The sequence below is a fragment of the Streptomyces rishiriensis genome, from assembly GCF_030815485.1.
Taxonomy (GTDB): Bacteria; Actinomycetota; Actinomycetes; order Streptomycetales; family Streptomycetaceae; genus Streptomyces; species Streptomyces rishiriensis_A.
This window is the reverse complement of record NZ_JAUSWV010000002.1, coordinates 1659068-1715297: the sequence shown is the minus strand read 5'-3', so window position 1 is coordinate 1715297 and position 56230 is coordinate 1659068. Positions and strand designations below refer to the sequence as shown.

At 71.9% G+C, this 56230-nt stretch carries 52 protein-coding genes and 6 tRNA genes (2 of these 58 cut by a window edge); 36 read left to right on the top strand and 22 right to left on the bottom strand.

From position 1 onward, the window contains the following. Window positions 1-174: the final stretch of a histidine phosphatase family protein gene (locus QF030_RS10060; RefSeq protein WP_307162307.1), read on the top strand. 420 nt of this gene lie to the left of the window's left edge; 174 of the gene's 594 nt are visible here — the last part of the coding sequence; its start codon lies off the left edge, out of view; it ends in the stop codon at window positions 172-174. Here QF030_RS10060 and QF030_RS10055 read toward each other — a convergent pair. Continuing rightward, the gene (locus QF030_RS10055) at window positions 156-611 is read right to left on the bottom strand and encodes a DUF6314 family protein (RefSeq protein ID WP_307162306.1); all 456 of its coding nucleotides are present in this window, start codon (window positions 609-611) and stop codon (window positions 156-158) included. The two genes, QF030_RS10060 and QF030_RS10055, sit on opposite strands and share 19 nt — an antisense overlap. A 134-nt stretch (window positions 612-745) precedes the next feature. On the opposite strand from QF030_RS10055, the gene QF030_RS10050 reads away from it, so the two are divergent. After that, entirely contained in the window at window positions 746-3235 is a 2490-nt protein-coding gene (locus tag QF030_RS10050) for an alpha-L-arabinofuranosidase C-terminal domain-containing protein (RefSeq protein WP_307162305.1), read from the top strand. A gap of 56 nt (window positions 3236-3291) precedes the next feature. Here the strand turns inward: QF030_RS10050 and QF030_RS10045 are convergent, their stop codons facing one another. Then, on the bottom strand, window positions 3292-3999 hold the full coding sequence (locus QF030_RS10045; RefSeq protein WP_307162304.1) for a hypothetical protein: 708 nt from the start codon (window positions 3997-3999) through the stop codon (window positions 3292-3294). Window positions 4000-4125: 126 nt separating this feature from the next. Between QF030_RS10045 and argC the strand changes: the two genes are divergently transcribed. From argC to QF030_RS10020, 5 genes are read left to right on the top strand one after another with little or no spacing between them, the layout of a single operon-like run. Further along, the gene (argC, locus tag QF030_RS10040; RefSeq protein ID WP_307162303.1) at window positions 4126-5154 is read left to right on the top strand and encodes an N-acetyl-gamma-glutamyl-phosphate reductase; all 1029 of its coding nucleotides are present in this window, start codon (window positions 4126-4128) and stop codon (window positions 5152-5154) included. Next, the gene (gene argJ / locus QF030_RS10035; RefSeq protein WP_307162302.1) at window positions 5151-6302 is read left to right on the top strand and encodes a bifunctional glutamate N-acetyltransferase/amino-acid acetyltransferase ArgJ; all 1152 of its coding nucleotides are present in this window, start codon (window positions 5151-5153) and stop codon (window positions 6300-6302) included. Before argC ends, argJ begins: the two co-directional genes overlap by 4 nt. Further along, a complete protein-coding gene (gene argB, locus QF030_RS10030; protein ID WP_307162301.1) occupies window positions 6299-7240 on the top strand; it encodes an acetylglutamate kinase in 942 nt (313 codons plus the stop codon). The genes argJ and argB overlap by 4 nt, the downstream gene beginning before the upstream one ends. Beyond that, entirely contained in the window at window positions 7237-8424 is a 1188-nt protein-coding gene (locus QF030_RS10025; protein ID WP_307162300.1) for an acetylornithine transaminase, read from the top strand. Before argB ends, QF030_RS10025 begins: the two co-directional genes overlap by 4 nt. 30 nt (window positions 8425-8454) lie before the next feature. Then, entirely contained in the window at window positions 8455-9000 is a 546-nt protein-coding gene (locus tag QF030_RS10020; RefSeq protein WP_307162299.1) for an arginine repressor, read from the top strand. Window positions 9001-9359: 359 nt separating this feature from the next. On the opposite strand, the gene QF030_RS10015 is transcribed toward QF030_RS10020, so the two are convergent. The 7 genes from QF030_RS10015 to QF030_RS09985 all read right to left on the bottom strand — a co-directional run bounded on the left by QF030_RS10015 (window position 9360) and on the right by QF030_RS09985 (window position 16996). After that, window positions 9360-10097 (bottom strand): FAD:protein FMN transferase, encoded by a 738-nt coding sequence (locus QF030_RS10015; protein WP_307167525.1) that lies wholly within the window; start codon window positions 10095-10097, stop codon window positions 9360-9362. A 52-nt stretch (window positions 10098-10149) separates the two neighbouring features. Beyond that, window positions 10150-11235 carry an FMN-binding protein gene (locus QF030_RS10010; RefSeq protein WP_307162298.1) on the bottom strand — a complete coding sequence of 362 codons (1086 nt, stop codon included), beginning with the start codon at window positions 11233-11235 and terminating at the stop codon, window positions 10150-10152. A gap of 56 nt (window positions 11236-11291) precedes the next feature. Further along, window positions 11292-12674 (bottom strand): ferredoxin reductase family protein, encoded by a 1383-nt coding sequence (locus tag QF030_RS10005; protein ID WP_307162297.1) that lies wholly within the window; start codon window positions 12672-12674, stop codon window positions 11292-11294. A gap of 115 nt (window positions 12675-12789) precedes the next feature. Beyond that, a complete protein-coding gene (locus QF030_RS10000; RefSeq protein WP_307162296.1) occupies window positions 12790-13512 on the bottom strand; it encodes a L,D-transpeptidase family protein in 723 nt (240 codons plus the stop codon). A gap of 83 nt (window positions 13513-13595) precedes the next feature. Further along, window positions 13596-15296 carry a peroxidase family protein gene (locus QF030_RS09995; RefSeq protein ID WP_307162295.1) on the bottom strand — a complete coding sequence of 567 codons (1701 nt, stop codon included), beginning with the start codon at window positions 15294-15296 and terminating at the stop codon, window positions 13596-13598. 140 nt (window positions 15297-15436) lie between these two features. Continuing rightward, entirely contained in the window at window positions 15437-16018 is a 582-nt protein-coding gene (locus QF030_RS09990) for a pyridoxamine 5'-phosphate oxidase family protein (RefSeq protein ID WP_307162294.1), read from the bottom strand. Window positions 16019-16141: 123 nt separating this feature from the next. Next, on the bottom strand, window positions 16142-16996 hold the full coding sequence (locus QF030_RS09985) for a hypothetical protein (RefSeq protein ID WP_307162293.1): 855 nt from the start codon (window positions 16994-16996) through the stop codon (window positions 16142-16144). A 211-nt stretch (window positions 16997-17207) separates the two neighbouring features. Between QF030_RS09985 and argH the strand changes: the two genes are divergently transcribed. The 4 genes from argH to QF030_RS09965 all read left to right on the top strand — a co-directional run bounded on the left by argH (window position 17208) and on the right by QF030_RS09965 (window position 22201). Further along, the gene (gene argH, locus QF030_RS09980; RefSeq protein ID WP_307162292.1) at window positions 17208-18641 is read left to right on the top strand and encodes an argininosuccinate lyase; all 1434 of its coding nucleotides are present in this window, start codon (window positions 17208-17210) and stop codon (window positions 18639-18641) included. Window positions 18642-18799: 158 nt separating this feature from the next. After that, a complete protein-coding gene (locus QF030_RS09975; RefSeq protein ID WP_307162291.1) occupies window positions 18800-19771 on the top strand; it encodes an aldo/keto reductase in 972 nt (323 codons plus the stop codon). Between the two features lie 78 nt (window positions 19772-19849). Then, complete coding sequence (locus QF030_RS09970) at window positions 19850-20458, top strand: TetR/AcrR family transcriptional regulator (protein ID WP_307162290.1); 609 nt, start codon at window positions 19850-19852, stop codon at window positions 20456-20458. A 219-nt stretch (window positions 20459-20677) separates the two neighbouring features. Then, window positions 20678-22201 (top strand): MFS transporter, encoded by a 1524-nt coding sequence (locus QF030_RS09965; RefSeq protein WP_307162289.1) that lies wholly within the window; start codon window positions 20678-20680, stop codon window positions 22199-22201. Window positions 22202-22476: 275 nt separating this feature from the next. Here the strand turns inward: QF030_RS09965 and QF030_RS09960 are convergent, their stop codons facing one another. Continuing rightward, the gene (locus QF030_RS09960) at window positions 22477-23148 is read right to left on the bottom strand and encodes a lysophospholipid acyltransferase family protein (RefSeq protein WP_307167524.1); all 672 of its coding nucleotides are present in this window, start codon (window positions 23146-23148) and stop codon (window positions 22477-22479) included. A 312-nt stretch (window positions 23149-23460) separates the two neighbouring features. Here QF030_RS09960 and QF030_RS09955 point away from each other — a divergent pair, with 312 nt between their 5' ends. The 3 genes from QF030_RS09955 to QF030_RS09945 all read left to right on the top strand — a co-directional run bounded on the left by QF030_RS09955 (window position 23461) and on the right by QF030_RS09945 (window position 25759). Further along, on the top strand, window positions 23461-24642 hold the full coding sequence (locus QF030_RS09955) for a glycerophosphodiester phosphodiesterase (protein ID WP_307162288.1): 1182 nt from the start codon (window positions 23461-23463) through the stop codon (window positions 24640-24642). Between the two features lie 67 nt (window positions 24643-24709). Next, the gene (locus QF030_RS09950) at window positions 24710-25216 is read left to right on the top strand and encodes an RNA polymerase sigma factor (protein WP_307162287.1); all 507 of its coding nucleotides are present in this window, start codon (window positions 24710-24712) and stop codon (window positions 25214-25216) included. 45 nt (window positions 25217-25261) lie between these two features. After that, the gene (locus QF030_RS09945; protein WP_307167523.1) at window positions 25262-25759 is read left to right on the top strand and encodes a GNAT family N-acetyltransferase; all 498 of its coding nucleotides are present in this window, start codon (window positions 25262-25264) and stop codon (window positions 25757-25759) included. On the opposite strand, the gene QF030_RS09940 is transcribed toward QF030_RS09945, so the two are convergent. After that, window positions 25749-26165, bottom strand: coding sequence for a hypothetical protein (locus QF030_RS09940; protein ID WP_307162286.1), 417 nt, complete (start codon window positions 26163-26165; stop codon window positions 25749-25751). The genes QF030_RS09945 and QF030_RS09940 overlap by 11 nt on opposite strands. Window position 26166: 1 nt before the next feature. Next, window positions 26167-26526: a hypothetical protein gene (locus QF030_RS09935; RefSeq protein ID WP_307162285.1), complete on the bottom strand. Its 360-nt coding sequence runs from the start codon at window positions 26524-26526 to the stop codon at window positions 26167-26169. A gap of 680 nt (window positions 26527-27206) precedes the next feature. Here QF030_RS09935 and QF030_RS09930 point away from each other — a divergent pair. The 8 genes from QF030_RS09930 (at window position 27207) to QF030_RS09895 (ending at window position 39160) form a co-directional block, all read left to right on the top strand. Beyond that, on the top strand, window positions 27207-28268 hold the full coding sequence (locus QF030_RS09930) for a methionine ABC transporter ATP-binding protein (protein ID WP_307162284.1): 1062 nt from the start codon (window positions 27207-27209) through the stop codon (window positions 28266-28268). Then, a complete protein-coding gene (locus QF030_RS09925) occupies window positions 28265-29002 on the top strand; it encodes a methionine ABC transporter permease (protein WP_020128784.1) in 738 nt (245 codons plus the stop codon). Before QF030_RS09930 ends, QF030_RS09925 begins: the two co-directional genes overlap by 4 nt. Window positions 29003-29077: 75 nt before the next feature. Next, window positions 29078-29905, top strand: a complete 828-nt coding sequence (locus tag QF030_RS09920; protein WP_307162283.1) for a MetQ/NlpA family ABC transporter substrate-binding protein — start codon at window positions 29078-29080, stop codon at window positions 29903-29905. A gap of 168 nt (window positions 29906-30073) precedes the next feature. Continuing rightward, window positions 30074-30712, top strand: coding sequence for a GNAT family N-acetyltransferase (locus tag QF030_RS09915; protein ID WP_307162282.1), 639 nt, complete (start codon window positions 30074-30076; stop codon window positions 30710-30712). A 96-nt stretch (window positions 30713-30808) separates the two neighbouring features. After that, window positions 30809-32032 (top strand): precorrin-6y C5,15-methyltransferase (decarboxylating) subunit CbiE, encoded by a 1224-nt coding sequence (gene cbiE, locus QF030_RS09910; protein ID WP_307162281.1) that lies wholly within the window; start codon window positions 30809-30811, stop codon window positions 32030-32032. 458 nt (window positions 32033-32490) lie between these two features. Further along, on the top strand, window positions 32491-36840 hold the full coding sequence (cobT, locus tag QF030_RS09905) for a nicotinate-nucleotide--dimethylbenzimidazole phosphoribosyltransferase (RefSeq protein WP_307162280.1): 4350 nt from the start codon (window positions 32491-32493) through the stop codon (window positions 36838-36840). 148 nt (window positions 36841-36988) lie between these two features. Next, on the top strand, window positions 36989-38221 hold the full coding sequence (gene cobA, locus QF030_RS09900) for a uroporphyrinogen-III C-methyltransferase (protein ID WP_307162279.1): 1233 nt from the start codon (window positions 36989-36991) through the stop codon (window positions 38219-38221). Window positions 38222-38284: 63 nt separating this feature from the next. Further along, the gene (locus QF030_RS09895) at window positions 38285-39160 is read left to right on the top strand and encodes a TrmH family RNA methyltransferase (protein WP_307162278.1); all 876 of its coding nucleotides are present in this window, start codon (window positions 38285-38287) and stop codon (window positions 39158-39160) included. Between the two features lie 90 nt (window positions 39161-39250). Here the strand turns inward: QF030_RS09895 and QF030_RS09890 are convergent, their stop codons facing one another. After that, window positions 39251-39592 carry a hypothetical protein gene (locus QF030_RS09890; RefSeq protein WP_307162277.1) on the bottom strand — a complete coding sequence of 114 codons (342 nt, stop codon included), beginning with the start codon at window positions 39590-39592 and terminating at the stop codon, window positions 39251-39253. A gap of 353 nt (window positions 39593-39945) precedes the next feature. Here QF030_RS09890 and QF030_RS09885 point away from each other — a divergent pair, with 353 nt between their 5' ends. From QF030_RS09885 to QF030_RS09875, 3 genes are all read left to right on the top strand, one after another. Beyond that, window positions 39946-40386, top strand: coding sequence for an ATP-binding protein (locus tag QF030_RS09885; protein ID WP_307162276.1), 441 nt, complete (start codon window positions 39946-39948; stop codon window positions 40384-40386). An 87-nt stretch (window positions 40387-40473) separates the two neighbouring features. Then, complete coding sequence (sigK, locus tag QF030_RS09880) at window positions 40474-41040, top strand: ECF RNA polymerase sigma factor SigK (protein ID WP_307162275.1); 567 nt, start codon at window positions 40474-40476, stop codon at window positions 41038-41040. Next, a complete protein-coding gene (locus QF030_RS09875) occupies window positions 41037-41789 on the top strand; it encodes an anti-sigma factor (RefSeq protein ID WP_307162274.1) in 753 nt (250 codons plus the stop codon). Before sigK ends, QF030_RS09875 begins: the two co-directional genes overlap by 4 nt. A 62-nt stretch (window positions 41790-41851) precedes the next feature. Here QF030_RS09875 and QF030_RS09870 read toward each other — a convergent pair whose 3' ends face one another. Beyond that, entirely contained in the window at window positions 41852-43210 is a 1359-nt protein-coding gene (locus tag QF030_RS09870; protein ID WP_307167522.1) for a serine/threonine-protein kinase, read from the bottom strand. Between the two features lie 612 nt (window positions 43211-43822). Between QF030_RS09870 and QF030_RS09865 the strand changes: the two genes are divergently transcribed. The 3 genes from QF030_RS09865 to QF030_RS09855 all read left to right on the top strand — a co-directional run bounded on the left by QF030_RS09865 (window position 43823) and on the right by QF030_RS09855 (window position 45755). Further along, on the top strand, window positions 43823-44017 hold the full coding sequence (locus tag QF030_RS09865) for a hypothetical protein (RefSeq protein ID WP_307162273.1): 195 nt from the start codon (window positions 43823-43825) through the stop codon (window positions 44015-44017). Window positions 44018-44439: 422 nt separating this feature from the next. Beyond that, entirely contained in the window at window positions 44440-45375 is a 936-nt protein-coding gene (locus QF030_RS09860) for a phosphotransferase enzyme family protein (protein WP_307162272.1), read from the top strand. 80 nt (window positions 45376-45455) lie between these two features. Next, window positions 45456-45755, top strand: coding sequence for a TFIIB-type zinc ribbon-containing protein (locus QF030_RS09855; RefSeq protein ID WP_037735185.1), 300 nt, complete (start codon window positions 45456-45458; stop codon window positions 45753-45755). A 55-nt stretch (window positions 45756-45810) separates the two neighbouring features. Here QF030_RS09855 and QF030_RS09850 read toward each other — a convergent pair. From QF030_RS09850 to QF030_RS09830, 5 genes are all read right to left on the bottom strand, one after another. After that, window positions 45811-45882: transfer RNA gene (locus QF030_RS09850), tRNA-Val, on the bottom strand. Between the two features lie 34 nt (window positions 45883-45916). Beyond that, a tRNA-Val gene (locus QF030_RS09845) sits at window positions 45917-45988 on the bottom strand. A 26-nt stretch (window positions 45989-46014) separates the two neighbouring features. Beyond that, a tRNA-Val gene (locus QF030_RS09840) sits at window positions 46015-46086 on the bottom strand. 1 nt (window position 46087) lies between these two features. Next, a tRNA-Cys gene (locus QF030_RS09835) sits at window positions 46088-46161 on the bottom strand. Window positions 46162-46207: 46 nt separating this feature from the next. Next, window positions 46208-46280: transfer RNA gene (locus QF030_RS09830), tRNA-Gly, on the bottom strand. Between the two features lie 188 nt (window positions 46281-46468). Between QF030_RS09830 and QF030_RS09825 the strand changes: the two genes are divergently transcribed. The 3 genes from QF030_RS09825 (at window position 46469) to QF030_RS09815 (ending at window position 49258) form a co-directional block, all read left to right on the top strand. Beyond that, window positions 46469-47521, top strand: coding sequence for a chorismate-binding protein (locus QF030_RS09825; RefSeq protein ID WP_307162271.1), 1053 nt, complete (start codon window positions 46469-46471; stop codon window positions 47519-47521). After that, window positions 47518-48339 carry an aminotransferase class IV gene (locus tag QF030_RS09820; RefSeq protein WP_307162270.1) on the top strand — a complete coding sequence of 274 codons (822 nt, stop codon included), beginning with the start codon at window positions 47518-47520 and terminating at the stop codon, window positions 48337-48339. The genes QF030_RS09825 and QF030_RS09820 overlap by 4 nt, the downstream gene beginning before the upstream one ends. 94 nt (window positions 48340-48433) lie before the next feature. Continuing rightward, window positions 48434-49258, top strand: a complete 825-nt coding sequence (locus tag QF030_RS09815; protein ID WP_307162269.1) for a GNAT family N-acetyltransferase — start codon at window positions 48434-48436, stop codon at window positions 49256-49258. Between the two features lie 20 nt (window positions 49259-49278). Here the strand turns inward: QF030_RS09815 and QF030_RS09810 are convergent, their stop codons facing one another. Then, the gene (locus tag QF030_RS09810; RefSeq protein ID WP_307162268.1) at window positions 49279-49830 is read right to left on the bottom strand and encodes a DsbA family protein; all 552 of its coding nucleotides are present in this window, start codon (window positions 49828-49830) and stop codon (window positions 49279-49281) included. 263 nt (window positions 49831-50093) lie between these two features. Between QF030_RS09810 and QF030_RS09805 the strand changes: the two genes are divergently transcribed. Continuing rightward, entirely contained in the window at window positions 50094-50552 is a 459-nt protein-coding gene (locus QF030_RS09805) for a hypothetical protein (protein WP_307162267.1), read from the top strand. Window positions 50553-50677: 125 nt separating this feature from the next. Then, window positions 50678-50884, top strand: a complete 207-nt coding sequence (locus QF030_RS09800; protein ID WP_307167856.1) for a hypothetical protein — start codon at window positions 50678-50680, stop codon at window positions 50882-50884. Window positions 50885-50989: 105 nt separating this feature from the next. On the opposite strand, the gene QF030_RS09795 is transcribed toward QF030_RS09800, so the two are convergent. Both QF030_RS09795 and QF030_RS09790 read right to left on the bottom strand, forming a co-directional pair. Continuing rightward, on the bottom strand, window positions 50990-51550 hold the full coding sequence (locus tag QF030_RS09795) for a CGNR zinc finger domain-containing protein (protein ID WP_307162266.1): 561 nt from the start codon (window positions 51548-51550) through the stop codon (window positions 50990-50992). A gap of 275 nt (window positions 51551-51825) precedes the next feature. Then, window positions 51826-52239 (bottom strand): SsgA family sporulation/cell division regulator, encoded by a 414-nt coding sequence (locus QF030_RS09790; protein ID WP_004002642.1) that lies wholly within the window; start codon window positions 52237-52239, stop codon window positions 51826-51828. Between the two features lie 191 nt (window positions 52240-52430). Here QF030_RS09790 and QF030_RS09785 point away from each other — a divergent pair, with 191 nt between their 5' ends. From QF030_RS09785 to QF030_RS09775, 3 genes are all read left to right on the top strand, one after another. After that, a complete protein-coding gene (locus QF030_RS09785; RefSeq protein WP_307162265.1) occupies window positions 52431-52892 on the top strand; it encodes a TIGR02611 family protein in 462 nt (153 codons plus the stop codon). A 78-nt stretch (window positions 52893-52970) separates the two neighbouring features. Beyond that, window positions 52971-53042: transfer RNA gene (locus QF030_RS09780), tRNA-Val, on the top strand. A 1936-nt stretch (window positions 53043-54978) separates the two neighbouring features. Further along, window positions 54979-56230, top strand: the 5' portion of a protein-coding gene (locus tag QF030_RS09775; RefSeq protein WP_307162264.1) for an ABC transporter substrate-binding protein. Its footprint extends 38 nt past the window's final position; the window shows 1252 of its 1290 coding nt (coding positions 1-1252); the start codon lies at window positions 54979-54981; its stop codon lies off the right edge, out of view.

Sequence of the window (56230 nt, the reverse complement as noted above, 5' to 3'; positions counted from 1 at the left end):
GCCGTCGCCGAGCCGAGCGTGATCCGCGCGGCTCTGGTGTACGCGCTGAAGGCGCCGCCCGCGACCTACTGGAACATCGATGTGCGTCCGCTGTCGACGACCACCGTGACGGGCCGGGCCGGTCGCTGGAACCTCCGTCTCGAAGGCGCCTCGGCTCAGCCCAGCCGGGCGTAGTCGGTGGTGAGCACCAGGTCCTTGGCGGGTCCCGCCACCCGCCAGAGAGTCCGCCAGTGGTCCCCGTCGCGCACGGTGAACTCGCCCCGGTAGAGGTCCGCGGAGCAGGGGTGGTCGGCCACGTGCCGCCCGGTCGACAGGTCCAGGTCGTGGAAGGCGCGGCCGTCGGCGAACCGTACGTCCGCCGTGCCGGGCGTCGGTCCCGGCAGAAAGCGCAGGGTGCGCTCGGCGGGCCGGGGGACCCCGAGCCAGACGAACGTGCCGGACTCCTGGTGCAGCAGTCCGCCCCCGTCCTCGCCCCCGTCGAGCGCGCTGAACACCGTGACCCCGTCGAAGCGGCCCTCGGCGCCGTTCGCCCGGTCCTCTACCGACCGTGTCACCCGCCAGCGCCCCAGGAGGTAGGCCAGGGCGTCCGGTACTGGCCGGAACTCGTCCACGTGTTCCTCGCTTCCGACACTTTCGCTGCCGCACGCCCCATTGACGCGTCCCGGCCCCCTCCCTATCTTGCCGTTCGAAGTGCTGATCATCGTCTGATATTTCGAACAACTCCTCACCGAGCCGCGGAGTATTCATGCCACGCAGCACCACCCGCACCCGCTGGAGACTGGGCCTCACCACCACCGCCCTCCTGACGGCCACCGCCCTCGTCCCGGCACCGGCGCACGCCGAGACCGTGACCGACTACGCCATCACCGTCGATCCCACCGCCAAGGGCGCGAAGATCGACGACACGATGTACGGCGTCTTCTTCGAGGACATCAACCGGGCGGCCGACGGCGGCCTGTACGCCGAACTCGTGCAGAACCGGTCCTTCGAGTACTCCACCGTCGACAACCGGGCGTACACCCCGCTCACCTCCTGGACGGTCGACGGCGCCGCGCAGGTCCTGGACGACGCGGGCCGTCTCAACGACCGCAACCGCAACTACCTCTCGCTGGGCGCCGGTTCCTCGGTGACCAACGCGGGCTACAACACCGGTGTCCGGGTCGAACAGGGCAAGAAGTACGACTTCTCGGTCTGGGCCCGCGCCGAGAGCGGCAGCACGCTCACCGTGAGCCTCCAGGACGCCGACGGCGCGCTGGCCACCGCCCGCAGGGTCGCCGTCCGCGCGGGCGGCTGGGTCCGGTACCGGGCGGCCTTCACCGCCTCCCGCACCAGCAGCGACGGCCGTCTCTCGGTGGCCTCCTCGGCCGCGGCCGCCCTCGACATGGTGTCCCTGTTCCCCCGCGACACCTACAGGAACGAGCCCAACGGCCTGCGCAAGGACCTCGCCGAGAAGATCGCCGCCCTCGCCCCGGGCTTCGTCCGCTTCCCCGGCGGCTGCCTCGTCAACACCGGCTCCATGCAGGACTACAGCGAGGCCTCCGGGTGGCAGCGCGCCCGCTCCTACCAGTGGAAGGACACCGTCGGACCCGTCGAGGAGCGCGCGACCAACTCCAACTTCTGGGGTTACAACCAGAGTTACGGACTCGGCTACTACGAGTACTTCCGCTTCGCCGAGGACATCGGCGCGATGCCGCTGCCCGTCGTGCCGGCCCTGGTCACCGGCTGCGGCCAGAACCGGGCCGTCGTCGACGACGCCCTCCTGAAGCGCCACATCCAGGACACCCTGGACCTCATCGAGTTCGCCAACGGCCCCGTCACCTCCACCTGGGGCAGGAAGCGCGCCCGGATGGGCCACCCCGCGCCCTTCCACCTCACCCACCTCGAGGTCGGCAACGAGGAGAACCTGCCCGCCGAGTTCTTCGCGCGCTTCGAGCAGTTCCGCACCGCGATCGAGGCGAAGTACCCGGACATCACCGTCATCTCCAACTCCGGACCCGACGACGCCGGTCCGGTCTTCGACGCGGCCTGGCAGCTCAACCGGGACGCGGACGTCGCGATGGTCGACGAGCACTACTACAACAGCCCGCAGTGGTTCCTGCAGAACAACGACCGCTACGACACCTACGACCGCGGCGGGCCCAAGGTCTTCCTCGGCGAGTACGCCTCCTGGGGCAACGCCTTCAGGAACGGGCTGGCCGAGGCGGCCTTCATGACCGGCCTCGAGCGCAACGCGGACGTGGTCCAGCTCGCCTCCTACGCGCCGCTGTTCGCGAACGAGGACTACGTGCAGTGGAGCCCGGACATGGTGTGGTTCAACAACCACGCCTCCTGGAACTCGGCCAACTACGAGGTCCAGAAGCTGTTCATGACCAACGTCGGTGACCGGGTGGTGCCGTCCACGGCCACCGGGACCCCGTCCCTCCAGGGGCCCATCACCGGCGCCGTGGGACTGTCGACCTGGGCCACCGGCGTGGCGTACGACGAGGTGAAGGTGACCGGCGCGGACGGCGGGACGCTGCTGAGCGACGACTTCTCCGGCGACGCCTCGCAGTGGACGCACACGGGCGGCGGCAGCTGGTCGCTCGAGGACGGGCAGTACGTGCAGACCGACACCGCCGCCGAGAACACCATGGTCTCGGCCGGTGACGCCGGCTGGCACGACTACGACCTGCATGTGAAGGCCACCAAGAAGTCCGGCAAGGAGGGATTCCTGGTCGCCTTCGGCGTCAAGGACACCGGCAACTACTACTGGTGGAACCTCGGCGGCTGGAACAACACCCAGTCCGCCGTCGAGCAGGCCGTGGACGGCGGCAAGTCGACGCTGGTCTCCAAGGCCGGGTCCGTGGAGACGGGCCGCGCCTACGACCTCGACGTCAAGGTGCGGGGCCGCCAGGTCACCCTCTACCTCGACGGCCAGGAGTGGGGCAGCTTCACCGATGACAAGCCGGCCGAGCCGTTCCGCCAGGTGGTCACCAAGGACAAGAGGACCGGCGACCTGATCGTCAAGGTCGTCAACGCCCAGTCCACGGACGCCCGTACGGCCATCGACCTCGGCGGCGCCAAGGTCGCGTCCACGGCGAAGGTGACCACGCTGGCCGCCGCGCCGGAGGCGGTCAACACGGAGGCCGAGGCGCCGGTCGCGCCGGTGACCTCCACCTTCACCGGGGTCGCGGACGAGTTCACCTACACCTTCCCGGCGAACTCGATCACCTTCCTGCGGCTCCGGCAGAAGTGAGCGAACCCCGGCGGGCGCGGGCGGCCACGCCCCGCACCCGCCGGGGTCCCGTGCCCTCAGACGCCCTTGCGCCGGAACCAGCCGCGCCTGGGCGGCGGCAGATGAGGCAGCGGCTGCGGTGTCGGGGCCGGTGCCGGTGACTGCGGGGCGGCCTGGCCGCCGAACGACGGCAGTGCCTTGAAGCGGTCGTCGAAGGTGATCGTGGGCGTGATCCGGTGCAGGGCCGCACGCACGAGGGTGAGCGGATGGTCGGGGAACCGGGCGTCCCACTGTTCGTCGTCGCCGACGTGGTACGGCAGTCCGCCCCGCCCGTCCGGCTGCCCGCCCGCTTGTCCTTCCGTGTAGGGGTGGGGCCGGAAGTACCCGGCCGGGCCCACCTGCGCCATGATCACGGCCTCCCGCATCCCGGTGGTGGCGCCCTCGGCGGCCTGCACCTTCACGACCGTGCTGGACCCGGCCCTGGGCACCGTCCAGGAGCCGAGGAACGCCTGGCCCGGCCGGCTGCCCAGCGGCATCTTCACCAGCTGGCGGACCGCCGGGACGCCGTCCACGGAGCCGGGCACCGCCTCGATCAACCCGCCGCCGGCCCCGCTCACGAGCCGCGCGAGCCCCGCCCCGAGCCGCTCGGGCTCGTGCAGCGGGGCGGGCAGGTCCGGGATCAGCGGAAAGAAGTGGACCGACAGGACGAGCCCCGCCGCGTCGGTCCACACCCCCGGCTCCCGCTCCGTGAAGCCGGTCAGGTCCAGGCTGGTTATCGGTGTCATGGCGATCACCGGATCGAGGTTACGCAGCCCCGCGGCCCGGGCAAAGATCGCTCCGGGCACCACGCAGGCATGGATTGCATAAACGTGCAGCGAAACGTATAGTCATGCCATCCAGGAGGAGGAGTCATGGTGGTACGTGCGGCGGTGGCCGGAGCGAGCGGGTACGCGGGCGGAGAGCTGCTGCGCCTGCTCCTGACGCACCCCGGGGTCGAGATCGGCGCCCTGACCGGCAATTCCAACGCGGGCCAGCGGCTGGGCGCGCTCCAGCCGCACCTGCTGCCGCTGGCCGACCGGATCCTCCAGGAGACCACCCCCGAGGTCCTCGCCGGGCACGAGATCGTCTTCCTCGCCCTGCCGCACGGCCAGTCCGCCGCCGTCGCCGAGCAGCTCGGCCCGGAGGTCCTCGTCGTCGACATGGGCGCCGACTTCCGGCTGAAGGACGCCGCCGACTGGGAGCGTTTCTACGGCTCCGCGCACGCCGGGACCTGGCCCTACGGTCTCCCCGAACTGCCGGGCGGTCGCGCCGCGTTGGAGGGGTCCAAGCGCATCGCGGTCCCCGGCTGCTACCCCACGGCCGTCTCGCTCGCGCTCTTCCCGGCGTACGCGGCGGGCCTGGCCGAGCAGGAGGCCGTGATCGTCGCCGCCTCCGGCACCTCGGGCGCCGGCAAGTCGCCCAAGACGCACCTGCTGGGCTCCGAGGTCATGGGCTCCGTCTCCCCGTACGGCGTCGGCGGCGGCCACCGGCACACACCCGAGATGATCCAGAACCTCAGCGCGGCGGCGGGAGAGCCGGTCTCCGTCTCGTTCACGCCCACCCTCGTGCCGATGTCCCGCGGCATCCTCGCCACCTGCAGCGCCAAGGCGAGGCCCGGCGTCACCGCCGAGTCCGTCCGCGCCGCCTACGAGAAGGCCTTCGCCGACGAGCCGTTCGTGCACCTGCTCCCCGAGGGGCAGTGGCCCGCCACGGCGTCCGTCCACGGTTCCAACGCCGTTCAGGTGCAGGTCGCGTACGACGCCGCCGCAGGCCGGATCATCGCCATCAGCGCCATCGACAACCTGACCAAGGGCACCGCGGGCGGCGCCCTCCAGAGCATGAACATCGCCCTCGGACTCGACGAGACCACCGGGCTTTCCACGATCGGAGTCGCACCGTGAGCGTCACGGCAGCCAAGGGATTCACGGCGTCGGGCATCGCCGCCGGGATCAAGCAGAACGGCAACCCGGACCTGGCCCTCGTGGTCAACACCGGGCCCCGCCGCGCGGCCGCCGGCGTCTTCACCTCCAACCGCGTCAAGGCGGCGCCGGTGCTGTGGTCCGAGCAGGTCCTCAAGAGCGGCCGGCTGTCCGCCGTGGTCCTCAACTCCGGTGGCGCCAACGCCTGTACGGGGCCGAAGGGCTTCCAGGACACGCATGCGACCGCCGAGAAGGTCGCCGAGGTGCTGGGGCTGGGCGCGGGCGAGGTCGCCGTAGCGTCCACCGGACTCATCGGCGTCCTGCTCCCGATGGACAAGCTGCTGCCGGGGGTCGAGGCCGCCGCCGGTCAGCTCTCCGAGCACGGCGGCGAGAAGGCCGCCATCGCCATCAAGACCACCGACACCGTCCACAAGACGTCCGTCGTCACGAAGGACGGCTGGACCGTCGGCGGCATGGCCAAGGGCGCGGGCATGCTCGCCCCGGGCCTCGCCACCATGCTGGTCGTCCTCACCACCGACGCCGACCTCGACAGCGAGACGCTGGACAGGGCGCTGCGCGACGCCACCCGGGTCACCTTCGACCGCGTCGACTCCGACGGCTGCATGTCGACCAACGACACCGTGCTGCTGCTCGCCTCCGGCGCCGGCGAAGTCACCCCGGGGTACGAGGAGTTCGCCGCCGCCGTGCGGACCGTCTGCGACGACCTCGGCCAGCAGCTGATCCGGGACGCCGAGGGCGCCAGCAAGGACATCAAGGTCGAGGTGGTCAACGCCGCGAGCGAGGACGACGCCGTGGAGGTGGGGCGCTCCATCGCCCGTAACAACCTCCTCAAGTGCGCGATCCACGGCGAGGACCCCAACTGGGGCCGGGTGCTCTCCGCAATCGGCACGACCGGGGCCGCCTTCGAGGCCGACCGGCTCAACGTCGCCATCAACGGCGTCTGGGTCTGCAAGAACGGCGGCGTCGGTGAGGACCGGGAGAAGGTCGACATGCGCTACCGCGAGGTGCACATCGTCGCCGACCTCGCCGCCGGCTCCGAGACGGCCGTCATCTGGACCAACGACCTCACCGCCGACTACGTCCACGAGAACAGCGCGTACTCGTCATGAGCACCACCCGTAAGCACACCGCCCTGCCCAAGGCCCAGATCCTCATCGAGGCGCTGCCCTGGCTGACCCGGCACAACGGCAGGACGGTCGTCATCAAGTTCGGCGGCAACGCCATGGTCGACGAGGATCTCAAGGCGGCCTTCGCCCAGGACGTCGTCTTCCTGCGGCACGCCGGCCTCCACGTCGTCGTCGTGCACGGCGGCGGCCCGCAGATCAGCGCCGCCCTCGACCGGCACGGCATCGTCAGCGAGTTCAAGGCCGGCCTGCGGGTCACCACCGAGGACGCCATGGACGTCGTACGGATGGTGCTCGCGGGACAGGTCCAGCGGGAGCTGGTCGGGCTGCTGAACCAGCACGGGCCGCTCGCCGTCGGGCTCACCGGCGAGGACGCGCACACCATCACCGCCACCAAGCACCGGCCCGAGATCGACGGCGAACTGGTCGACATCGGGCGGGTCGGCGAGATCACCGCGATCGACACCGGTGCCATCGAGGCACTGCTGGCCGACGGCCGCATCCCGGTCGTCTCGTCGATCGCCCGTTCCCAGGACGACGGACATGTCTACAACGTCAATGCTGATACGGCGGCTGCGGCACTCGCTGCGGCACTGGGGGCCGAAACCCTCATGGTCCTCACGGACGTCGAGGGCCTCTACGAGGACTGGCCGAACAGCGACGAGGTGATCAGCCGCCTCACCGCTTCCCAACTGGAGAAGCTGCTGCCGGAGTTGAGCTCCGGAATGGTCCCGAAGATGGAGGGCTGTCTGCACGCCGTACGCAACGGCGTGAACACCGCCCGCGTCATCGACGGGCGGGTCCAGCACTCGATCCTGCTGGAGATCTTCACCGACGAGGGCATCGGCACGATGGTCGTGCCCGACGAGAAGCCGCACGCAGAGCCGGCCGCACGGCCGGGCGCACAGGGGGAGCCGTCATGAGCAACGAGGAACTGACCGCGCGGTGGCAGGGCGCGCTCATGAACAACTACGGCACACCGCTGCTGCCCCTCGTGCGCGGCGCCGGCAGCCGGGTCCAGGACGCCGACGGCAAGGAGTACCTCGACCTCGTCGGCGGCATCGCGGTCAACGCGCTCGGTCACGCCCACCCGGCCGTCGTCGAGGCCGTGAGCCGGCAGATCGGCTCCCTCGGCCACATCTCCAACTTCTTCATGTCCGAGCCGACCGTCACGCTCGCCGAACGGCTCCTCCAGCTCTTCGGCCGGGACGGCAGGGTCTTCTTCTGCAACTCGGGCGCCGAGGCGAACGAGGCCGCCTTCAAGATCGGCCGGCTGACCGGGCGGACGCACGTCGTCGCCACCGAGGGCGCCTTCCACGGCCGGACCATGGGCGCCCTCGCGCTCACCGGCCAGCCCGGCAAGCGGGATCCGTTCCTGCCGCTGCCCGGCGAGGTCACCCATGTGCCGTTCGGCGACGCGCAGGCGCTGGCCGCCGCGGTCACCGAGGAGACGGCGCTCGTCGTCCTCGAGCCGATCCAGGGCGAACTGGGTGTCGTGGTGCCGCCCGCCGGGTATCTCAAGGCCGCCCGCGCGATCACCGCGGCGAACGGCGCGCTGCTGGTCCTCGACGAGGTGCAGACCGGCATCGGCCGGACCGGGCACTGGTTCGAGTACCAGGCCCACGAGGGCGTCCTGCCGGACGTCGTCACCCTGGCCAAGGGACTCGGCGGCGGACTTCCGCTGGGCGCGACGATCGCCTTCGGGCGCGCCGCCGAGCTGCTGCAGCCCGGTCACCACGGCACCACCTTCGGCGGCAACCCGGTCGCCTGCGCCGCCGGACTCGCCGTCCTCGACACCATCGAGAACGAGGGGTTGCTGGAGAACGTCAAGCGGCAGAGCGAGAAGTTGCGCACCGGAATCGAGGGTGCGGGCCACTCGTTGATCGATTATGTCCGGGGCGCGGGCCTGCTCCTGGGTATCGTGCTCACCGAGCCCCGCGCGCCCCAGGTGCGGACGGCGGCTCAGGAGGCCGGATTCCTGGTGAACGTACCCGCCCCCGACGTCGTCCGGCTGATGCCGCCGCTGAACCTCGGCGACGACGAGGTGGACGCGTTCCTCGGGGCGCTGCCCGGCATCCTCGACGCAGCCGCGCCGAGCGGGGAGTGACGATCCGGAGAACCGGAGAATGAGACGACGATGAGTCAGGCACAGGACCATGAGCAGCCCGGCGCGGGCGGGCCCGCCGTGCCGCAGACCCGCACCGCGCGTCACCGCCGGATCGTGGACATCCTCAACCGGCAACCGGTGCGGTCGCAGAGCCAGCTGGCGAAGCTGCTGGCGGACGACGGGCTGAGCGTCACCCAGGCAACGCTGTCGCGGGACCTGGACGAGCTGAACGCCGTGAAGATCCGCAACAACGAAGGCGACCTGATCTACGCCGTGCCCAGCGAGGGGGGCTTCCGGACCCCCCGGGCGCCACTGGGGGAGTCGGCCAAGGAGGAGCGGATGCGGCGGCTGTCGCAGGAGCTGCTGATCTCCGCGGAGGCGTCCGCCAACCTCGTGGTGCTGCGCACCCCACCGGGTGCGGCCCAGTTCCTCGCCTCGGCGATCGACCAGGCCGAGCTGCAGGACATCCTGGGGACGATCGCGGGCGACGACACGTTGCTCCTGATCAGCAGGGAGCCGACGGGCGGACAGGCACTGGCGGACCATCTGCTGCGCCTCGCCCAGAACGGGCACTGACCGGTCGCCGAGGGGCTGCTTCCGGGCGGTCGCCGATCGCGGGTGAGCGGGGCGGGTCGTGGCCACGCGGCGCAGCCGCATCCCGACACGGCCCCGCGCCCCTGCGAGCCGCTGTCCCGCGGGCTGCCCGGCCGCCCTGGTGAAGGGCGGCCAACCGCACCACCCGGGGCGCTCCCACCCCAGGGCAGTGCGCCGCCGGTCAGCACCGGCATCCACGCAAGCGGGCCGCCGGCCGGCGCCGGAATCTGGGGAAGTCGGCCGCCGGTCAGGACCGGGATCCGCGGCGCCCACCCCGGCGGGTCACAGTTCAGCCGGGCCGGTCGGCGCCGCGACCCGCGGCCCCCCTGGCGGGCCACGGCTCAGCCCAGCCGGCCGGCCAGGCCTCCCGTGCAGCGCACCTCGTCGCCCGCCGTGATCAGCAGGGCCTCCACGTCCGGCAGCGACTCCAGCCAGCCCAGCGCCTCCCGCGAGCCCATCGCGAACGCGGCTGTCGCCCAGCAGTCCGCCCAGGTCAGCTGAGGGGCCACCACCGTCACGGCGACCAGGTCGGTCACCGCGGAGCGGCCCGTTCGCGGATCCACGATATGGTCGCCCCGCTCCGCCGTACCGGACGTCGCGACGGCCAGTTCGTCCGCTCCCGCCGCCGAGACGACCGCGGCGAGGCCTCCCGGGCGCAGCGGGTCCGACACCCCGACCCGCCACGGCCGCTCGGGTCCGGGGACACCGAGCAACTGCACGTCCCCGCCGCCGTTGACGCTCACCCCGCTCACGCCCGCCGCCGCGACCAGCCGGGCCGCGCGCTCGGCGGCCCAGCCCTTCACGATGCCGGTCGGGTCGAGCCGTCCCTGATAGCGCATGCTGAACCAGCCGTCGCTCACCCGCTCCGCCTCGGCGCCCAGTTCCAGCACCTCGGCCACGTCCGGATGGCACTCCGCGACGGTCAGCTCACCGCGCACCAGCCGGGACACCTGGCTGTCCTCGCGGTAGGTGCTGAACACCTCGTTCACCCGGTGCAGGGAGGCGATCGCCTCCTCCAGCGCCGCCCGCACCGCCCCGGGCTCCCCGCCGCGCACGTCGAAGGAGAAGACGGTCCCCATGACCTCTTCCGCGTGACGCAGCACCGCGGGGGCCGCCGACTCGGTCACGGTGTCAGCCACCGGCCTGGTCCAGCGCCGACTGAAGGGACTTCTTGTAGCCCTCGCTGGTGAAGGTGGCGCTGGAGACGGTGTCGATGTCGGCGCTGCCGGCCGCGACCGCCGCCGCGTTCAGCTTCGGGATCGCGAGCGCCGTCTTCTGGTCGCTGGTGCCGCCCTTGGGCGCCTGGACGGCCTCCGCCTTGGTGATCTTCCCGCCGGCGACCGTGATCCGGACCTGGACGGCGCCGTACTGCGTCTGCGCGACGCTGCCGGTGACGGTCTTGGCCTGCGCGGCGCCCGAGGAGGCCCCCGCGTCACCGGACCCGGACGACGAACCGGCCGTCGCCTTCGCCTGGTCCAGCGCCGACTGGAGGGACTTCTTGTAGCCCTCGCTCGTGTAGGTGGCGCTGGAGACGGTGTCGATGTCGGCGCTGCCGGCCGCGACCGCCGCCGCGTTGAGCTTGGGGACGGCGAGCGCGGTCTTCTGGTCGCTGGTGCCGCCCTTGGGGGCCTGGACGGCCTCCGCCTTGGTGATCTTCCCGCCGGCGACCGTGATCCGGACCTGGACGGCGCCGTACTGGGTCTGGGCCGCGTCCCCGGTGAAGGTGCCGGACGCCTGCGCGCTGCCGGAGCCCTGGGATGCCCCCGACCCGGCGCTCGCGTTCGCCTTGTCGATCGCCGACTGGAGGGACTTCTTGTAGCCCTCGCTGGTGTACGTGGCGCCCGACACCGTGTCGATGTCCGGGCTCTGCTTGGCGACCACGTCGGCGTTCAGCCTGGGGACGGCGAGCGCGGTCTTCTGGTCGCTGGTGCCGCCCTTGGGCGCCTGCACCGCCTCGGCCTTGGTGATCTTGTTGTTGACGACGGTGATCCGGACCTGCACGGCCCCGTACTGCGTCTGTGCCGCGTCACCGGTCATCGTCCCCGACACGACCGCGCCGGACCCGCCCTGCGCCGCTCCCTGCGCCGCCGCGCCCGCGCCCGCCGCCTGGGCTGCGCCCGGGTCGGACGACGGCTTCAGCGACAGCAACAGCACGATCCCGGACACGGTGGCGGCGGTGGCGAGTACGACGCGCCGCAGAGGGTGGCTCTTCCTCATCGCTTCCTGAACTCCTGATTCCCGTTGGTGGCGAGGTTCCCGTGCGTACGGGTCGCTCACATCTCGAACGACTCGTGGTGGATGCGGCGGGCGGGAACCCCGGCGCCGCGCAGCGCCTCGTACACCCCTTGGGCGAAGCCGTTGGGTCCGCACATGAAGACGTCGTGGCTGTCGATGTCGGGGATCTTCCGCTGGAGGGATTCCGCCGAGATGTCGGGGCGCTCCCCGTCGGGACTGTTGACGGCGTACATCAGCCGCGCCCCGCGCTCGTCGGCGATCTTCGCCAGCTCGTCCCACAGCGCCAGGTCCTGCGTGCTGTTGGCCCGGTAGAGGAGCGTGATGTCACCGGCCGCGCCCGGCAGCGTCTCGAACAGCGCCCGCATCGGGGTGATGCCGACCCCGCCGGCCACCAGCAGCACCTTGCCGCGGCTGCGCCGGGACGCCGTCATCGCACCGTACGGACCCTCGGCCCACACCCTCGTGCCGGGCTGCAGCTCGCGCAGCGCCGCGCTGTGGTCGCCGATCGCCTTGACGGTGATCCGCAGGAGGTCCGGGCGGGGCGCCGCCGACAGCGAGTACGGGTGGGAGCTGAACCGCATCCCCGGCGTCAGGAACCGCCAGCGGAAGAACTGCCCGGCCTCCGCGCCCATCCGGTGCAGTTTGCGCCCGCCGATCAGCACCGACACGATGCCCGGCGTCTCCTCGATGACCGCCTCGACGCGCAGCCGGTGCCGCAGGTTCAGCCGGACCGGGACGATGACGCGGTACCAGACGACCAGCGCGGTGACCGACCCGTACAGCGCGTACCAGACGGTCTTCGCGGTCGGCTCGATCGCGAAGTCGTTGCCGGTGGTGATCTGGTGCCAGAACGTCAGGAACACGGCCGCGTAGGTCAACAGATGGATGTGGTACCAGGTGTCGTACGGCATCCGGCGGCGTACGGGTCCGATCGACACCAGCCCGATCAGCAGGAACAGGCCGGTGCCGATCGCCGCCTTGCCCATGTCCGGCAGCTGGTCGATGGAGTCGATCGTCTGCTGGACGATGTCCCCCAGCGTCTTGCCGGCCTGCAGCGCGTACCCCCACATGATCAGGAACACGTGCGCGAAGACCAGACAGAGCGTGTACCGGCCGCTCATCGCGTGCCAGCGTGCGACCCGGTCCGAGCCCACCCGCCGCTCCAGCGCGGGCACCCGGGCCATCTGGAGCACCACGAGCGCCATCAGGTACCCGGCGAGCAGCCCGGTGATCCGTCCCGCGTTGAGGATCTTGCTGTTGTCGTCCGCGATGTTCGGCGTATTGGCCCACCACAGCCACAGCACACCCGCCGCGCCCGCCCATACGGCGAGCAGCAACGGGACGGCCGGGGAGCGGCGCGGGCGGATGCGGCGCATCGTCTGGCGGCGGGCGGCACGGCCGCCGGCGATCGTCGTGGTCACTGTTCCTCCGTGGATACGGACCCTTGGCCCTCAGATACGGGCCACGGACGCGGAGTGTTCAGCCTCCAGGGAGACGGTCACCGGACGCGACCACCGGCGATCGCCGCGGGGCGGCTCAGTACCGGGTGATCGCCGTCCGCCCGTCCGGCGTGCCGATCGCGATGTGCGGTCGCTTCCAGGGCCGGGCCCACGCCAGCAGCCGCGGCATCGCAGCCGCCGGCACCGACACGCAACCGGCGGTCGCCCCGTGTCCGTTGACGTGCAGAAAGATCCCCGCGCCGCGGCCTCGCACCGGTTTGTCGTAGTTGAACCCGATGACCAGCGCGTACGCGTACTGCGTGCGGTACGCGACCAGGTGCTCGGACTCGGCGGCGCGGCAGTCCGCGGGACGCGGCTCGGTCCAGCGGTTGTAGGCCCGGGACCCGTTGTCCTGGCACCACCAGGAGTCCTCGCGCACCGGGCGGTAGGCGTACGACGTCCCTTGCGGTGCCGGGCGGATGCCGAACGCGTAGGGGAGGCCGTACAGGCCCGTCGGCGTGGTGTTCGTGCCCTGCCGGCGGGAGGCGCCCTCCACCAGGCCCTTCGCGCCGAACCGGGCCGGTGTGGAACCGGCCCGCGCCCATCGGCCGTCGCGCAGGTCCCACCAGGTGAGCATGCCCGAGGTGGCGCCGGCCCGCGGGGCCACGGCGGTGATCAGCTGGGTGCCGCCGCCGGTGTCCGCCATCCGCGCGGGCAGCGGCGGGACGGCCCCGGTGTCCGGCGCGGCGCCGAGCAGGCCGAGGAACGCGCAGACCAGGGACGCGCGGACGAGTGCGGTGGTGACGGCACGAGGACGCATGATCAGACGCTAAGCGCGGGTGGCGGCACCGGCAGGCCGGGTGGGCCGACCGTGCGGGGCGCCGGCCCTCCCGCACCCGTCGCTCAGGTCACCGGCCCCAGCGGGTTGAGCTGGTCCGCCCGTCCCTCGAAGGCGTACAGCAGCAGGTCCGTCATCTCGAAGACGTCCTGGGAGTTGCGCTCCTCGACCGGGCTGAGGAACGGACGCCAGAACGGGTCGCGCACGATGGAGTGCCGACTGCCCTCGATGGCCCGGTGGAACACCTCGGCGACGATGCGGCCGCCGACGCCGGTCAGCTTCCCGCCGCCCCGGACCTCGGCCTCTCGCAGGATGTAGAACCACAGCGGGGTGTGCCTGGTGATCCTTTCCGCGAGCCCGGCGGAGAGCTGCGCACCGCCGTCCTGCGCGAGGTCGGCCGCGGTCAGCGGTTCCACGTCGACCTTGCGGTCGATGAAGCGCTCGACCATCTGCTGTCCGGTGGCGAGCCGCAGCATCGACGCCCGGGTGAGGTTGCGGAAGGCGAGGTTCAGCTCGGCTTCCGGGGGCTTCGGCCGGCCGCGCCCGCCGAAGGAGCCGAGCGGCAGGTTGGCGAGCGGGTCGACCAGGAGGGTGTCGATCCGCTTGGCGAGGTTGAACTGCGCCTCCGGCACGAGGAGGTCGGTCCGCTCCGGCACCGCCTCCTGGAAGGCGAACAGCCGCCGGAAGTCGGCGATCCAGTTGGTGGGCAGACGCTCGAAGTCGCCCGACTCCGGGTCCGCCGGATCGGCGGGAGGCGGCGACAGGGTGCCGCTGGTGCCGCTGAACTGGAACAGAAGCTCGAGTGTGCCCCGGCCCCGGTCGAAGACGCGGTTCCAGTTGTAGCGCCCCCTGACCATGCTGTGCCCCAGCCGGTAGGCGGCCACGGAGAACTCGATCGGCATGGTCGGCAGGTCGTACTCGCCCGGCGAGGGCTCGAACACCCGGCGGCCGTTGCTGAACACGTCCTCGACGATCTCGGGGTCGACGATCCTGCGCAGGAAGTCGTGGCGCAGCATCCACTGGTAGTGCTTGACGACCGTCTCGCGTGCCGACTCGAAGAGCACCGCGCTCGACATGCCCTTGCCGACCAGATCGGCCACCACCCGGTTGTGGAACCGGATGAAGGCGGCGTGGACCTGGGCGACGACCAGGTTCTCGTCGTTGCGCGGGTCCGGGATCAGCGCCCGGCGCCGCTCGGATCGCAGGGAGCCCGAGCCCTGCCTGGGCAGGTCGAATCCGGTGAGGGGCCGGCCCACGATGGAGGGGTCGTTCGGGACGCCCTGGGTCGTGCCGGACTTCAGCCGGAGACCGTCGTCCTCGTAGAACCGGCGGTCGAAGCGGTGGTCGGGCCCGAGGCCGTAGAGCGAGTCGAGGTCGAGTGCCGGAGAGCGGCCCTGAAGGAGCTGGCGCACCGTGATCTCGTCCTCCAGGCGCACCGCGGTGGCGTCCAGGGTGAGGTCGTGGTCCACGAACTGGCCGAGATAGGTGAACCCCGACGGGACCCCCGGCTGGTCGGGGTGGTCGCGCTCGGGGTCCGTCATCGCCTTGGCCAGCTCCACGCGGTCGTCGTGGTCCGGCTGCTGGGCCGGCCGGGCGGTGGGGCCCAGCCGGGAGAAGCGGAACTTGCGCAGGTCCGCCACGGTGGAGGCGGTCAGTGGCGCTACCGGACCGCCGTCCCGGGACTCGGCGAGGATGCCCTCGCCGACGACGTAGAACGAGGAGCGGACATGGCGTTTGCTCTGTGGTTCGCGTGCGGGTCGGAACATGTTTCCCCCATGTGTTCACGCCTGCGCGAGAACGCGCGGGCGTGAACCACGCTAGGGGACGAGCGCGGCGGAAGGGTGAATTCCGTCAAATCCCCCAAGACGCCCACAGGTTGACTGTCTGTACAGACAGCATATGTGCGTCAAATGGGACTCAGCGGCAACGGCAGTCCGGGCAGTCCGTCCATGCTCGTGGCGACGTGGTCCTTCTTCGCGAAGTACGCGCTGAGCGACGCGTCGTCCTCCCGCGCGAACCGCTGGGCGTGCAGCTCGCGGTCCTCGTCGTACGTCATGAAGGGCACCGCGTATCCGCAGGTGTCGCGCACGAGTTCGGCGTGCACGACGATGATCGCGCGCAGCCCGTGCGGGGTCGGGTCCAGGTCCGGGAAACGAGCGAGGAGCTCCCCGAACCGGGGGTCGTCGCGGAAGACCGGCTCGCCGCGGCCGTGCACCCGCACGATGTTCGGCGGCCCCTGGAAGGCGCACCACATCAACGTGATCCGGCCGTTCTCCCGCAGGTGGGCGATGGTCTCCGCGTTGGAGCCGGCGAAGTCGAGATAGGCCACGGTGTGCTCGTCCAGAACCGCGAACGAGCCCTTGAGGCCCTTGGGGGAGAGGTTCACCGTGCCGTCCCCGGACAGGGGGGCGGTGGCGGTGAAGAAGAGGGGCTGCTCCTCGATGAACGTACGGAGTCTTCCGTCGATGCGCTCGTAAGTCTTTCCCATGTCTAACGATTATCCGGGAAAACCTTACGCCTGTCCGAGGAGACAGGAAAACGCAGGGGTGCGGACACGCCACAGCGGCCGCCCCGGCCGGCGCTTCTCGGGGCGGCCACCGTGCCTGTCACGTCACTTGTTCAACGTGCAGGCGGCCAGGGCGTCGAGGCCCTGCGGCTTGGTGCCCTTGCGGCCGATCGAGATGGCGATGCGGTCGATCGTGGACACGCGCTTGTCCGCCAGCGGGCCGAGGATCGCGTTCTGCACGAAGTTCGCCCCGCCCTGGCCGACGGTGTTCTGCAGGCGGGTGTTGGCCTCGTCGATCTGCGTCTGGAGCAGCGCGAGGTTGCGGTCGACCTCGGCCTGCGCGGAGGCGGGGATCGCCGGGAGCTGCGAGGCGACGTCCGGGCAGCTGATGGTGCCCACACCGGCCGCGTCGCCGGCGTCGTCGCCCGTCTGTGCCGCGCCGTCGTCCGCGCCGGGCGTGACCTCGGCCTCGTCGCCCGCGGCGGCGTCCTCACCGGTGTCCGCGCCGCCGCCCGCGTCGAGGGCGCACGGCGCGAGCGCGTCGAGGCCCTGCGGCTTGGTGCCCTGGCGGCCGATCGAGATGGCGATGCGATCGATCGTGGACACGCGCTTGCCCTCCAGCGGGCCGAGGATCGCGTTCTGCACGAAGTTGGCGCCGCCCTGGCCCACGGTGTCGACCAGGCGCTTGTTGGCCTCCGCGATCTGCGTCTGGAGCAGGGCCAGGTTGCGGTCCACCTCGGCCTGCGCCGAGGCCGGGATCTCGGGGAGCTGGGAGGCCACGTCCGGGCACGCGATGGTGCCGGGGGCGGCGAGCGTCTTGGCGTCGGTGGAGCCGTTGCTCTCGGACGACTCCCCGGCGAGGGCCGAGTTGACGACGACCGCGCCGGACAGCGCCAGAGCGACGGCCGCGCCGATGACCACCACGCGACGCTTGTTGTACTTCGGAAGAGCCCTGGACATGCGGATGCCTCACTTGGGTCAGGAGTGGGTGTACAGACGCGGCGCCGGCGTTCAGTCGTGAGTACGGGTAAGCGGTTGCTGTCGTTCAAACCGCTGCCGAAAACTTCCCGGGATCCCGATCCGGGGCGGCAGTCCGGGCTCGAATTGACGATTCATGCAGAGCACTGCATACTCATGCATATCGTGGAGTGCAGTGGTGAGGAGCAACGCAGTGAGCAGCAACAGCGGTGACGTAAGGCTCTGGGGCGGCCGTTTCGCCGACGGTCCCGCCGAGGCCCTGGCGAAGCTGTCCGCCTCCGTCCACTTCGACTGGCGCCTGGCGCCCTACGACATCGCCGGTTCGCGGGCCCACGCGCGCGTGCTGCACAAGGCGGGGCTGCTCACCGAGGACGAGCTGGCCCGCATGGTCGAGGGCCTCGACCGGCTCGAGGCGGACGTCGCCGACGGCTCCTTCGTCGGCACCGTCGCGGACGAGGACGTGCACACCGCCCTGGAGCGCGGCCTCCTGGAGCGCCTCGGCGCCGACCTGGGCGGCAAACTGCGCGCGGGCCGCTCCCGCAACGACCAGGTCGCCACGCTCTTCCGGATGTACCTGCGCGACCACGCCCGGATCGTCGGCGGCCTGATCGCCGAGCTCCAGGACGCCCTGATCGGCCTGGCGGAGGCCCACCCGGACGTGGCGATGCCCGGTCGGACCCACCTCCAGCACGCTCAGCCGGTGCTCTTCGCCCACCATGTCCTCGCGCATGCGCAGTCGCTGTCCCGGGACGCGGAACGCCTGCGTCAGTGGGACGAGCGCACCGCCGTGTCGCCGTACGGCTCCGGCGCCCTGGCGGGTTCCTCCCTCGGCCTGGACCCGGAGGCGGTGGCGAAGGACCTCGGCTTCGAGCACGGCAGCGTCGGCAACTCCATCGACGGCACGGCGTCGCGCGACTTCGCCGCCGAATTCGCGTTCATCACCGCGATGATCGGCGTGAACCTCTCCCGGATCGCCGAGGAGATCATCATCTGGAACACGAAGGAGTTCTCCTTCGTGACGCTGCACGACGCGTTCTCCACGGGCTCGTCGATCATGCCGCAGAAGAAGAACCCCGACATCGCGGAGCTGGCGCGCGGCAAGTCGGGCCGCCTGATCGGCAACCTGACCGGTCTCATGGCGACCCTCAAGGCTCTTCCGCTCGCTTACAACCGTGACCTGCAGGAGGACAAGGAGCCGGTCTTCGACTCCTGCGACCAGCTCGAGGTCCTCCTCCCGGCCTTCACCGGCATGGTCGCCACCCTCACCGTCCACCGCGAGCGCATGGAGGAACTGGCCCCGGCCGGGTTCTCGCTCGCCACCGACATCGCGGAGTGGCTGGTCAAGCAGGGCGTGCCGTTCCGGGTCGCGCACGAGGTGGCCGGCGAGTGCGTCAAGGTCGCCGAGGCGGACGGCAAGGAACTGGACGAACTGACCGACGAACAGTTCGCGAAGATCTCCGCCCACCTCACCCCCGAGGTGCGCTCGGTGCTCAACGTTCCCGGCGCCCTCGCCTCCCGCGACGCCCGCGGCGGCACGGCGCCCAGTGCGGTCGCCGTCCAACTGGCCGAGGTGAAGGCGGACGTGGCGGCTCAGCACGCGTGGGCGACCGCCAAGGACAAGCGCTAGGCGCAACGCCCTTGCGGGGCGCGGAGGACTGCGCGGCAAGCCGCGACGCGCCCGCGCCCGCCGAAGGTCCGGACGAACCGGGCCTCGCGGCGGGAGCGGGAGCTCGTCGCGGGTTACGTTGGTCGAAGCCGTACCGGAGTCGACCAACGGAGCCCGCGATGCCCTTCGCCCGACTGGCCTCAGCGACAACCCCCACCTGCCACCTCGGACTCGGCCTCGCCGCCGTCGGCCGCCCCGGCTACATCAACCTCGGCCGGGACCACGACCTCGGAGAGAACCGCAGCGTCGAGACGCTGCGCGCGCGCACCCACGAACTCCTCGACGCCGCCTACGCCCAGGGCGTCCGCTACTTCGACGCGGCCCGCTCCTACGGCCGTTCGGAGGAGTTCCTCGCCGACTGGCTGAAGGCCAGGCCCGACGCGGACGACATCGTCGTGGGCAGCAAGTGGGGCTACACCTACACCGCCGACTGGACGACGGACGCGGACCGGCACGAGGTCAAGGACCACGGGCTCGCGACGTACGAACGGCAGCGCGCCGAGACGGCGGAACTGCTCGGCGACCGGCTCGATCTCTACCAGATCCACTCGGTGACCCCAGACAGCCCCGCTCTCACCGACAAGGAACTCCACGCGAAGCTGGCCGAGGCCGCCACGCAGGGCCTCACCGTCGGGTTCTCCACCAGCGGCCCGGCCCAGGCCGACGCCATTCGCGCCGCCCTCGCCGTGACGGTCGACGGCGAACCCCTCTTCCGTACCGTCCAGTCGACGTACAACGCGCTGGAGCCGTCGGCCGGCCCCGCCCTCGCCGAGGCCCATGACGCCGGGCTCACGGTGATCGTGAAGGAGGGCATGGCCAACGGACGCCTCGCCCAGCCCCATGCGCCGGACGCCCTGAAGGCCGTCGCGGCACAGACGTCGCTCGGCTGCGACGCGGTCGCCCTCGCGCTGATCCTGCGCCAGCCCTGGGCCGGTGTCGTCCTCTCCGGCGCGGCGACCGCCGCCCAGCTCGCCTCCAACCTGCACGCGGCGGTCGTGGACCTCGACGACGAGCAGGTGGAACGGCTGGCCGGGCTGGCGGAGGAGCCGCGTGCGTACTGGGAGCGTCGCGCCGGCCTGCCCTGGCACTGAGGCCCTCGGACGGCCCGCTCTGAGCCCACGCGGCCCCGGAATGAGACACCACTGTCTCATCTAGGCTATTCTTGTCTCATGGCTGTCGATCGTGAACAAGTGCTGCGCGGTGCCGCGGCCCTGCTGACCCGCAAGTCCACGGCGACGATGGACGAGGTCGCCAAGGCCGCCGGGATCAGCCGGGCCACGCTGCACCGTCACTTCGCCGGCCGGGACGCGCTCGTGCGGGCCCTGGAGGCCCTCGGTATCGCGGAGTGCGAGACCGCGCTGGACGCGGCACGACTCGACGAGGGCCCCGCGCGCGACGCCGTACACCGGCTCGTCCAGGAGATCGAACCGGCCGCCGGCCTGCTCGCCTTCCTCTACACCGAGAACCAGTTGTTCGAGGGCGAGGAGCAGCATCAGGGCTGGACCCGGATCGACGAGCGGGTCTCGGACCTCTTCCGGCGCGGCCAGCTGAGCGGCGAGTTCCGCATCGACCTCACGCCTGCCTGGCTCAGCGAGGCGCTGTTCGGCCTGCTGGCCTCCGGCGCCTGGATGGTGCAGAGCGGCAAGGGCGCCCCCAAGGACTTCCGGCACATGATCGTCGAGCTGCTGCTCGGCGGCGCGCTGAGGCCGCCCGCACCGCAGGAGGCGGCACCGCGGAGCCTGCCGCCGCACATCCCGCCGCACAGCCCGGCTCGCTAGCAACCGCCAGCCCCTACCCGGCACCGCTGGACCCGCTGGCGGAGTCCCGGACCGGTCCCGCACCACGGAACCCAGCACCACGGAATCCCGTACCCCGGAACTCCGCGCCAGGGAACCCCGCATCACGGACCCCCGCGCTAGGGGACTCAGCGCCCGCGCCACGGAATCCGGACCACCAGACTCCGCACCACGGAACCTCGCACCACAGAGAGAGGAATCATGACCAGCACCCTGCGGCCGGCGGCCACGACCGGGGCGGTGAAGCGCCCGGACCGTTGGCTCGCGCTCTCCGTCCTCGTGCTCGCCGTGCTGCTGGTGGCCGTCGACGCGACCGTCCTCGGTCTCGCGACCCCCTACATCAGCGAGGACCTCGAGCCCTCCGGCACCCAGCTCCTCTGGATCGGCGACGTCTACTCCTTCGTCATCGCCGGCCTGCTCGTCTCGATGGGCAGCCTCGGCGACCGCATCGGCCGCAAGCGGATCCTGCTCATGGGCGCCACCGCGTTCGGGCTGATATCGGTCCTCAACGCCTACGCTACGACCCCGGAGACGATGATCGCGGCCCGGGCCCTGCTCGGTGTCGCCGGCGCGACCCTGATGCCCGCGACCCTCGCCCTGATCCGCAACCTCTTCCACGACCCGCGCGAGCGCAGCCTCGCGGTCGGCATCTGGGGCGCGACGGCTTCCGCTGGCACCGCGGTCGGCCCCATCGTGGGCGGCTTCCTCCTCGAGCACTTCTGGTGGGGCTCGGTCTTCCTGATCAACCTGCCCGTGATGGTCGTCCTGGTCGTCGTCGGCATCCGGACGCTCCCGGAATCCCGCACCCCGAACCCCGGCCCCTGGGACCTGCCCAGCGTGCTGCTGTCCCTGGTCGGCATGATCGGTGTCGTCTACGCCGTCAAGGAGGCCGCCACGCACGGCGTCACCGGGATCGCGCTCGGGACGGGCCTGCTGGGCGCGGCCGCGCTGTACGGCTTCGTCCGCCGCCAGCTGACCCTGCCGGCCCCGCTGCTGGACATGCGGCTCTTCCGCAACCGCGGCTTCGGCGGCGCGGTCCTGGCCGACCTGCTGACCATCCTGGGCCTGTCCGGCCTGGTGTTCTTCCTCTCCCAGTACCTGCAGCTCGTCCAGGGCAGGTGGCCGTTCGAAGCCGGTATGGCCGAACTGCCCGCGGCCGTCGGCGCGGTGGTGGCCGGTCTGATCGCGGGCCGAGCGGCCCGCCGGTTCTCGGTACGCGCGGTGGTCTCCGGCGGTCTCGCCGCGATCGGTCTCGCGCTGGCGGCCCTGACGACGATCGACGGGTCCACCGGCTACCCGTTGCTGGGCGCCGCGCTGCTGGTGGTCGGCGTGGGGGCGGGCTTCTCCTTCACGGTGACCGCCGACGTCATCCTGGGCTCCGTGCCCAAGGAACAGGCGGGAGCGGCGTCCGCGGTCTCCGAGACGGCGTACGAACTCGGCGCGGCCCTCGGCATCGCCGTACTCGGCTCGATCGTGACGGGCGTGTACCGCGGCTTCGCGGCCCCGGCGGGTACGCCGGAAGGCGCCCACGAGTCACTGGGCGGCGCGGTGGAGGCGGCGGGCCACATGTCGCCGAGCACGGCCGAAAAAATGCTGTCGTCGGCCCGGGAGGCGTTCGTCGACGGCCTGAGCGTGGCGGTCGGAGTGGGCGCGGCGGTCCTGCTGGCGACAGCGGTGGCGGCGTGGTTCCTGCTCAAGGGACAGCGCCTGGAGAACGCCGACTAGAGGTCTCCGCTCAGGGACGCGGTGGCGGATCGCCACGTTCCGGGACGAGCCCCACGAGAGGGGCGCGCGCGGGGAACCGGCGACGACCCACATCGCGCCTGCACCCGTACTTCAGCGGCACGCCGGACCTCGCGCTGGAACCTCAGGGGCGCGGGGAAGTGCGCGTCGACCCACAACGCCCCCGCACCCGAACCTCGGGGACGCGGGGCACGCGCGACGACCCGCAGCGCACCGCACCCGCATCCCGCGCCTGAGAACGGCCGACCGCCGAAGGCTTACGCCGCCTTCGCCTTGGTGGCGTACATGTCCACGTACTCCTGCCCCGACAACCGCATGACCTCGGTCATCACCGAGTCCGTCACGGCCCGCAGCACGTACCGGTCCCGGTCCATCCCGTCGTACCGGGAGAACTCCATCGCCTCGCCGAACCGGACGGTGACCCGCCCCGGCCGGGGCATCCCCGCCCCGCCGGGCTGCAACTTGTCCGTGCCGATCATCGCGAAGGGCACGACCGGCGCCCCGGTCATCAGCGTCAGCCGGGCGATACCCGTCCGCCCCCGGTACAGCCGGCCGTCGGGCGACCGCGTGCCCTCGGGGTAGATGCCGAAGACCTTCCCCTCCTCCAGCACCCGCCGCCCGGTCATCAGCGCCGCCACACCGCCGCGGCCGCCGTCACGGTCCACCGGGATCATGCCGACCCCGATGAAGAACCAGGCCATGAACCGGCCCTTGAGGCTCTTGCCGGTGACGTACTCGTCCTTGCCGATGAAGAACACCTGCCGGTCGCACACGAGCGGCAGGATCATCGAGTCGATGAACGTGAGGTGGTTGCCTGCCAGGATGACGGGCCCGTCGCCGGGGATGTGCTCCGCGCCCTCGACCCGGGGGCGGAACATCAGGCGCATGACCGGGCCGAGTACTGCCTTGATGAGCACGAAGCGGGACAACGAGCCCTCCGATGTCAAGGGAAAACGGTATGAGTCTGTGCAGGTGAGGACGATACTCGCGGCGCCGGGGGTGACGCACATCGGGTCACCCAGGTCTTACGCACTGTTGACGTACGTTTACCTGGACGGCGGTATCGTCGCCTGCTTGTCATCTGCCCGGAACGCAGTGAACTACCGCCGGGATCCGGCCGGATGGCCGCACGGCACATGCCATCCGCCGTCACCCGCGTGTTGGGGCCGAGGTCTCCCGATGGTCATGTCCACACCCCTACGATCGGGCCGCACGGACGAGCCGACGGCAGGAGACCCCTCATGGCAACGCAGGGCACGCAGGAGCCGAACCAGCAGGCGGGCGTGGGCGGCACAGGACGGCGGGCGTTTCTCGGCGCCTCCGTGCTGGGCGCCACCGGAACGGTCCTCGGCCTGTCGGGCACGGCCGTAGCCGCCGACTCGTCCCGTTCCGGCAAGGGCCTGAGCGGCCTGCCCGTGCCGACGATCATCGGTCACCGGGGCGCCAGCGGCTACCGGCCGGAGCACACCTTCGGCTCGTACCAGCTCGCCCTGGACCTGGGCGCGGACATCGTCGAGGCGGGGGACCTCGTGCCCACCAGGGACGGCCACCTGGTGTGCCGTCACGAACCGGAGATCGGCGGCACCACGGACGTCGCGGACCATCCGGAGTTCGCCGGCCGCAGGACCACGAAGATCCTCGACGGCGTCTCCACGACCGGCTGGTTCACCGAGGACTTCACCCTCGCCGAGCTGAAGACCCTGCGCGCCGTCGAGCGCATCCCGGCCAACCGCCCGCACAACACGCTCTACGACGGCCGCTGGGAGATCCCCACCTTCGAGGAAGTCCTGAGGTGGCAGGACGAGCAGACCCGCAAGCGCGGCAAGCAGGTCTGGATCTACCCCGAGACCAAGCACCCCACCTACTTCCGCAGGCTTGGCCTGGGTCTGGAGGAGCGGGTCGCCAAGCTGCTGCACAAGTACGGCAAGGACAGGAAGAACTCGCCGGTCATCGTGCAGTCCTTCGAGCCGAGCAGCATCCAGCGCCTCAACAAGCTGGTCGACAACCCGCTCGTGGTGCTGCTGTCCGGCGCGACCTCGCGTCCCTGGGACTTCGTCGAGGCGGGCGACCCGCGCACGGTCGCCGACCTGGTCACCCGGGCGGGCCTGAGGGAGATCGCGGGCTACGCCCAGGGCATCGGCCCGACCCTCGACCTGGTGATCCCCAAGGACGCCGCCGGCGACCTCACCACCCCGACCACCCTGGTGAAGGACGCCCACGCGGTCGGTCTGGTCCTGCACCCCTACACCATGCGCAACGAGAACCCCTTCCTGCCCACGAGCTTCCGCAAGGGCACGGACGCGGACGCCTACGGTGATTCCCTCGGCGCGTTCCGGACCTACTTCGCGACCGGTATCGACGGCGTCTTCACGGACAACCCGGACACCGGACTGCTGGCCCGCGCGGACTTCGTCAACGGCTGAGTCCCCGTTGGGGTGACAGTCGGCCGCCCGGGCAACCAGCAGCCCGGGCGGTCGCATCGTGTGGCATATGACGCCCGATCTGCTCACCACCCTGCGTCCGCTGCTCGCCGCGGAGGCCTCCGCCGAGGCCCATGCCACCGGCACCGAACCCGGTGACCTGGAACAGGCGGTGTGGCTCCGCCTGCTGGAGCACCTCGCGACCGACGGCCCGCCGCCCGACCCGCAGGGCTGGCTGCGCGGGGCCGTCCGCGCCGAGGTCCGCCGCGCCCGCCGTACGAACCGCCGCGAGCAGCCGTACGCGAGCGAGCCGGCCGACGACCTCGATCGCGGCCCCGAGCAGCTCGCGCTCACCGCTGCCCGGCACCGCGCCCTGCGCGAGGCCGTGCACCGGCTGCCCGGCCGCTGCTCCCGCCTTCTCCAGGCACTGCTCTCGCCGAGAGACCTCACCTACCGCGAGATCGCGGGGGAGTTGGGTATCTCACAGGGCAGTCTCGGACCGGAACGTTCCAGATGTCTGGGATGTCTGCGTCGTTTGCTGCCGCCGGAGGTTGCGGCCCGCGAAGTGCGGGGATAGGAGTGAGGGACCACAGGCGATCAGGTGAGCGAGGGGCGTGCGCACATGGGCATGAGCGTGACCATCTCGGTGGCGACCGAGCAGGATGCCGAGCAGATCTTCCGATTGCAGTACCTGTGCTTCCAGAGTGAAGCCGCGCTGTACGCCAACTACCGCATCGCCCCGCTCGTCCAGAGCCTCGACTCCGTCCGGCAGGAACTCGCCGCCGACTGCGTGTTCGTGGCCCGCCTGGGAGACGAGGTGGTCGGCTCCGTCCGGGGCAGCCTGACCGAGGACGGCGCCGCCGCCATCGGCAAGCTCTGCGTCCACCCGCGTCTGCAGGGTCACGGCATCGGCGCGCGGCTGCTCCGCGCGGCCGAGGCGGCCCTGGCCGAGGAGCGCGGCGCCAAGAAGTTCCGCCTCTTCACCGGCCACCGCAGCGAGGGCAATCTCCGCCTCTACCGCCGGGTCGGCTACGAGACGGTCGGCACCTCGCAGGGCACGGACGGGGTACCGATGATCGTCCTGGAGAAGCAGGCGGGGGAGTACGCGGCTACCGCGTAGCGGCGCGGGACTTCCGTAGCCAGTACAGGGCGGACAGCGGCAGCAGCACGGGGATGAACACGTACCCCATCCCGTACTTCGACCACACGGTCGAGTCCGGGAAGGCCGACGGCTCGACCAGGGTCCAGGTGCCGACGATCAGCACCCCCGCCAGCTCGGCGGCGCAGCACACCTGCGCCGCCCTGCGGGCGGTCTCGCCGCCCCGCACCAGCGAGTACGTGATGAATCCGTACACCACGCCCGCCACCGCCGACAGCGCGTACGCCAGCGGCGCCCGGTCGAACTCGGTCGCGATCTGGTACGCCGACCGCGACACCGCCCCGACCACCATCACGCCGTAGAACCACACCAGCAGGATGCCGGGCCCGCTGATGAGCCGCTCCGGCTTGTCGTCCACCGACGCCATCTCAGCCTCCCCAGATGTCGTAGAGCCGCACCTCGAGCACGGCGAGCACCACCGCGCCCGCGGCGGCGGTCACCGAACCCCAGCGGGTGCGCTCGGACAGTGACATGAGCCCCGCCGCCGGAACGCACGCGAACGCCCCCAGCAGATACGCCACGAAGATCGTCGTGCCCTGCTCCGGCTTCTCGCCCCGCGCCAGCTGGACGATGCCGACCACCAGCTGGATCACGGCCAGCAGGGAGACCACGGCCATCCCGATGAAATGCCAGTCCTTCGTCGGCTGGTCACGGTAGGCGGCCCAGCCGCACCAGGCGGCGAGCAGCAACGCGGCGACGCCGGTCACCAGCGTCAGGGCATCAAGCATGCAGCGACCTTATTACGGCGTGTAAGGCGTCCCGCGATCGGCCCCGTGCCCCCGGCCCCATGGCCCGCGGCCCCGGTCCCGTCCCGGCCCCCGGTCCCGTCCCTCGGCCCCCGGCCGGCACGTGCCGGGGCCGCCCGCGCCTGCCCTGACGGGCCGGTGGCCGGCCGGGGACCGTGGCGTTGGCCACAGCCCATCAGGGTCGCGCGCTCGGCGCCCGCCGCCCGGCGAACGGCGGTTCGCCTTGTCGGCGCAGGTCACGGACCGGGCGTCGGGGGTACGCGTACCCGGCCGGGGTGGACCCGCACACCGTCCACGGTTGTCCGGCATGCGGACAGCGGGGTCTTGGTCAGGACCGTACGTCTGCTTTACTGATGCTCATGACCACTACGAGCAGCCGCACCCTTGCGACCGAGGCGACCATGACGCCCGGTGCTCGTTGTATGTGTCGAATGTGCGCCTTCTAGAGGGCCCCCGCACCACCCCCGAGCTCGCGCCCCGAAGCGAGACGCCGTGGCATGTCCGTGCGCCGCAAGTCCGCCGTGCATGACGTAAGCCGCGCCCCGCGCACATGTTTCTCCCGGTTCCCCGCCACACCGAGAACCGTGTCGCGTCCCTGACAGCCTGCACCCGTGCGCCCGGGCCCACCCACGCCCGCGCACTCGACAGTGACGGAAACCCACGTGATCACCACCACGGGCCTGACCAAGGTCTACCGCTCGCGCGGCCGTGAGGTCACCGCCCTCGACGGCGTCGATCTCCACGTCCGCGAAGGCGAGGTGTACGGCGTCATCGGCCAGTCCGGCGCCGGCAAGTCCTCGCTCATCCGCTGCATCAACCTGCTGGAGCGCCCCACCGCCGGTACGGTCACCGTCGCCGGGCAGGACCTCACCGCGCTCGCCGGGCGCGGCCCCCGGGCCGGCAAGGAGCTGCGACAGGCGCGCAGCCGGATCGGCATGGTCTTCCAGCACTTCAACCTGCTGTCCTCGCGGACCGTGCAGGACAACGTCGAGCTGCCCCTGGAGATCCTCGGCGTCTCGGGGCAGGAACGTTCGCGCAAGGCGCTGGAGCTGCTCGACCTGGTCGGTCTCGCCGACAAGGCCAGGTCCTTCCCGGCTCAGCTCTCCGGCGGCCAGAAGCAGCGCGTCGGCATCGCCCGGGCGCTCGCCGGCGACCCCAAGGTGCTGCTCTCCGACGAGGCCACCAGCGCGCTCGACCCGGAGACCACCCGCTCCATCCTCCAGCTGCTGCGCGACCTGAACCGGCAGCTGGGCCTGACCGTGCTGCTCATCACCCACGAGATGGACGTCGTGAAGTCGATCTGCGACTCGGCCGCGCTGATGGAGAACGGCCGGGTCGTCGAGTCCGGCACGGTCGGCGAACTGCTCGCGACCCCCGGCTCCGAGCTGGCCGGCGCGCTCTTCCCGGTCGGCGGCGACGCCACCGGCGAGGACCGCACCGTCGTCGACCTCACCTTCCACGGTGAGGCCGCCACCCGGCCCGTCATCTCCCAGCTGTCGCGCACCTACAACATCGACATCTCGATCCTCGGCGCCGCCATCGACACCGTCGGCGGGCTGCAGGTCGGCCGCATGCGCATCGAGCTGCCCGGCCGCTACGAGGACAACGTCGTGCCGATCGGCTTCCTGCGTGAACAGGGCCTCCAGATCGACATCGTCGACAACGCGGCCGACACGGCCGACACGGCCCTGGCGCCCGCGCTGCTGAAGGACGGTGCCAAGTGACCTGGTCCGAGATGCAGCCCCTGCTGTCCCAGGCGTGTTGGGACACCCTCTACATGGTCGGCTGGTCCACCCTCATCGCCGTCGTCGGCGGTCTCCCGCTCGGCGTCCTGCTGGTCCTGACCGACCGGGGCGGCCTGCTGCAGAACCTGGCCGCCAACAAGGTGATCGGGCAGGTCGTGAACATCGCCCGCTCGCTGCCGTTCATCATCCTCATGGTCGCGCTGATGAACTTCACCCGCACGATCACCGGGACGACCATCGGCCGCGAGGCCGCGATCGTGCCGCTCGCCATCGGGGCCATCCCGTTCTTCGCGCGCCTGGTCGAGACGGCCGTCCGGGAAGTGGACGGTGGACTCGTCGAGGCCGTGCAGGCGATGGGCGGCAACACCTGGACGATCGTGCGCAAGGTCCTCGTGCCGGAGTCCCTGCCCTCGCTCATCGCGAGCACCACGACCACGATCGTCGCCCTCATCGGCTACTCCGCGATGGCAGGCACCGTCGGCGCCGGCGGTCTGGGCGACATCGCCATCCGCTACGGCTACCAGCGCTTCGAGACGGAACTGATGTGGATCACGGTGGCGATCCTCGCCGTCGTCATCTCGCTCATCCAGTTCGCCGGCGACTACGCGGCCCGCTCCCTGCACCGCCGCGGCGGCAGCTCGGGCCCCGCGCCGAGGCTCCGCCTGCTGAAGGCCAAGGAGCCGGCCGCCGCGGACATCAGCAAGGTCGCCTGAGCCCACTCGGGCCGCCCCCATAGATCCCCCGCACACCCCACGCGGGTCGCGACACCCTCAGGAAAGGCACTTTTCGTGCGTAACACCGCCAAGTTCACCACCGCAGCCCTCGCCGTCGGCGCCCTCACCCTGGGGCTCACCGCCTGCGGCTCGGACAAGGACTCCGCCTCCGACACCAGCGGCCCGCTGACCGTCGCCGCGAGCCCGACCCCGCACGCCGAGATCCTGAACTTCGTCAAGGACAAGCTCGCGAAGAAGGCGGGACTCGACCTGGAGGTCAAGGAGTTCACCGACTACGTCACCCCGAACACGGCGACGGAGGACGGCTCGGTGGACGCCAACTACTTCCAGAACCAGCCGTACCTCGACGACTTCAACAAGAAGAACGGCACCCACATCGTGCCCGTCGTCACGGTCCACCTGGAGCCGCTCGGCCTCTACTCGCACAAGGTCAAGAGCGCCGACGCCCTGAAGAGCGGCGCGACCATCGCCGTCCCCAACGACAGCGTGAACGAGGCCCGCGCCCTCAAGCTGCTCGCGGCGAACAAGCTCATCACCCTCAAGGCCGGCGTGGGCAATGACGCGACCCCCGCGGACATCACCGAGAACCCGAAGAAGCTCAAGTTCAAGGAGCTGGAGGCGGCCCAGACCCCGCGCTCCCTGGACGACGTGGACGCCGCCGTCATCAACGGCAACTACGCCATCGAGGCCGACCTGAAGCCCGCCTCGGACGCCCTCGTCCTGGAGTCCGCCACGGACAACCCGTACGGCAACTTCCTCGCGGTGAAGGACGGCAACGAGGACGACCCGCGGGTGAAGAAGCTCGCCGAGCTCCTCACCTCCGCCGAGGTCAAGAAGTTCATCGAGGACACGTACGACGGCTCCGTCATCGCCTCTTTCTGAACCTCCCGACCGGCCGGGTGACCGGCGTCGGGGCCCGGGGTCCGCACCTTCACTGGGTGCGGACCCCGTGGTGTGGTTCCGTGCCACATGCTGCATGCTGGGCAGTTCAGCGGGCCCTGACGGGTCGGCAGGTCACACCCCGAACTTTCGAAGGTTACGGAGCGGCGCATGACGAGCACCTTCCCCACCATCTCCATCAGCACGGAGCGGTTGGTGCTGCGTCCCCTCGACGAGGACGACGTGCCCGCCCTGGCCGACATGATGAACGACGAGCAGGTCGCCGCCTGGACGGCCGTGCCCCAGCCGTACGACGAGGCGGAGGCCCGCCGCTGGATCACCGAGTACGCGCCCGCCGAACGCACCGGGGGCCGCGGCCTCGACCTCGCCGTCACCGAGTTCCTCACCCAGCGCCTGGTCGGCGTCATCCGACTCGCCAAGACGAACTGGCACGTCCGCTCCACCGAACTGTCGTACATCATCGCGCCCTGGGCGCGCGGCGAGGGCTACGCCTCCGAGGCGGCGCTGGCCACCGCCCAATGGCTGTTCCGCGACCAGAAGTTGGAGCGCATCGAACTGCGCACGGCCGCCGACAACACCGCCTCCCAGCAGGTCGCGCAGAAGATCGGCTGCATCAGCGAGGGCGTGCTGCGGGGCGCCTGCATAGCGCGCGCCCGGGCCGAGGACGGCAGGTGGAACGAGGTGCGCACCGACTACATCGTGTGGAGCCTCCTCCCGGAGGACCTGGAGGGTCCCGGGGAGCACTTCGCGGAGAGCGGCGGTTTCACGTCGTACACCGACTGGAACTGACCCCCGCTCCGGTGCCACCACCGTTGCCGTGACGCACCGACCAGGTACCCTCACGGAGCCCGCTACCTGCGTGAACCCCGGGGGAGACTGACGACGATGGCCGACCGCGTCACGGTGATCGGATGGGACGGTTCGCCGCTGACCGCCGCGGCCCGCTCCGCCCTCGGTGCCGCCACCCTGGTGGCCGGCGCCCCCCACCACCTGGCGCTGCCCGAGGTGCCGCCCACGGCGGAACGCGTCCGGCTCGGCAGCGTCTCCCTCGCCGCCCGCCGCATCGCCGGGCACCGTGGCACCGCGGTCGTCCTCGCCGACGGCGACCCGGGCTTCTTCGGTGTCGTACGGACGCTGCGCGCACCCGAGTTCGGCCTGGAGGTCGAGGTCGTCCCGGCCGTCTCCGCCGTCGCCACCGCCTTCGCCCGGGCCGGCATGCCCTGGGACGACGCCCAGGTCGTCGTCGCCCACCGGCGCACCCTGCGCCGCGCCGTGAACGTCTGCCGCGCCCACACCAAGGTCGCCGTCCTCACCTCCCCGGGCGCCGGTCCCGCCGAACTCGGCCTGCTCATGGACGGTGTGCACCGCACCTTCGTCGTCTGCGAGGAACTCGGCACCACCCGCGAACAGGTCAGCGTCGTCACCTCCGACAAGGCCGCCGACCACACCTGGCGCGACCCCAACGTCGTCATCGTCATCGGCGGCCCCACCGGGCCGGTCGTCTCCGGGGACAGCGGCTGGATCGCCGGCCGGGACCCGGGCGCCGGCCCGCGCGGCTGGGCCCTGCCCGCCGAGGCGTACGGCGGCGGACTCGGCGAGGGCGAGGCGGAGCTGTTGCGGGCCGCCCAACTCGCCCGGCTGGGCCCGCGCGTCGGCGACCTAGTCTGGGACATCGGCTGCGGCAGCGGCGCCTTCGCGACCGAGACCGCGCGGGCGGGCGCCGCCGTCATCGCCGTCGACCGGGACCTCGACGCGTGCGCCCGCACCGACAGCTCCGCGCGCCGGCACGGCGTCCAGCTCCAGATCGTCCACGGCACCGCCCCGCACGTTCTGGAGAACCTGCCCGAACCCGACGTCGTACGGGTCGGCGGCGGGGGAGCGGCCGTGGTCTCCGCCGTCGCCGACCGACGCCCGCAGCGCATCGTCACCCATGCCGGGACCCGCGACGCCGCCGAGCTCGTGGGCCGCGACCTGTCCGAGCACGGCTACCGCGTCGAGTGCTCCCTCGTCCAGTCCGTCGAACTCGACACCCGGGCCTGGACGGAGCGGGAGCGGAGCGTCGCGTTCCTTCTCACCGGAGAGATCGTGCGGCGCGCATCGCCCCGTTGAGAGTGGCGGACAGGTGAAGGACGGGTGCGGGACCGGTGAGGGACACGTGTCGGACGGGTCGCGGGAAAGGCCCTTGCCACCGCCCGTCGTGACCTGGCGCTCCCTCCCAGTGATCCCTTTGTCGTACCGCGCGCGGTAAGCTGGCCGATCGTCGTACCGCTTCCGGTCGCCCGGCACTTCGTCGGCCAATGTCCGGAAAACGCATCCCTTTTGGGGTGGGTGTGGTACGGCAGAACCGGAGGACGCGCAACGTGGCGCAGTCCACAGCGGGGCGTCGCGGATCAAGCTGTCGCGACGCGACTACGACCGGGACAATGCCACTGAATGGCTTTGTCGCTTTTTCGGGCGGGTCGTTCGTGCCGCTGGGCACGGACGCTCGTTCTTCACTACGGGGCGGTCGGTGCGCCGCTCCGGGTGAGCTGGTCGTAGAAGCACTAACCGATGGGCGAGGGGTACGCATGACCGACACCGGCCAGGTCCCGGGCGAGGGACTGCCGGAGAGCGCAGGCATGGTGGAACAGCCGGGCGCCCCCGCGCACGGTGCGTACGCCTACCTCTCCGAGACCACCGCCGAGGACGAAGACCTGTTGCTGCTGCCGGGTGCCCAGAGCGCGTGGGGCAACGAGGTGGCGCCGCCCGCGCCGGAGCCGGTCGTCGAGACGGTGCACGAGCCGGGCCCGCACGAGACGGCCGGCCGCGACAGCGGTTCGGTCGACCTCGGCGCAGTCCGCCTGCCGAGCCCGTCGGCGCCCCAGGCGGCACCCCGCCGACCTCTGCATCTCGGCCCGCCGATCCCCGACGCCTCCGCGAGCCCGGTCCGTTCGCTCGCCGACCGCGGCCCCGCCGGCGCGCCGGTACGGCAGCCCGGCCCGTCCGTGTCCGGCCCCGAGTACCTCGACGTTCCGCAGCCGCGCGAGATGCCCCCACCGGGCGCGTCCCCGTGGGGCGCCGCGCCGCCGCAGGTCGCGCAGGGGGCGACGGCTGCGGAAACGGTTGTTCCGGCGACGGTCGGGGCAGCCCAGCAGAGCGAGCCGGTCGGCGTGGCCCAGGCCGCCGTCGCCCGGGTGGCGACCGAGGCGATCGCCGCGACCGTCCCGCAGGAGGCCCAGGAGGCCCAGGAGGCCCAGGAGGCCGAGGCTGTCGGCATCGAGGCACCCGTGCAGGCTGCCGCGACGTACGGGGTCGTCGACCCGGGTGAGCTGCTCGGCGCCGCGATGATGGCGGAGGCGGAGGAGGCGCCCGCAGCCGCGATCGAGCAGGAGGCGGCCGACGTTCCCTCCGCCGGCGACGACCTGCCCGCGGACGGCGCTGCGGGGTCGCCCGTCGAAACGCCGGTGGAATCGGCAGCGGCACAGGTCCCGGAAGCGGCACAGGACCCGGAGGCCGCACCGGTCACCGGGAGCGCCGGGTCGGTTGACGAGGCCGCGCACGTGGAGCAGCCGGTCGCCGGCGATGGAGCCCGGGCGGCCGAACCGGTCGCTGCCGAGGCCGAGGCCGAGGCGACGGCGTTCGCCGGGCCGGCAGAAACGGCCGTCCCCGCCGAGCCGGCGGAGCCTGTGGAGGTCGCCGAGGCGAACTCCGAGGAGGAGGCAGCCGCTCACGCGGCCGAGGCCGGGGAGGCCACTCCCGCCGGATCTCTCCAGCAGCCGGATCCCGCCGAGCCGCAGGTGCCCCAGGAGCCGCAGCCGCACACGGACCTCGACGCGACGCCGGCTCAGGCCTACGAGGCGCCTTCGGCGGAGGCGGCCGCGGTCGCCTCCGCGTCCGCCCCCGTACCCGGAGTGGCCGCTTTCGAAGACCTCGCGCCGGATCCCGTCGTCGCGGAGCCCTTCCCCGCGTCCGGAGCTGAGGCTCCCGAACCCGCGGCGAGCGTCCTCCCCGCGGTGTCCGAACCGGTGGCAGTCGCGCAGGAGATGCCCGCTCCCGTGGCCGAGGCCGCCGGACCCGAGGCATCCGCTGAGCCGGAGGTCTCCGCCCCCGTGCCCGCCGCCCTCACCGAAGGGGGCCTGCTCGTCGACGCCTTCGTGGCGTCCGCCGGGGCCGCCGCCGAGCCGACCCCCCCACCGGCGGCGCCCGAGCCCGCCCCGCAGGTGGAGCCCGCTCCGGAGCCGCCCGTCCAGCCGATCCAGGACGTCCGGCCGACAGCCCAGGACGTCCGGCCGGCACCGCAGCCGGAGCCGGAACCGCAGCCCGGGGCGGGTACGTCGAACGAGACCCCGGCCGCGGCCCTGCCCCTCGCGGCCCCCGCGTCTCACCTCCCGGACGCCCCGGTCCAGGAAGCGGCCCCGCAGCCCGAACTCGTACCCGAGCCCGTACCGGCGCCCGTACCCGCGCTCGAAGCCGAAGCTGAAGCTGAAGCTGAAGCTGAAGCCGAAACTGAAGCTGAAGCCGAAGCTGAAGCCGAGGCCGTGGCCGAACTCGTGGCCGAGCAGCCGGAGTCCGCCGCCGCCGCACCCCTGGCGGAGCCGGCACCGCTGGCGGAGCCGGAGACTGCGGAACCGCCCGTCGAGGAAGCCCCCACACCGGTCTCCCCCGAGCCCGTGGCAGTCTCCGTGGACGCCACCGCCATCGCTCAGCCGCCGCAGCAGGAGCACCCGCTGCCGGTCCCGCAGCCGGTGGCCGCCCCGGAGCCGCTCGCCGACGCGCCCGGCGCGGACCTGCCGCCCGTCACCGCCCCGGCGACGCCCCGGCCGGAGCAGACGTTCCCGTCGGAGCAGTCGGGCCAGGCCCCCGCGGACCAGCCGCTGGGCCGGTTCGTCCCGGTCGAGGGCATGGTGCCCACCGCCCCGCACCTCGCCCCGACCCCGCCGCACCCCCTCGTCCTGCCCACGGAGGAGCAGGCCGCCCCTGTCGCGGCGGAACAGCGGCAGGCCGCCGACGCGGGCGCGGCCCTTCCCGCCGTCACGGTCCCCGCCCCCCGTGGCGCCGACCCGGCTCCCGCCCCGGCGACCCCGGACACGGAGCCCGAGACCGGCATCGACCCCGATGTCGCCCAGAGCCCGGAGGACCTGGAAACCAGGGCCGCCGACCAGGAAGAGAGCCCGGTCCCCGTGGAAGAAGTTCGAGAGTCCACCGGTCCCGCCGCGCCCGCGTACGACGACGCCGAGCGCGAGGCCGTCCTGAAGGTCATGCGTGAACGCCGGGACATCCGCAACGGATTCCGCGCCGACCCCATCCCGCACGAGGTGCTGCTCCGCGTCCTGGAGGCCGCCCACACCGCACCCTCCGTCGGTCACTCGCAGCCGTGGGACTTCGTCGTCATCCGCTCCGCCGACACCCGGCGCGCGATGCACGAGCTGGCGACCCGTCAGCGCGAGGCCTACGCACGGTCCCTGCCCAAGGGCCGGGCGAAGCAGTTCAAGGAACTGAAGATCGAGGCCATCCTCGACACCCCGGTCAACATCGTCGTCACCGCCGACCCGACCCGCGGCGGCCGCCACACCCTCGGCCGGCATACCCAGCCGCAGATGGCGCCGTACTCCTCCGCCCTCGCGGTCGAGAACCTCTGGCTCGCCGCCCGCGCCGAGGGTCTCGGCGTCGGCTGGGTCAGCTTCTTCGACGAGCGCGAGATGGTCCGCGCGCTCGGTCTGCCCGAGCACCTCGAAGTGGTCGCCTACCTGTGTGTCGGCTACGTCGACGAGTTCCCGGACGAGCCCGAGCTGATGCAGGCCGGCTGGGCCAAGCGCCGTCCGCTGTCCTGGGTCGTCCACGAGGAGACGTACGGCCGTCGCGCACTGCCCGGCGAGGACCCGCACGATCTGCTCGCCGAGACCGTCGCCAGTGTCCGTCCGCTGGACGCCAAGGCCCTCGGCGAGGCCTGGGAGCGGCAGAAGCGCATGACGAAGCCGCCCGGCTCGCTCGGCATGCTGGAGATCATCTCCGCGCAGCTGTCCGGCCTGTCCCGGCAGTGCCCGCCGCCGATCCCGGAGCCCGCGGCCGTCGCGATCTTCGCCGGCGACCACGGGGTGCACGCGCAGGGCGTCACCCCCTGGCCGCAGGAGGTGACGGCCCAGATGGTCGCCAACTTCCTCGGTGGGGGAGCGGTCTGCAACGCCTTCGCCACCCAGGTGGGCGCCGAGGTCTGCGTGGTGGACGTGGGCGTCGCCGCCGACCTCCCCGCGACCCCCGGTCTGCTGCCCCGCAAGATCCGCGCGGGCACGTCCGACATGACCACCGGCCCCGCGATGACCCGCGAGGAGGCCAAGCAGGCCATCGAGGTCGGCATCGAGACCGCCCGCGACCTGGTCGCGGCCGGCAACAAGGCACTGCTCACGGGCGAGATGGGCATCGCGAACACCACGGCGTCCGCGGCCCTCATCTCGGTGTTCACGGGCGCCGATCCGGCCGAGGTCACCGGCCGCGGCACCGGAATCAACGACGAGACCCTCGCCCGCAAGACCGAGGTCGTGCGTCGCGCCCTGGAGGTCCACCAGCCGGATCCGGCGGACCCCATCGGCGTCCTGGCCGCGATCGGCGGGTTCGAACACGCGGCGATGGTCGGGCTCCTGCTCGGCGGCGCCTCCCTCCGTACGCCCGTGATCCTGGACGGCGTCAGCGCCGGCGCCGCCGCCCTGGTCGCCCGCGCCATCGCCCCCGAGGTCCTCGCGGCCTGCATCGCGGGCCACCGCAGCGCCGAACCCGGTCATGTGGCCGCCCTGAACAAGCTGGGTCTGCGTCCCCTGGTCGACCTGGACCTGCGCCTCGGTGAGGGTACGGGCGCCCTGCTCGCCCTGCCGCTGGTGCAGAGCACGGCCCGGGCGATGCACGAGGTGGCGACGTTCGATTCGGCGGGGGTCACCGAGAAGTAGGTCCCGCTGCGGGGCCGGCGGGCACGCGCTTGTGCTGCCCCCGGCCCCGCCGCATGCTGAAGTCACCTCTAAAATGCGCACGTCAGGGCCGCTCCAGAGCCGCAGCGCCCACCCTCTGCTCTCTGCCCGTACGAGGAGCCGCACCCTCATGGCCGAACACCCCGCCTACCCCGTAGGCCTCCGTCTCGCCGGCCGCAGGGTCGTCGTCCTCGGCGGCGGCCAGGTCGCCCAGCGCCGTCTCCCCGCGCTGATCGCGGCAGGCGCCGACGTCCACCTGGTGTCCCCCGCTGCGACGCCCTCGGTGGAAGCGATGGCGGACGGGGGCGAGATCACCTGGTCGAAGCGCCCGTACGCCGAAGGCGACCTCGCCGAAGCCTGGTACGCCCTCATCGCCACGAGCGACCCGGAGGCGAACGGCCGGGCCTCCGCCGAGGCCGAGGCGCACCGCGTCTGGTGCGTCCGCTCCGACGACGCGGACGCCGCGACCGCCTGGACGCCGGCGACCGGCCACAGCGAGGGGGTCACGGTCGCCGTGCTCACCACCGACGCCCGGGGCCGCGACCCGCGCCACACCGCCGCCATCCGTGACGCGGTCGTGGAGGGGCTGCGCGACGGCACCCTCGTCGCCCCCCACCACCGCACCCGGACCACCGGTGTCGCGCTGGTCGGCGGCGGTCCCGGCGACCCGGACCTGATCACGGTCCGCGGGCGTCGCCTGCTCGCCGAGGCGGACGTCGTCATCGCCGACCGGCTCGGCCCGCGCGACCTGCTCGCCGAACTCCCGCCGCACGTCGAGGTGATCGACGCGGCGAAGATCCCCTACGGCCGGTACATGGCCCAGGAGGCGATCAACAACGCGCTGATCGAGCACGCCAAGCAGGGCAAGTCGGTCGTCCGTCTCAAGGGCGGCGACCCGTACGTCTTCGGCCGTGGCATGGAGGAGCTCCAGGCCCTCGCGGAGGCCGGCATCGCCTGCACGGTCGTGCCGGGCATCTCCAGCTCGATCTCGGTGCCGGGCGCGGCCGGCATCCCGGTCACCCACCGGGGTGTGGCCCATGAGTTCACGGTGGTCAGCGGGCATGTCGCCCCCGACGACGAGCGCTCCCTGGTCGACTGGCCCTCCCTCGCGAAACTGACCGGCACCCTGGTGATCCTCATGGGCGTCGACAAGATCGGGAAGATCGCCGAGACGCTCGTCGCGCACGGCAAGTCGCCCGACACCCCGGTCGCCCTGGTCCAGGAGGGCACGACGGCCGCCCAGCGCCGCGTGGACGCCACGCTCGCCACGGTCGCCGAGGCGGTCCGCGCACAGGAGGTCAGGCCTCCCGCGGTGATCGTCATCGGCGCTGTCGTCGCCGTCGGCCCGTCGACCTCCGAGTAACCGCGGGTAACACAACCGTTCCGAGCCGTTGGCACCGCACTCAGGACAAGGCAGTATCACCCTGTGGCCGATCTCATCACCGTTGAGGACCCCGACGACCCGCGCCTGCGCGACTACACCGGCCTGACCGACGTCGAGCTGCGCCGCAAGCGCGAGCCGGCCGAGGGCCTGTTCATCGCCGAGGGCGAGAAGGTCATCCGCCGTGCCAAGGACGCCGGGTACGAGATGCGCTCGATGCTGCTCTCCGCCAAGTGGGTCGACGTCATGCGCGACGTCATCGACGAGCTCCCGGCGCCGGTCTACGCCGTCAGCCCGGAACTCGCCGAACGGGTCACCGGCTATCACGTCCACCGCGGCGCACTGGCCTCCATGCAGCGCAAGCCGCTCCCGGACGCCGCCGAGTTGCTCCAGGCCGCCCGCCGGACGGCCGTGCCGGAGCCGGCCGACGGCCACCCGGTGAATCCGCCGCACGGCGCGGGTCAGCGCGTCGCCATCTTCGAGGGGTTCGTCGACCACGCGAATCTCGGGGCCGCCTTCCGCAGCGCCGCCGCTCTGGGCATCAAGGCGATCCTGTTGTCACCGGACTGCGCGGATCCCCTCTACCGGCGGGCGATCAAGGTGTCGATGGGCGCCGTCTTCTCGGTTCCCTACGCCCGGTTCGACGCCTGGCCGGCCGGGCTCGACGTCGTGCGCGACGCCGGGTACGACATCCTGGCCATGACCCCGGACGAGAAGGCGACCCCGCTCGACGAGCTGCACCCGGCACGCTTCGAGAAGAGCGCCCTCATGCTGGGCTCGGAGGGGCACGGACTCTCCACGTACGCGCTCCGGGCGGCGGACGAATGGGTACGCATCCCCATGTCCGCCGGCGTCGACTCCCTCAACGTGGCGGCCGCCTCCGCCGTCGCGTTCTACGCGACCCGCCCGAGGCCCGCCTGAGAGTTCGCCTCGGCCCGAGGCCCGGACGAAGCCGTGGAACGAGGGCCGGACGACACGGTGCGTCCGGCCCTCATCCGCGATCAGCCGCGGTCAGCGGTGGTGGCACTCCCAGTGCCCCTTGACCCACTGGTGGTCCCAGTGGCCCTGGACGTAGACCCACTTGTAGGTGTAGTGGTTCTCCCAGTGGCCGTGGTTCCAGGTCTTGTGGTTGACCCGCTTCTTCTCCCAGTGGCCCTTCACCCACTTCTTCTCCCAGTGGCCCTTCACCCAGTGGCACTTACCGTCGTGGTCGGTGGTCACCACGCTCGGGGCCGAAGCGGGAGCGGGAGCCGCGGTAGCCGCGCCGGACAGGCCGAGCACGGCCCCTCCGGCCAGTAGGCCCGTCGCGGCGGCTCCGGCCACCAGACGGCGGGCTCGCAGGAAAGCGGTCATCGGACACATCTCCCTCGAACGTTCAGCGAAGAGCACGTCCGACGAGGTCACGCGGCTCCCGTCCACCGGCCGCACCGATGGCGTGCGGTGGATCCGTGAGGAACGCCGTTCCCCGTCTCGCTGTGCCGGACGCGGGGAATTCGAACCTGGGAACCGGACAGATGATGGCAAAGCCGAAAAATGTCATGGCGTCCGGGCCGGGGCGTCCCCGCGGCGTGCGCGGCCCGCCGCTCGCCCGGCCGGGTGAGATCCCGGGGCTTTCGTGTGCAACACGGCCGCATCCGCATGCTGTGCGGCTACGAATCCCCTGCGAACAAAAGCCGTCCCCGACGAGTCGTTCCAGGGGAGCCCTCATGTCCACCACCACGCCACTGCCGTCGCCACCGCCGACGACGGCGCGTTGTGCCGTCGCCCTGCCGCACTCCCGGCGGGCCCCGTCCCTCGCTCGTCGGGTCAGTGAGAACTGGCTGAAGGCGACCGATCCGCTCGATCGCGTGCCGGACGCCGTCCTCGTCGTCTCCGAACTGGTGACCAACGCGGTCCGCCACACCTCTGGTCCCTGCGTGCTGACGCTGACGGTGCGAGACGGCCGACTGGACATCGCCGTCGCCGACCACAGCGAGGACCTTCCGGAGGTCCACCGCCGTTCGGACGGGGACGAGCGCGGCGGCCTCGGCATGGGGGTCATCCGCGGACTGGGCGGACAGATCCGGCTGGTCCCCGCCATCGGCGGCAAGACCGTACACGTCCTGCTCGACCTGAGAACCGCGCGCGGCACGTCCCCGGATCGGTGAGGAGCTTCCCGGTGCGGGTCTCCACCCTCCGCACAGGCCGCGGGCGGGGCGTCCGAACCCAGCACGAGGCACGAGGGGAGCAGGGCTTTGCCGCACAGTTCCGATCCGGACGCCCGAGTGGAGGACCTGCTGGCCCGGGTGGCGGGTGGCGACCGAGACGCGTTCACCGGTGTCTATGACGCGCTGTCGGGCAGCGTCATGGGCCTGGCCTGCCGGATCGTGCGGGATGTCGCTCAGGCGGAGGAGGTGACCCAGGAGGTCATGATCGAGGTCTGGCGCACCGCGGACCGCTACCGCCCCGAGCGGGGAACGGCGAAGGCCTGGGTTCTCACCGTGGCCCACCGCCGGGCGGTGGACCGGGTGCGCTCCGCGCAGGCGGGCACGGAGCGCGAACAGCGCACGGGCGTCCTCGCGCCGGAGCGGCCGTTCGACGAAGTGGCCGAGATCGTCCAGGACCACGACGAGCAGCGGCGGCTCCACCGCTGTCTCACCGCGCTGGCCCGCCAGGAGCGGGTGCCGCTGATGCTCGCCTACTACCAGGGCCTGACCTACATCGAGGTGGCCGAGGCTCTCTCCACCCCCGAAGGAACGGTGAAGTCCCGAATGCGCGCGGGGCTGCGGCGACTGCGCGCCTGTCTGGAGGGCGACGCATGAAACCTGAGGAGGATCCCCACCTGGCCATCGGCGCGTACGTTCTGTACGCCCTGCCGCCCGCCGAGGAAACCGCGTTCGAGAACCATCTCGCCGGTTGCGACGCATGCCATCGCGAGGCCGCCGACCTGCTGGAGACCACAGCCCGGCTCGGCGCCTCGGTGCGGAGCGTCCCGGTGACCGCGCAGGCACGCGCCCGCACGCTCCGGACCGTCGCCCACACCCGCCAGGACCGGGCCCCGCACCGCCCACGGGCCCCCGGCCACCGGGTGCTGCGCTTCGCGCTCGCCGTGAGCGTCGCCGCGGCCGCCGTGCTCGGCGGCGTCGCCGTCCGGCAGCACGTGGAAGCGGACGACGCACGCGCCCGGGCGGTCCGGGCCGAGCAGCAGGCCCGCACCGCGGGCGCCGCGATCACCGAGATCCTCACCGCACCCGACGCCACCGTCCACACCGCGAGCCTGACCGGCGGGACCACCGCCGCCGTCGTGGTCTCCCTCGACCAGGCACGGGCGGTCTTCGCCGCATACGGGCTTCCCGCCCTGACCGGGGGCAGGGTCTACGAACTCTGGTACGCCGCCGAGGCGGGCGACGTCCGCTCGGCGGGCCTGGTGGCCGGCAGCGCGCCGAACGGCTCCCACGTCCTGAAGGGGTCGCCCGCCGACGCCGTCACCGTGGGGATCACCGTCGAACCGGCCGGCGGTTCACCGCAGCCCACCACCGAACCCCTCGGCGTCATCCCCATCGCCACCTGACGCGCTCGCCCACCGTCCAGGTCGCCCACCGCCCGGTCGCCCACCGCGGGCGCCTCACAGGGTCAGTCCCCGAGCGGGCCGCCCGGCTGCGGCCGGAGGTGCTGCTGTTCCTGCCGTACGACGCCGCCGTCGCCGCCGAGCCCGCGCGCCGGCCCCTGGCAGCCCTGGACGACGGCGATGCCGAGCGCGACCAGCAGGGTCACCACGACGAACACGAACAGCCGCTGGCGCAGCAGCCGCGGATTGGCGGGCCGCCGCCCGGTCCCCGTGGTCCTCGGCGCCGGGCGCCGGGCTCCACCGCGGGACGTCGGCCGGTTGCCGCTGCCGGGACGGGTGGTGCGCGAGGGGGCCGGCCGGGCCCCCGACCGCGACGAGGCGCCGCCGCCCCGTGCGGCGTTGCCGCCGCGCGCCGGCGCTCCGCCCCGCGAAGGGACCGGACCGCGGGCCGGCGGGGCCCCGTTGCGGGGCGGGGGAGTACCGGGTCCGGCCTGCTGGCGCAGCGTGCGCTCCGGGTAACCGGTCTCGGAGAGCCGTCCCGTCGGGCGATCCGCCTCGGCCGCGCGGGGCGCCGGAGGACGCGCGTCCGCCAGCCCCTGGGCCTCCCGGGTCGCGATCTCCTTCAGCCGCAGGGAGAGGTCGAGGGTGCTGGGCCGCTCCTCCGGGTCCTTCGCGAGACAGGCCCGCACCAGCGGGGCCAGCGCGTCCGGTACGCCGTGCAGCTGCGGTTCCTCGTGCACCACGCGGTACAGCATCACCTCGGAACTGCCTTGCCCGAAGGGCGAATCGGCCGTCGAGGCGTAGGCGAGCGTGGCGCCGAGCGAGAACACGTCGGTGGCCGGCGTGACCAGAGCCCCGCGCACCTGCTCCGGCGCGAGGAACCCGGGGGAGCCGACCGCCGTACCGACATGCGTCAGCGTGGAGGCGCCCGTCGCCCAGGCGATACCGAAGTCGATGATCCGCGGGCCCTTGGGGGAGAGCAGGATGTTGGAGGGCTTCAGGTCCCGGTGCACGACCCCGGCCTCGTGGACGGCGACGAGCCCCTCCGACAGCGCGGCTCCGATCGAGGCCAGCTCGGCCGCCCCTATGGGTCCCTCGTCGTTGACCTTGTCGTGGAGGGAGGGCCCGGGCACGTACTGGGTGGCGAACCACGGCCGGTCGGCGTCCAGATCCGCCGCGACCAGTCGCGCCGTGCAGCCGCCCCTGATCCGGCGAGCGGCCGAGACCTCGCGGGCGAACCGCGACCGGAACTCCTGGTCCTCCGCGAGATCGGGCCGGATCACCTTCAGCGCGACCCGCTGCCCCTTCTTGTCGGACCCCAGATAGACGACGCCCATCCCACCCGCGCCGAGCCGTCGGTGAAGCCTGAACGAGCCGACGACGCGCGGGTCCTCGCGCCTCAGGCGCATCATCGCCATGTTCATCCCCGCTGCCCGGTCCGTGTGACGTGGCACAGCTTACGTTTCCACGGCCGTTCGCGCGCAGAGGCCGCGCCCTCCCGTGCCGACTGATTGTCAGTGCCCGGTGGGAGAGGTGAAGAGGGGTCAGAGTCCCTGCGTACAGGCACGCTTTGGCGACCCGGCGAGCCCAACCGCCCCTCCCCGAAAGCGGATTGCACACATGGCGGGTGACCGTGCCCGGACCGCCGCCGGTGCCGGCGACGGGAGGCGGACCCGGGGGACGGCGGCCCTCCGGGCGAGCCCGTGAGGGGTGACGGCGGTACCGCTGGGAGCGGTCCGAGTGAGCGAAGTCACGGCCGGGGGCCCTGCCCCACGTCCTGAGGCGGTACGGGAGTCCGGCCGGGAGTGCGGACCCCTCCGGGAAGACCCCGAGACCGAGGGCCACCTCTCCACCCAGGGGAGTACTCCGCAGGTCATGGCTCATCCTCCGGGAGGCCCGGCAATCGGTACGAAGGCATGACGCCCGGCAGTCGCCCCACGCCTAGATTTGAAGTCAAGCGGCGGGTGCAGCACTCGTCCCCCGAGGTCAGACACCCGCCGCTGCCAACAACAACCGAACAGGTCAGGAGAGGGACCATGGCTCTTACGGCACCGCGGACGATCATCCGCGCACAGGGACGCGGTACGCGCCCTCGTCGCACGGGCCGTCGCCACCCCTTGGTGGCGACGCTCATGGCCCTTCCCCTGGCGGTCCTGCTCCTCGTCGTCTTCGACGGCTGGGAGACGGTGGCCACACAGGCGTCGTCCGTGGGAGTGATGCTGGGGCGCTGAGAGGCGACCCCAGGCCCGGAAGAGCGGTCCGGGCGGGGACATCCACCCATGAAACCCCGTGGGGACGGGGGTGCGGCGGACGGCAAAAAATGCAGGCGCAGCTGGGGAGCTGCGCCTGCATTGCTTTTCCCCGGCGGCCCACGCGTTCCCGGCGGCCCGCGATGACGCGATCTCTGGTGGCCCGTGACGCGATCTTCGGTGGTCCGTGACGCGTTCCCGGCGCCCCGCGACGACGCGATCTCTGGTGGCCCGTGTCGAGATTGGTGGCCGTGACGCGTTCCCGGTGGTCCGTGACGCGAGCGATCTTCGGCGGTCCGCCACGCGATTCCTCGTCGCCTGCGACTTCGATGCCCCCGCGACCGTGGTGAGCACGCCTGCGTACCCTCGCGAGAAGAACCGCACGCCGCCGCCCCAGGAGCCCCGTGACCGCGCACCCCCTGCTCACCGAGCTCGCCTTCCGAGCCCGGGTCGAGGCGCATGAGGCCAGGCCGGCCTGTCCCTGCGACGCGGCCACCCTCGCCGACCGCCCCGACGCCACCGTCGTCCGGCATGCCGACACCGTCGCGAAGGCGCACGCGCCCGACACCGACCCGGCCGGGCTCGCCTCGCGCCTCGGCCTCGCCGCCCGCCTCCCCGGCATCCTCCTCCCGCCGCTCGCGCCGGCTGCGGTCACACTCCACGGCCGTCTCGTGACCTTCTGGCCGTACGGCGCCCCGGTGGACCCGGACGATCCCGACCTGGCCCCCTGGGAGGCCGCGGGCACGCTGCTGGCGCGGCTGCACCGCACCCCCGCCCCGGCCGCGCTGCCGGAGATGCGCGGTCCCGCCAAGGCCGCCCACGCGGTGGCCCGTCTCCGCGCGGCCGGACCGCACCCCGCCGCCGCCCCCGTCCTGAGCGCCTGGCGCGCGCTTCCGGCCTGGGCCCGCGCCGAAGCCCGCATGCCCGACACCGCCAGCCTGTGCCACGGCGACCTCCATCTCGGCCAGCTCGTCCGCCATCCGGCGCCCGACGGGCCCTGGCGCCTGATCGACGTCGACGATCTCGGCGTCGGTGTTCCGGCCTGGGATCTCGCCCGCCCCGCCGCCTGGTACGCCTGCGGTCTTCTCCCGCCCGAGGAGTGGGCCCGCTTCCTCGCCGCCTACCGTGCCGAGGGCGGGCCCGCCGTCCCGTCGGACGGAGACCCCTGGGCCGCACTGGACGTCCCGGCACGCGCACTCACCGTGCAGACCGCGGCGCGTTCCGTCACGAAGTCCGTCGGGGAGGGCCGGGCCCTGGACGAGGTCGAGCAGTGCCTGGTCGACGCCTGTGCGCGAATGGGGTCCCTCCCGCCGCAGTTGACGGCAGGCCGGCCGAAGTAGGGTGCAACCGACCGCGACCGGACAGTGTCTGTCCTGGCGGTACGCGAAACAGCACCGACCGGCGAGGAGTTGAGCCGAACATGCAGTGCCCGAAGTGTCACGCTCAGATGCACACGTACAACCGCAACGGCGTCCAGATCGAACAGTGCAGCAACTGCCGCGGGATCTTCCTGGACTACGGCGAGCTGGAGGCGCTGACCCGTCTGGAGTCCCAGTGGTCCCAGCCGGGTCCGCCGCCCCCGGCCGCCCCGCAGGCGTACCCGCAGGCCGCCCCGGCCGCGCCCGCCTGGGGCGCTCCGCAGGGCGGCGCGCACTACGGCGGCCATCACGGCGGGCACCACCGGCAGAAGGGCTTCGGCCGGATGCTGTTCTCCAGCTGAGCCGGCACCGACAAGAAGCCCCCGACCGCGAAGGCGGCCGGGGGCTCTCGGTGTGTGGACGATACTGGGATTGAACCAGTGACCTCTTCCGTGTCAGGGAAGCGCTCTCCCGCTGAGCTAATCGTCCTCGGGACCACGACCCGAAGGCCGTGTGCGACGCGTGCGCGATACTGGGATTGAACCAGTGACCTCTTCCGTGTCAGGGAAGCGCTCTCCCGCTGAGCTAATCGCGCGGGTTCGGATCTTCGAGCAGATCCAGTGGACGATACTGGGATTGAACCAGTGACCTCTTCCGTGTCAGGGAAGCGCTCTCCCGCTGAGCTAATCGTCCTTGGAGGTGGAGACGGGATTTGAACCCGTGTAGACGGCTTTGCAGGCCGTTGCCTCGCCTCTCGGCCACTCCACCAGGAGTGCGGGGGTTCGGGATGATCCCCCTCTTCCTGCTTCCTGCGAGCGGACGACCAGGTTCGAACTGGCGACCTCAACCTTGGCAAGGTTGCGCTCTACCAACTGAGCTACGTCCGCATGTCGTTTCGGTCGGCTCTCGCGTCCCGGCGACGTGTTGAACTCTAGCGGATACCCGGGCCAGTACAAAAACGCGTTTGCGCAGCGTGCTGCGCTGTGTCTCCTCGCGCACCTGGTCAGGGCCCCGGCCGGGACCTGCGGGACCTGCCCGGACCACCTGCCGGGTGACCCGCCATACACTCGACCACGTGCTCGACCTCCCTCCCCTCGCCCGTTTCGGCACCCGTGTCGCCACCGGCCTCCTCGACGTGACCAGCGATCCCGAGGCCCTCGACACCGCCGGTTTCTGGGCCGTCTGCGCCGACTTCGAGGGCCGTCCCGTCTGCGCGCGCTTCGCCGACGTGCGCGAGGAGCCGGTGCCCGCACCCGTGCCCGGGGCGTGGCGAGGCCCCTCGGCCGGTGACTGGACGTCCTCGCTCGACCGCGTCGCGTACACGGCGGGCGTGCGCCGCATCCGGGAGCACATCGCGGCCGGAGAGGTGTACCAGGCCAACCTCTGCCGGGTCCTGACCGCGCCGGTCGCGGCCGAAGCGGATGTGGACGCGCTGACCGCGCTGTTGGCCCGGGGCAACCCGGCGCCCTACGCAGGAACGATTCGTCTCCCGGCGCACGGCATCGAGACGGCCACCGCGTCGCCCGAGCTCTTTCTGCGCCGCGACGGCCGGGTCGTCGAGTCCGGGCCCATCAAGGGCACCGGACGCACCGAGGCGGACCTCCTGGAGAAGGACTACGCCGAGAACGTGATGATCGTGGACCTCGTCCGCAACGACCTCGGTCAGGTCTGTGCCACCGGCAGCGTGAGCGTCCCCGACCTGTGCGCCGTCGAGAAGCACCCGGGACTGGTCCACCTCGTGTCCACCGTCCGCGGCGAACTGCGCGACGGCGCCGGCTGGCCGGAACTGCTCGGCTCCGCCTTCCCGCCCGGATCGGTCACCGGCGCCCCCAAGTCCAGCGCGCTGCGGATCATCGACGCGCTCGAGACGGCGCCGCGCGGCCCGTACTGCGGCGGCATCGGCTGGGTCGACGCAGACCGGGGGACCGGCGAGCTGGCCGTCGGCATCCGCACCTTCTGGATCGACCGAGCTCCCTCGGGTGCCGCCGTGCTGCGCTTCGGCACCGGCGCGGGCATCACCTGGGGCTCGGACCCCGATGCGGAGTGGGAGGAGACCGAGCTGAAGGCCTCCCGGCTGCTCGCGATAGCGTCGGGAACCCATGAGACCAAGGGAGAGGGACTGACGTGAAGATCTGGCTCGACGGCGGGCTGCGTGACGCCGAGTCCGCCCGCGTCTCCGTCTTCGACCACGGACTGACCGTGGGCGACGGCGTCTTCGAGACGGTGAAGGCCGTGGACGGCGTGACGTTCGCGCTGACCCGCCATCTCGACCGGCTGACCCGCTCCGCGCGGGGCCTCGGGCTGCCGGACCCCGACCACGACGAGGTGCGCCGCGCCTGCGCCGCCGTCGTCGAGGCCGACCCGGTGCCGCTCGGCCGGCTGCGCATCACGTACACCGGCGGTCACGGTCCGCTGGGCTCCGACCGCGGCGAACACGGCCCCACCCTCGTCGTCGCCCTCGGGGAGACCACCCGGCGCGCCGACTCCACGGCCGTCGTCACGGTCCCCTGGACCCGCAACGAACGCGGCGCGCTCACCGGCCTGAAGACGACCTCGTACGCCGAGAACGTCGTCGCCCTGGCCCGCGCCCATCAACAAGGGGCCACCGAGGCGTTGTTCGCCAACACGGTCGGCCGGCTCTGCGAGGGCACCGGGTCCAACGTCTTCGTCGTCCTGGACGGCGAGATCCACACCCCGCCGCTCGCCTCCGGCTGCCTCGCCGGCATCACACGCGAGCTGACCGTCGAGTGGACGGGCGCCAAGGAGACCGATCTTCCGCTGGACGTGCTGGAGCGGGCCGACGAGGTCTTCCTCACCTCCACGCTGCGCGACGTCCAGGCAGTTCACCGCGTCGACGACCGTGAACTGCCGGGCACGCCGGGGCCGGTGACCGCCAAGGCGATGCGGATCTTCGCCGAGCGCGCGGCCGACGACCTCGACCCGTGAGGCCCCGTACCGAAGCCGTGAGGTCCCGTACCGGAACCCCAAGGACCGGGAAAAGGGGCTGACGTGGCTCGCCGGGGTGGGTAGAAAGCCCCTGATGACCACGACCCTGCGGCCGACCGAGCCGCTTCAGCACGCCGCCGACGGGGCATTGTCACGCCACTACCAGGTGTGTGTGAACAGCCGCCCCGTCGGAGCGGTCCACCTTTCGACGTCCCCCGCCTTCGGCCCCCGCGTGGCCCAGATCGTCGACCTGCGCATCGAGGAACCGGACCGAGGGCGCGGACGCGGGACGGTGGCCGCCCTGGCCGCCGAGGAGGTGGCCCGGGGCTGGGGCTGCAAGCGGATCGAGCTCAGGGTGCCCGCCGACGCGGGGACCGCGCTGCGCATGGCGACGGCGCTCGGTTACGTCCACCGCAACCGCGGTATGGAAAAGGCTCTGGGTGCCACCGCTCCCCGGCTGCCCGAGGGCAGCAGGGCCAGGCCCATGACGGAGGCCGAGTACCTGCCCTGGTTCGAGCACGGCGTCACGTCCTACGCCCGGGACTTGGCGGAGCGGGGGGTGCCCGAGGACGAGGCGTTGGCCAGGTCGTGGCGGGACAACGAACTGCTGCTGCCGCAGGGCTGGAGGACGGAGAACATGCTGTTCAGCGTCCTGGAGCAGGAGGGCGTCCGGGTCGGCGCGCTCTGGGTGGCCTTCGTGGGCGACAAGGCGTTCGTGTACGACGTCGAGACCGCCGAGGCCTTCCGGGGCCGGGGTCACGGACGTTCCCTGATGCTGCTGGCCGAGGCCCAGACGATCGCGGCGGGCAAGCGCGTTCTGGGCCTCAACGTCTTCGCCGGCAACACCCCGGCCGAGCGGCTCTACGAGTCGCTCGGATATCTGCCCGTGGGCTACTCGATGTACAAGAACCTGCTCTGAACCGGCGCGCGGAGGCCGCCTCAGGCCTGCTCGGCCAGCAGCCGGTCGGCGATCTCCTCGATGCGCTCGCGCAGCCCCTCCTGGCTCTTGCCGCCGTCGAGGCGTTCGCCGCCGATGACGTACGTGGGGGTGCCGGTGACGCCGATCGCCTTGCCCTCGGCCTGGTCGGCGTCCACGATCAGGATGTGCCGTCCGTCGATCAGCGCGGTGTCGAACTCCTCGGCGTCCAGCCCGAGTTCACCGGCGACCTCGACCAGGAAGGGTTCCCCCCCACGGTCCAGCTCCTCGACCCGGCCGAGCACCGCCTCGATGTACGCCCAGCCCCGTCCCTGCTCCAGGGCCTCCTCGGCGGCCTGCGCGGCGGCGAAGGCGTGGCGGTGCTTCTCCAGCGGGAAGTGCCTCAGCCGCAGCTCGAGCCGGTCGCCGTACCGCTCGCGAAGGACGCGCAGGTCGTCGAGAGCGCCGCGGCAGTCCGGGCACTGGAGCTCGCACCAGACGTCGAGGACGACGGCGGGACGGGCGGCCGCCGTGCCCGGCGTGGCGGAGGCGGAGGTCGGGGACGAGTCGTTCATGACGCCAGTCTTCCAGTCCGGGCCCGGCCGCCCCAACCGGGACCGCCGTAGGCCCGGGCTCGGAGCTCCCGCGCGGACCGGAAGGGACGAGCCCGGGCGGCACCTGCGGAGGAGCCGACCCGGAGATGTCCCTGATGTCCGCCCGCGGCATGGCCCGCGGGCGGTGCGCAGGTGCAGGATGGAGGGGACGAGGCGCGGGCCCACGGGCCGCGGCACCGCGTCCGCTCGATCGACTTTGCCCGAGCCCACGCCTGGAGGACCGGATGATTGCCGAGACCGTCTGTTCCGCCGTCGCCGCGGCGGGCCTGGGCATCGCGGTGGTCACCGCGTACCGCAAGCGCTTCCTGTCGGCCGCCCGTATCGCCGCCTACGCCCTGGTGCCGCTCGGCCTCGTGATGACCGGCGTCGTCGAATGGGCCGCCGACACCGCCTTCAGCCCGACGGCCTGGGCGGGCTTCGCGGTGCTCGGTGGAGCCTGGGCCCTGTTCGCCACCACCCGCGCCGTGGAGCGCCGCCGCGGCGGCACCCGCAAGGAACGCAAGGCCGCGGCCCGGTCCGCGCAGGCGGAGGCGGTGGCCCCCGCGGCCTCCGCGCCCTCCCTGGGCCAGGCCTCCCGCCCGGCTCCCCGCCCGGCGTCCCGACCCGCGGCCGCACCCCGCGCGACCGGCGGCGCCGACGACTTCAGCGACATCGAGGCCATCCTGAAGAAGCACGGCATATGAACCAGGGCAGCTGAACCACGGCCCGCGGGGCGGCCCGACGGTGAAACGACACAGTCGGCCTGCCCGCGCGCGGAAGTGATCACCGCCTGACAGCGACGTCACGGAAACCGGCGCACTCCCGCTCAATGCGGGCGGGTGATCGCGCGAAGGGCGTCGCCTGCGTCATCATCGCCCGCGAGATGCTCGACACGACACAGAGCGACGCCGCGCCGCAGCAGGACGAGCCGCGCGGGTGCCTCTTCGCCCTTTCCCAGCCACCGCTGATGATCTTTCTTGCGGTGATCGGGTGTCTGCTGCTCATGGCTTCGCTGCATGATCTGCTGCTGCTCTGAGCCGTACCCGCGGTCCCCGGCGTCACCCGCCGGGGCCGCGTCGGCATCACACGGCATCAGGGGACGTCGAGCACCGCGAGAGAGCCCCGCGCGGTGAGGCCGGCCTCAGCCCGCCGCCTCCTTGCGGCGCGCCCGGTAGGCGGCCACGTGCAGGCGGTTGCCGCAGGTGCGGCTGTCGCAGTACCGGCGGGACCGGTTGCGGGAGAGGTCGACGAAGGCGCGTCGGCAGTCCGGGGCCTCACAGCGCCGAAGCCGCTCCTGCTCCCCGGCCACCACGAAGAAGGCGAGGGCCATCCCGCAGTCGGCCGCCAGGTGGTCGGCGACGGACGCGCCGGGCGCGAAGTAGTGCACATGCCAGTCGTAGCCGTCGTGATCGGTGAGGCGCGGCGTGGTGCCCGCGGCGGCGACCAGCTCGTTGATCAGCGCGGCGGCGGTCCGCGGCTCCGACGCCGCGAAGATCCCGGCGAACCGCCCACGGATCTTGCGCACCGCGGACAGGTCGAACTCGGACAGCACGCCGACGTCACTGATCTCGTGCTTTCGCACGAAATCCGCGAGGGCGGCGACATCCGGCAGCGCGTCCGGAGCCGCGTCCTCCTCCGGTGCGGTGTTCACCAGTTCCACCACGGCATCGAGCGCGCACCGGGTGTCGTGGGTGATCAGCACATTTCGCTCCCTGGCCTGGGGGTCGGGCGAGCGCCCGCCGATGCTGGCCGATGGTAGCCGCACCGGGCCGTCGGGCAACGGCCACGCGGGGACCGGATCTGCGGGAGCCCGGCGCCGGGAGGCCGGGGGAGCCCCGTCCGGACGTGCCGGGGGCACGCCGACGCCGCCCCACGGGAGACCCGTGGCACGGCGTCGGCGCATGCCCTATTCGGTTGTCCTGGCCCGAGCCGTCTCCCCGAGTGGACGGCGCCGGGCAGCTCGGTGTGAGCCTCGCCCTAGCTCTCCGCCAGAATGTGCGAGAGCTCCTGATCGAGGTCGAAGTGCCGGTGTTCCGTGCCAGGAGGCACGGCGGCGTCGGTCCGCTTCAGGAAGGACTCCAGGGCCCGCGCAGGGGCCTCGAGCAGGGCTTCGCCCTCTGGAGAGCTCAGGGCGATGCAGACGACGCCCTGACCGTGACTGCGCGACGGCCAGACACGGACGTCGCCGGTGCCCGTGGGCCGGTGCAGGCCCTCGGCAAGCAGGTCGCGGGCGAACACCCACTCCACGGTTTCCTCGGCACCGGTGTGGAAGGTGGCGTGCACGGCGTAGGGGTCGGCCGTGTCGTACCGCAGGCCTGCGGGGACAGGCAGGGAGGACTCGCTCGACACAACGAGGCGCAGGTGCAGCTCGCAGCTGACCGTGGTGTTCATAAGCGCCAGGGCCTTTCGCTCAGTGTGCGCTCGGGGATTCGCACGTCGGCGAAATCGACATGCCACCTACGGTGCCGTTGTAAACCCCTCTGAGTGTTTTGCGTGCCTTTACGTAACTCTTCCGGCCGACAGTTCGTTCGCCCAGTACCACCATTCCGGTGACCGGATTCTCTCGGGTAAGGTCAGGCTGTATGAACACGGGGAGTGACGAGTCGGGCGAGGCAGTCGTGGCGTTGGACGGGTCGAAGCCGGACGGGGCGGCGGAGGAGCAGCAGGACCAGGGGCTCGGCTCCAGGGCGCCCGAATTCGTCAAGGCGCGCCGCATGCTGCACCTGAGCTGGCAGGTCGGGGTCTTCGTGATCGGCCTCGCCGTGGTGGGCGCCGGCATCGTCATGCTGCCGCTGCCCGGCCCCGGCTGGGTGGTGATCTTCGGCGGCATGGCGATCTGGGCCACCGAGTTCGTCTGGGCACAGCTGGTGCTCCGCTGGACGAAGCGCAAGGTCACCGAGGCGGCCCAGCGCGCGCTCGACCCCAAGGTCCGCCGTCGCAACATCACCCTGACCGCGATCGGGCTCGTGATCATCGCCGTCCTGGTGGGTGTCTACCTGTGGAAGTTCGGCTTCGAGATGCCCTGGAAGATCAAGGACCAGTGAGTCTCCGAGGAGGCGCCGGGGCGGCTCGGCCGTGGTCACAGTCAACCCCTGACATGGGGTAATGTTCTTCCTGCGTCCGGGCGATTAGCTCAGTGGGAGAGCGCTTCGTTCACACCGAAGAGGTCACTGGTTCGAACCCAGTATCGCCCACCCGGAACGTCGGCCCGTCTGCGAAACCGCAGACGGGCCGACGTCGTTCCCGCCTCGGCCCCCATGGCCCGGAGTCCCCTGGTCGCCGGGCCGGACCATGCCACCCCCCGGCGTCGAGCCCGGCCTCGCCGGCCCTTGAGACCAGGCTGCGTCGCCCTTCCGCTTCTCGGGCCCCCACCGTGTCGCCCCTGTCCATAGGGCCTGCCCAGGTAGCGCCCTCCGGCCCGGCCGCGCCCGCCTCCTGGCCATCCAGGCCCGGAGGCCGCGTAGTGCCGTCAGACCTCGACTGAGCCGCCTCCTGGCCGTCAGGGCGCCTCCGCCTCCGTCTCTTCCGCCCGGACCGGCTACGTTGCTGGAGGGCTCCAGCGCGTCACCGGCTGCGCGGACGCACGACGCGGACGAGGACCGCGCGACGCGGGCATGCGCCGCCGACGCGGGCATGCGCCGCCGACGCGGGCATGCGCCGCATGACGCGTCATGGCGCCGTCTCCCCGGCCCCTCCGGGCCATCGCCCCGTCCCGGCTCTCTCCGGCCCGGACCCGTCTGCTTGGGGCTCTTCGAGCCCTACCCGCGCCGCCCGGTCCATGAGGCCTCGCCGCGTCACCTCTTCGGCTTGTTCGAGCCTGCCGTGTCGTCCCCGTCCGTCAAGCCGGCCTTACGGCCTCCCGTGCCGTCGAGCGCGGCCCAGCAGCCCCTTAAGGCCAGGCCACGCCGTGTCTCCGTCACCTCCAGGCCCGTTTCTCCTCCCCGGCTCCCCGGCTCCCCGGCTCCCCGGCTCCCCGGCTCCCCGGCTCCCCGGCTCCCCGGCTCCCCGGCTCCCCGGCTCCCCGGCTCCCCGTTTCGAGCCTGACCCCGTCCCCTTGCCAACTTCACGGCAAAACGGTGTCACTTTCCCGGCTCTCCGGGCCGGACCGTGTCGCCCTGCGGGGCTCCGCCGGACCTGTTGCCTCCCCGGCTCTTCGGTCGCGACCGTCTCGCCTCCCCGGCTCTCCGGGCCGGACCGAGTCGCTTCCTCGGCTTTCCGGCCTCGACGGTGCTGTCTCCCCGGCTCACCGGCCCATCGGTGTCGCCTCGCGGTTCTGCGGGCCGGACCGTGTCGCCTCCCGGGTTCTCCGGGCCCGACCGAATCACTTGCGTCGACGCGCGCCCATTCCCACCTCCCGGCGCCAGCATGCGCCCCCGCTCGTTGCACAAGCTCCTCCTAAGCGGAGCGGCCGCACCGCACCTTTCAAGAGGCCCGCTCGCACCTCCGAGTGGCCCGGCGTCGCACCTCCCGAGCGGCCCGGCGTCGCACGTCCCGGCGGATTTGGCACCTCCCGAGCGGCCGCACCGCACCTCCCGAGCCGCCCCGCCGCCGTACCTCCCGAGCGGCCGCGCCCCACCTCCCGAGCCGCCCCGCCGCCGCACCTCCCCAGTGGCCGCGCCCCACCTCCCGAGCCGCCCCGCCGCCGCACCTCCCGAGCTGTCCGGCGTCGCACCTCCTGGCCGGCCCTGGCGTCTCCCCAGCGGCCGCACCCCACCTCCCGAGCCGCCCCGCCGCCGTACCTCCCCAGCGGCCGCGCCCCACCTCCCAGCCGCCGTCCCCCACCTCCCCGGCGACCGCCCGTGTCCCCCCACGTCACCACCCGCTGCCGTCCCGGCAGGCTTCCGTGTCCGGGTCGGCCTCGTGTCCGTAGGCGGATTTCAGCCCCTCGGCGTGATCTTCCGACGGCCAGTCAGTGGTTCGGGGCGTCGAACAGGCGTCTCTCACCTGCGCGTTCGTCCCGACGGTGAGGCGGCGTCACCCGTGTGGGGGCAGTTCGACGCAGGAGCCGCGCGTAAGAAATTCCTGTCCGAATCATTGACGCTCTCTCAACCCCCTCGTACCTTGTGCCAGCAAGCGCTTTCTTGAAACGATTCATGCAAGCGGCAACGACGCTGCGGGGAGGGCCCGACTGTGGGAACCAGCAGGAATGTTGAGAGGCGAACGATCCTGAAGGCCGCGGGGGCGACGGCGGCCACACTGGGCCTGGCCGCGACCACGGGGTGCGGCGGAGACGGCGGTACGTCGGCGGACGGGACGGTCACGATCCGTTACGCATGGTGGGGTGGCGAGCCGCGCACCATCGCCATCAAGAAGACGATCGCGCTCTTCGAGAAGAAGTACCCGAAGATCAAGATCAAGCCCGAATTCACCGACTACGAGGCGTTCTGGGAGAAGTTCCAGACCCAGGCGTCCGGCGGGAATCCGCCGGACGTTTTCCAGAATGCGGTCGGCTTTCTGCGCAAGTACGACAAGCGCGGAGTTCTGATGGATCTCAAGTCGCAGGCGGACGCCGGGAACCTGAGCCTCGAGAACTTCCGCAACGGCGTGCTGGCGAACGGTCAGGTCGACGGAAAGCAGATCGGCATACCCGTCGGCGCCAACACCATGGCGCTCGTCATCGACCTCAAGGCCTTCCAGAAGGCGGGCGTCGAGGCGAATTTCGGCTGGACCTGGGACGAGTACTTCGACGCGCTGCAGACGATCCAGGACAAGCTGAAGATCGCCGGCGACACCGGCTACTTCAGCATCATGTACCTCTACGACCTGTACCTGCGTCAGAACGGCAAGGCCTTCTTCACCGACAGCGATCTCGGCTTCACCGAGGACGATGTGACGCAGTGGTGGGAGGACGGCTACAAGCGCGTGAAGTCCGGGCTGGTCGCCGACCCGAAGAAGATCGAGCAGGCCAAGCCGAAGTCCGGTCTCTCGGCGGGCCTCGCCGCGTCCGAGTTCACCTGGGACAACTTCTCCATCCGCTACGAGGGCGAGGGCGAGTCGGACTACGGTCTCGCGCCGATCCCCACCACGGACGGCAAGGACACCGGTCAGTACCTCGGCTCCCTGATGCTGAGCGCCTTCTCCGGCACCAAGCACCCGAAGGAAGCGGCCCAGTTCATCGACTTCATGGTCCATGACCCCGAGGTCGGCAAGATCATGGGCTACGACCGCGGCATCCTCGCCACCTCCGAGCAGTACGCCGCCTTCAAGCCGACCGACGCCAACAACAAGGGCGTCGCGGCCTACGAGGACGAGGTCGCCAAGGCGGACGCCCTCGGGAAGATCACCCCGCACCCGTCAGGCGCGGACGTCATCGAGGCGGCCTTCCTGCGGATCGGCGGTGAGGTCGCCCAGGGCAAGACCAAGCCGGCCGACGCCGCGAAGG

Excerpts from the sequence above, each read along its gene's own strand:
- QF030_RS10050 (WP_307162305.1), top strand. The coding sequence starts at position 746 with ATGCCACGCAGCACCACCCGCACCCGCTGGAGACTGGGCCTCACCACC.
- QF030_RS10045 (WP_307162304.1), bottom strand. The coding sequence starts at position 3,999 with ATGACACCGATAACCAGCCTGGACCTGACCGGCTTCACGGAGCGGGAG.
- argC (WP_307162303.1), top strand. The coding sequence starts at position 4,126 with ATGGTGGTACGTGCGGCGGTGGCCGGAGCGAGCGGGTACGCGGGCGGA.
- argB (WP_307162301.1), top strand. The coding sequence starts at position 6,299 with ATGAGCACCACCCGTAAGCACACCGCCCTGCCCAAGGCCCAGATCCTC.
- QF030_RS10025 (WP_307162300.1), top strand. The coding sequence starts at position 7,237 with ATGAGCAACGAGGAACTGACCGCGCGGTGGCAGGGCGCGCTCATGAAC.
- QF030_RS10020 (WP_307162299.1), top strand. The coding sequence starts at position 8,455 with ATGAGTCAGGCACAGGACCATGAGCAGCCCGGCGCGGGCGGGCCCGCC.
- QF030_RS10015 (WP_307167525.1), bottom strand. The coding sequence starts at position 10,097 with ATGGGGACCGTCTTCTCCTTCGACGTGCGCGGCGGGGAGCCCGGGGCG.
- QF030_RS10010 (WP_307162298.1), bottom strand. The coding sequence starts at position 11,235 with ATGAGGAAGAGCCACCCTCTGCGGCGCGTCGTACTCGCCACCGCCGCC.
- QF030_RS10000 (WP_307162296.1), bottom strand. The coding sequence starts at position 13,512 with ATGCGTCCTCGTGCCGTCACCACCGCACTCGTCCGCGCGTCCCTGGTC.
- QF030_RS09995 (WP_307162295.1), bottom strand. The coding sequence starts at position 15,296 with ATGTTCCGACCCGCACGCGAACCACAGAGCAAACGCCATGTCCGCTCC.
- QF030_RS09990 (WP_307162294.1), bottom strand. The coding sequence starts at position 16,018 with ATGGGAAAGACTTACGAGCGCATCGACGGAAGACTCCGTACGTTCATC.
- QF030_RS09985 (WP_307162293.1), bottom strand. The coding sequence starts at position 16,996 with ATGTCCAGGGCTCTTCCGAAGTACAACAAGCGTCGCGTGGTGGTCATC.
- QF030_RS09975 (WP_307162291.1), top strand. The coding sequence starts at position 18,800 with ATGCCCTTCGCCCGACTGGCCTCAGCGACAACCCCCACCTGCCACCTC.
- QF030_RS09970 (WP_307162290.1), top strand. The coding sequence starts at position 19,850 with ATGGCTGTCGATCGTGAACAAGTGCTGCGCGGTGCCGCGGCCCTGCTG.
- QF030_RS09965 (WP_307162289.1), top strand. The coding sequence starts at position 20,678 with ATGACCAGCACCCTGCGGCCGGCGGCCACGACCGGGGCGGTGAAGCGC.
- QF030_RS09955 (WP_307162288.1), top strand. The coding sequence starts at position 23,461 with ATGGCAACGCAGGGCACGCAGGAGCCGAACCAGCAGGCGGGCGTGGGC.
- QF030_RS09950 (WP_307162287.1), top strand. The coding sequence starts at position 24,710 with ATGACGCCCGATCTGCTCACCACCCTGCGTCCGCTGCTCGCCGCGGAG.
- QF030_RS09945 (WP_307167523.1), top strand. The coding sequence starts at position 25,262 with ATGGGCATGAGCGTGACCATCTCGGTGGCGACCGAGCAGGATGCCGAG.
- QF030_RS09940 (WP_307162286.1), bottom strand. The coding sequence starts at position 26,165 with ATGGCGTCGGTGGACGACAAGCCGGAGCGGCTCATCAGCGGGCCCGGC.
- QF030_RS09935 (WP_307162285.1), bottom strand. The coding sequence starts at position 26,526 with ATGCTTGATGCCCTGACGCTGGTGACCGGCGTCGCCGCGTTGCTGCTC.
- QF030_RS09915 (WP_307162282.1), top strand. The coding sequence starts at position 30,074 with ATGACGAGCACCTTCCCCACCATCTCCATCAGCACGGAGCGGTTGGTG.
- cbiE (WP_307162281.1), top strand. The coding sequence starts at position 30,809 with ATGGCCGACCGCGTCACGGTGATCGGATGGGACGGTTCGCCGCTGACC.
- cobT (WP_307162280.1), top strand. The coding sequence starts at position 32,491 with ATGACCGACACCGGCCAGGTCCCGGGCGAGGGACTGCCGGAGAGCGCA.
- cobA (WP_307162279.1), top strand. The coding sequence starts at position 36,989 with ATGGCCGAACACCCCGCCTACCCCGTAGGCCTCCGTCTCGCCGGCCGC.
- QF030_RS09890 (WP_307162277.1), bottom strand. The coding sequence starts at position 39,592 with ATGACCGCTTTCCTGCGAGCCCGCCGTCTGGTGGCCGGAGCCGCCGCG.
- QF030_RS09885 (WP_307162276.1), top strand. The coding sequence starts at position 39,946 with ATGTCCACCACCACGCCACTGCCGTCGCCACCGCCGACGACGGCGCGT.
- QF030_RS09875 (WP_307162274.1), top strand. The coding sequence starts at position 41,037 with ATGAAACCTGAGGAGGATCCCCACCTGGCCATCGGCGCGTACGTTCTG.
- QF030_RS09870 (WP_307167522.1), bottom strand. The coding sequence starts at position 43,210 with ATGAACATGGCGATGATGCGCCTGAGGCGCGAGGACCCGCGCGTCGTC.
- QF030_RS09865 (WP_307162273.1), top strand. The coding sequence starts at position 43,823 with ATGGCTCTTACGGCACCGCGGACGATCATCCGCGCACAGGGACGCGGT.
- QF030_RS09855 (WP_037735185.1), top strand. The coding sequence starts at position 45,456 with ATGCAGTGCCCGAAGTGTCACGCTCAGATGCACACGTACAACCGCAAC.
- QF030_RS09815 (WP_307162269.1), top strand. The coding sequence starts at position 48,434 with ATGACCACGACCCTGCGGCCGACCGAGCCGCTTCAGCACGCCGCCGAC.
- QF030_RS09810 (WP_307162268.1), bottom strand. The coding sequence starts at position 49,830 with ATGAACGACTCGTCCCCGACCTCCGCCTCCGCCACGCCGGGCACGGCG.
- QF030_RS09805 (WP_307162267.1), top strand. The coding sequence starts at position 50,094 with ATGATTGCCGAGACCGTCTGTTCCGCCGTCGCCGCGGCGGGCCTGGGC.
- QF030_RS09800 (WP_307167856.1), top strand. The coding sequence starts at position 50,678 with ATGCGGGCGGGTGATCGCGCGAAGGGCGTCGCCTGCGTCATCATCGCC.
- QF030_RS09790 (WP_004002642.1), bottom strand. The coding sequence starts at position 52,239 with ATGAACACCACGGTCAGCTGCGAGCTGCACCTGCGCCTCGTTGTGTCG.
- QF030_RS09785 (WP_307162265.1), top strand. The coding sequence starts at position 52,431 with ATGAACACGGGGAGTGACGAGTCGGGCGAGGCAGTCGTGGCGTTGGAC.